This is a genomic window from Pseudomonas sp. BBP2017 (assembly GCF_003024385.1).
Classification (GTDB): domain Bacteria; phylum Pseudomonadota; class Gammaproteobacteria; order Pseudomonadales; family Pseudomonadaceae; genus Aquipseudomonas.
This window is the reverse complement of sequence record NZ_PVZN01000018.1, coordinates 57,526-112,670: the sequence shown is the minus strand read 5'-3', so window position 1 is coordinate 112,670 and position 55,145 is coordinate 57,526. Positions and strand designations below refer to the sequence as shown.

Here is a 55,145-nt window from a genome sequence, read left to right as displayed (position 1 = left end):
TGCAAATCTACAATACGGAGCGGCCACACATGGCCCTGAAAAACAAAACGCCCGATGCGGTGCATCGGGCGTTCTGAGGCCTAACGGCCTACCTGAAAAGGTGTAAACCTATTTCAGGACTAGACACTGCAATTTGTCCCCGATGTGAAGTTTATGAGCCCCAGAGAGCAGGAAATTGAACGCCGCACCGAACTGTCGGTGACCCGTGTCACCAAAGCGGTGTTCCCGTCCACCACCAACCACCACAACACCTTGTTTGGCGGGACTGCCTTGGCCTGGATGGACGAAGTGTCGTTCATCGCCGCTACGCGATTTTGCCGCTTGCCGCTGGTGACCGTGTCAACCGACCGGATCGACTTCAAGCACCCGATTGCTGCCGGTTCGATCGTCGAACTGGTTGGCCGGGTGGCCAGCGTGGGCAACACCAGCCTCAAGGTTGAAGTCGAGGTGTTTGTCGAGAGTATGAGCTGCGACAGTCGTGAGAAAGCCATTCATGGTCTGTTCAGTTTTGTTGCGATCGACGACGACAAGCGGCCGGTACCGGTACTACCCGGCTTCTGAATCACTTGTCGCAGGTTGAATCAGTGCCAGCACCGTCCAGCCGGCCCCCGGCTTGAGCACACTGTCCGGCCCGAAAACATGCACCCAGCCACTGCTGTCCCGGGCAAACAACAAGGTCGCCCGCTCGCCATGCAGTGCCTGATAATCCTCCCAGCCAAAGGTATCGGTCAGGTGGGTGCTGTACAGTTCGGCGCCCTGATGTAACTGGTTGGCCAGCTCCGCGTATGTCAGGGCCTGAGTGCCCAGAACATGCCCACGATGCTCATCACTGGCGCGGTGCTTGTCACTGCGCCGCGCCTCCAGGCCGCTGGCCAGCACGAACAGCCGCGCGTGGCCAAAGTCATGACGAAAGCGTGCGCAGGCCAGGGTGTTCAACTCCCCTGAAGGCGAAAGCCCGAGCAAGTGCCCCAGGCCTACCAGGTCCAGGTGGGCGTCGGCATGCTGTGACGCCGGGTTGCCAAAGTAGGTCGGCAGCCCCTCCATGCGCGCGGCACGGATGTTTTCCCAGCTCGAATCGGTCAGCAAAACCCGGCAGTCGAGTTGTTGCAACGCCTTGGCAATGACCCGGGCCGGGGGGTTGGCACCGACGATCAGAAAGCCGCTGGGAGCAGGCTCGGCAACTTTCAGCAAGCGGGCCAGTGGCCGCGCCGTCGCGCTTTGCAGCACCACCGTGCCGATAATCACGGCAAAGGTCAGCGGCACCAGCAGCAGCGCGTCTTCATGGCCAGCCTCATGCAGGCGAATGGCGAAGATCGCCGACACCGCTGCCGCGACAATCCCGCGCGGGGCGATCCAGCTCAGCAAGGCCCGTTCCCGCCAGTTCAGCGGCGAACCCCAGGTCGACAGTGCGACGTTCAGTGGCCGGGCAATCAGCTGGATCACCAGCAACAGTGCCAGCACGGCAGGTCCAAGACCGATCAGGGCATCGAGGTCCAGGCGTGCGGCGAGGAGGATGAACAGCCCGGAAATCAGTAGCACGCTCAGGTTCTCCTTGAAGTGCAGGATCTGCCGGACATCCACGCCCTTCATGTTGGCCAGCCACATACCCATGATGGTCACCGCCAGCAAACCGGACTCGTGCATGACCTGGTTGGACGCAATGAAGATGCCCAGCACCGCAGCCAGCGATGCCAGGTTGTGCAGGTACTCGGGCAGCCATTGTTCGCGCATGACTTGCCCCAGTATCCAGCCGCCGGCGGCGCCGAAGGCACTGCCGCAAAGGATCACCCCGGCAAAGGTCATCAGGCTCTGGCTCAGGCCGTTGCCCGCCGCACTGGCAATGATGAAGCTGTACACCACCACCGCCAGCAGGGCGCCAATCGGGTCGATGACAATGCCTTCCCAGCGCAGGATGTTGGCAATCGCCGATTTCGGCCGGACTACGCGTAGCATCGGCACGATCACCGTAGGCCCGGTGACCAGGGTCAGTGTGCCGAACAGGGTCGCCAGCAACCAATCGAAGCCCAGCAACCAATGGGTGGCCAGGGTGATGATGATCCAGGTGGAGAGGGCGCCGATGGTGACCATGCGATGCACCACGGTGCCGATCTCGCGCCATTGCGACAAGTGCAGGGTCAGGCTGCCTTCGAACAGGATCAGCGCCACCGCCAGCGACACCAGCGGCATCAGTAGCGGGCCGAACATCGCTTGCGGGTCAAGCCAGCCGAGGATCGGTCCGGCGAGAATGCCGCTGAGCAGGAGAAAGAGGATGGCCGGCAGCTTCAGGCGCCAGGCCAGCCACTGGCAGGCGAGGGCGGCGCCTCCGATGCCGCCGAATGTCAGCAATATCTGTTGCTCGCTCATTCCAATTCCCTATGTCGACCGTGTTGTGGAAGACTAGCGGCAATTTTTCGTTTTTGTCCTTTGCCTTCGAGTTGTCATGCCTGCACTAGAGCATCCCCTGATCGACCAGTTCCTCGATGCCCTGTGGCTGGAGAAAGGCCTGGCCGACAATACCCGCGAGTCTTACCGCAGTGATCTGGCACTGTTCAATGGCTGGCTTCAGGAGCGCGGCGTGGTATTGCCTGATGCCGGGCGCGAGCTGATTCTCGATCATCTGGCCTGGCGCCTGGATCAGGGCTACAAGCCGCGTTCGACCGCACGCTTTCTCTCTGGTGTGCGTGGCTTCTATCGCTATTTACTGCGGGAAAAGCTGATTGCTGTCGATCCGACCCTGCAGGTCGAGATGCCACAGTTGGGGCGGCCGCTGCCCAAATCCCTGTCGGAAAAAGATGTTGAGGCACTGTTGCAGGCGCCAGACCTGGGCGAGCCGATTGGTCAGCGCGACCGGGCCATGCTGGAAGTCCTCTATGCCTGCGGCTTGCGTGTCACCGAGCTGGTGAGCCTGACCCTGGATCAGGTCAACCTGCGTCAGGGGGTGTTGCGGGTGATGGGCAAAGGCAGCAAGGAGCGTCTGGTGCCCATGGGCGAAGAGGCTGTGATATGGATCGAGCGCTATCTGCGCGACGGCCGCAACGAGTTGCTCGGCGGGCGTCCGAGTGATGTGCTGTTTCCCAGCCTGCGCGGCGAGCAGATGACCCGACAGACCTTCTGGCACCGGATCAAGCATCAGGCCCAAGTCGCCGGTATCAGCAAGAGCCTGTCGCCGCACACCTTGCGTCATGCCTTCGCCACGCATTTGCTCAACCATGGGGCCGACTTGCGGGTGGTGCAGATGCTGCTGGGGCACAGCGACCTGTCGACCACGCAGATCTATACCCATGTCGCCCGGGCACGTTTGCAGGAACTGCACGCCATGCATCACCCGCGCGGCTGATCCGGTATCGGCTGGGGGCGGTCTGTGCGGGCATGATGTGGTAGGCTTGGGCGGTTTGCATCAAGGGCCGTACGACCGCCGTCATTTCAGGACGTGCGTTGTTTGCCTGGCCCTTTGCCCGCCTTCAGGAGTTCCCATGCGCGTGACCCAGATTATCGCCACCGCCACCCTGGCGCTGGTCAGCACTTTTGCCGCTGCCGCCGACAACGCCGAGCAGGCGATACGTAAGACCCTGCAGGCCCTGGAACTGGGTTTGCCGGTCGAAAGCGTTGCCTCAAGCCCGTTGAACGGTTTGTACGAGGTCAAGCTCCAAGGCGGTCGCGTTCTGTATGCCAGCCCTGATGGCCAGTTCGTCATGCAGGGCTATCTGTACCAGATCCAGGACGGCAAGGCGGTCAACCTGACGGAAAAAACCGAGCGTCAGGCCATCGCCAAGAGCATCAATGCTATTCCAGTGGCCGAGATGGTGGTTTATCCTGCCAAGGGCGAAACCAAATCGCACATCACTGTGTTTACCGACACGACCTGCCCGTACTGCCACAAGCTGCACGCCGAAGTTCCTGAGTTAAACCGCCGCGGTATCGAAGTGCGCTACGTTGCCTTCCCGCGCCAGGGCCTCGGCTCCCCGGGCGACGAACAACTGCAAGCTGTCTGGTGCTCCAGCGACCGCAAGGCCGCGCTGGACAAGATGGTCGACGGCAAAGAAATCAAGGCTGCCAAGTGTGCCAACCCGGTCAGCAAGCAATTTCAGCTGGGCCAGTCGATTGGTATCAACGGGACCCCGGCCATCGTCCTTGAGGACGGCCAGGTGATCCCGGGTTATCAACCGGCGCCACAGGTTGCCAAGCTGGCGCTGGCCGGCGGTAAATAATTCAACAAGCGAGCCGTCACCATGGGGAGACGGCTGTTACCACGGACGGCTTCGTGCCGTTCGTTCAATGGGGAGTTCACAGTGAAACCGGTCAAAGTAGGCATCTGTGGGTTGGGGACCGTCGGTGGCGGTACCTTCAATGTACTTCAGCGTAACGCCGAGGAAATCGCCCGCCGTGCCGGGCGTGGTATCGAAGTGGCACAGATTGCCATGCGTTCGCCAAACCCGAATTGCCAGATTACCGGTACCCCCATTACCGCTGATGTATTCGAGGTTGCAACGAACCCGGAAATCGACATTGTCATCGAGCTGATCGGCGGCTACACCATTGCCCGCGAGCTGGTGCTCAAGGCCATCGACAACGGTAAGCACGTAGTCACCGCCAACAAGGCGCTGATTGCCGTGCACGGTAACGAGATTTTCGCCAAGGCCCGTGAGAAGGGCGTCATCGTTGCCTTCGAAGCAGCGGTAGCAGGCGGCATTCCGGTGATCAAGGCAATCCGCGAAGGTCTCTCGGCCAACCGCATCAACTGGGTGGCCGGGATCATCAACGGTACCGGCAACTTCATCCTCACCGAAATGCGTGAGAAAGGCCGCGCCTTCCCCGATGTGCTGGCCGAAGCCCAGGCGCTGGGTTACGCCGAAGCCGACCCGACCTTCGACGTCGAAGGTATCGATGCCGCGCACAAGCTGACCATTCTGGCTTCCATTGCCTTTGGTATTCCGCTGCAGTTCGACAAGGCGTACACCGAAGGCATCACGCAGCTGACCACCGCTGACGTGAACTACGCAGAAGCCCTCGGCTATCGTATCAAGCACCTGGGTGTGGCGCGCAGCACCGCCAACGGCATCGAGCTGCGAGTGCACCCGACGCTGATCCCGGCCGACCGTCTGATCGCCAACGTCAACGGCGTCATGAACGCGGTCATGGTCAACGGTGATGCCGCAGGTTCCACCCTGTTCTACGGCGCTGGCGCCGGTATGGAACCTACCGCGTCCTCGGTCGTCGCCGACCTGGTCGACGTAGTCCGCGCGATGACTTCCGATCCAGAAAACCGTGTACCGCACCTGGCCTTCCAGCCGGACTCGCTGTCGGCGCATCCGATCCTGCCGATCGAAGCCTGCGAATCCGCCTACTACCTGCGTATCCAGGCCAAGGATCACCCGGGCGTGCTGGCCCAGGTGGCAAGCATCCTCTCGGAGCGCGGTATCAACATCGAGTCGATCATGCAGAAGGAAGTCGAGGAACAGGACGGCCTGGTGCCCATGATCCTGCTCACCCACCGTGTGCTCGAGCAACGTATGAACGATGCGATCACCGCCCTGGAAGCCTTGCAGGATGTGGTCGGCAACGTGGTGCGTATCCGCGTCGAACAACTGAACTGAGCAGTCTTTGCGTTAGAGGATTAGGTCATGCGTTACATCAGTACCCGCGGCCAGGCACCGGCCCTGAATTTTGAAGACGTCCTGCTGGCCGGCCTGGCCAGCGATGGCGGCCTGTACGTGCCGGAAAACCTGCCGCGTTTCACCCAGGAAGAGATTGCGTCCTGGGCCGGCCTGCCATACCACGAACTGGCCTTCCGGGTGATGCGCCCGTTCGTCACCGGCAGCATTGCCGATGCCGACTTCAAGAAGATTCTCGAAGAAACCTACGGCGAGTTCGCCCACGCCGCAGTCGCCCCGCTGCGTCAGCTGAACAGCAACGAATGGGTGCTGGAGCTGTTCCACGGCCCGACCCTGGCGTTCAAGGACTTTGCCCTGCAGTTGCTGGGTCGCCTGCTGGACCATGTGCTGGCCAAGCGTGGCGAGCGCGTGGTGATCATCGGCGCCACCAGCGGTGACACCGGCTCAGCGGCGATCGAAGGCTGCCGTCGTTGCGACAACGTCGACATCTTTATCCTGCACCCGCACCAGCGTGTATCGGAAGTGCAGCGCCGGCAGATGACGACCATCTTCGGCGAAAACATCCACAACATCGCCATCGAAGGCAACTTCGACGACTGCCAGGAGATGGTCAAGGCCAGCTTCGCTGACCAGAGCTTCCTCAAGGGCACGCGCCTGGTGGCGGTCAACTCGATCAACTGGGCGCGGATCATGGCCCAGATCGTCTACTACTTCCATGCGGCCCTGCAGCTGGGTGGCCCGGCGCGTTCGGTGGCATTCTCGGTACCGACCGGCAACTTCGGCGACATTTTCGCCGGTTACCTGGCGCGCAACATGGGCCTGCCGATCAGCCAACTGATCGTCGCCACCAACCGCAACGACATCCTGCACCGCTTCATGAGCGGCAACCAGTACGTCAAGGAAACCCTGCACGCGACCCTGTCGCCGTCGATGGACATCATGGTCTCGTCCAACTTCGAGCGCCTGCTGTTCGATCTGCACGGTCGCAACGGCGCGGCGATTGCCGGGCTGATGGACAACTTCAAGCAGGGCGGTGGTTTCAGCGTCGAACAGGATCGCTGGAGCGAAGCGCGCAAGCTCTTCGATTCGCTGGCGGTGGATGATGCGCAAACCTGCGAGACCATCGCCGAAGTCTTCGCCCAGACCGGTGAAGTGCTTGACCCGCACACCGCGATTGGCGTCAAAGCCGCTCGCGAGTGCCGTCGCAGCCTGGACACGCCGATGGTGGTGCTGGGCACCGCGCATCCGGTCAAGTTCCCGGAAGCGGTGGAGAAGGCGGGTGTCGGTAAAGCCCTGGAGCTGCCGGCGCATCTGAGCGACCTGTTCTCCCGTGAAGAGAAGTGCACAGTGCTGGCCAACGACCTCAAGGCAGTGCAGGCCTTTGTCAGCCAGCATGGCAATCGCGGCAAGCCACTCTGATCGAGCGGCAGGCATACAACAAAGCCCGTCCCTGACGGGCTTTGTTGTTTCTTGTGTAGGAGCACGAATGAGCAAAGCACACGGTCGAGCAATCGAGGTCGCCTTGGCGTTTCTGCTGTGGATATTCACCCTCGGTGCTGCCCAGGCAGCGCAAAGCCTGCCCTTTACCCTGGTGCCGCCCTTCATCGAGCTTGAGCCGCTGCCATTGACCCCGGTGCAGCAACAGTGGCTTGGCCCGGAGCGGGTGCTACGGGTAGGGATTTCGTTTGCCGACTACGAGCCGGTGGATATCACTATCGACCGTAATCGCTACCAGGGCATCAGTGCCGACTACCTGAGCCTGGTAGCCAAACGCCTCGGGGTCAGCACCCAGGTGCTGGCTTTTGCCAAACGCGAGGAAGCCATCGAAGCCCTGCATAGTGGCTCAATCGATGTGCTGACCAGCGCCAACGGCTTTGAGCGCAGCGTGCCGGGCCTGGTGTTTTCCGAAGACTACATTCCAGACCGTTCCATGGTAGTGGTGCGAGGCGGTGCGCCGGCGCCACCCTCATCGCTGGCCGGGTTGAAGATTGTCCTGCTCGACGGCTATGCCGATACCCGGGTAGTGCATCGGGTTTATCCCCAGAGCCAGGTAATTCTGGCGCCTAACCTCGCCAGTGCGCTGGAAGCCCTCCAGCAGGGTGAAGTGGACGCGTTCATCGGCAATGAAATCATCATCCGCGCCTACAACGCCTTGCGACCCTATCTTGGCTTGCAAGTCGTCGGCCCCAGCGACTTGCCACCGATAGGCTTCGCCTTTGCCATGCGTGCCGAGGACCAGCCATTGCAAGCGCTGTTCGACCGTGCGCTGGGCAGTCTTGACGAATCGGTTCGACGTGAAATTCTTGGGCGTTGGACCTCGGGGCTCGGTTCAGATGTGGCCCATAACCGCGTCGAGCTGACTGCTCAGGAGCGCCAATGGATAGCCCGTCATCCGACAGTGACGGTGGTCGGTAGCCAGTATCCGCCGTACCTGTTTCGCAATCATCAAGGAGACTGGGTAGGGCTTAACAGTGACGTACTGGCCACGATTTCGCAGTTGACCGGCCTGAAGTTCGTTTATACGCCATCCTCATCCATTGCTCAGAGCCTGGCGCTGCTCAAGACCGGCCAGGCTGACATGAGTACTACCCTGAGCGCATCGCCGGAACGACGGGGTTTTCTCGGCTTCAGCCATTCGCTGGGTGGGCAGAGTTGGGTATTCATTGTTCGCCAGCCTAATCTGGCACTGGCTTCACTGGATGAACTGGCCGGAAAGACTTTGGCGTTACCCGCCCAGCACGCTCTGGAAAGCAGCATTCGCCAGTCTCACCCTGACATCCATCTACTGTTGGCCAATTCGCTGGAGCAAGCGCGGGAAATGGTGCGCAGCGGCGAAGCGATAGCAACCATCGACAGTGAGGTCGGTGCCTATGGTGTGCTGAGCAATGACCCGGTACTCAAGGTCGGGCGGGGAGTCGAGGGTAAGTGGGCGCCGGATCATTTTTCTGTACGATCCAGTGCGCCGCAGCTTCTGAGCATTCTTGATAAAGCACTGGAGGCCTTTCCGGTCGCAGAGTTTCGGGCCCTACGGATGAGATGGCTGGGCGCGCAGTCACCACCGGCACCGGCCTGGCAACGTATCGCCCCTTGGGTCTACTGGGCGGTGGCCGGCGCGCTGTTGTTCGGTCTGGTTTCACTGGTCTGGAGCAGTCGCCTGCGCGTACAGATCCGCCAGCGGGAGAAGGCCGAGGAAGCCCTCAACGATCAGTTGGCCTTCAAGCGCGCATTGCTCGACGGTATCCCCAATCCGATCTATGTACGTGATCTGGAAGGGCGCCTGATCACCTGCAATAAAAGCTACGAACAGGCGTTTTCGTTGTGCCTGGAGGATGTCAAAGGGCAGCGCCTGACCGATATCGCCATGATTCCGCCTGAGCTGGCAACGCAGCTGCACGCTGACTATGTGAGCCTTTTACAAGACCCGAAGCCGTTGTTCGTCGACCGTCGCATCGAATTCAACGGGCAGTGCACGGATGCCTACCAGTGGACCGTGCCGTTCTACCGCGCTGACGGGCAATTGCAAGGGCTGCTCGGTGGCTGGATCGACATCACCAAACGCAAACGGCTGGAAGCTGATCTGGTGGAAGCGCGCAAGCAGGCGGAGCAGGCCAACCAGGCTAAAAGCGCGTTTCTGGCGACGATGAGCCACGAGATTCGCACGCCGATTGCGGTGATTATCGGCTTGTTGGAGCTGGAGCGGGAAACCGTGCTGGCGCAAGGCAAGGCGCCGTCGGCCGGGCTGGAGACAGCGCACCGGTCGGCCAGTGAATTGATTGCCTTGATCGGTGACAGTTTGGATCTGGCGCGGATCGAGGCCGGTAGCCTGCAACTGGCACCTCAGGCCATAGCGCTGATGCCTTTTGTTGAAGGCATTGTCAGCCAGTTCCGTAGCCAGGCTCTGGCCCAAGGCTTGGAGTTGCAATTGCAGGTAGCAGAGGACGCGCAAGGGGCCTACTGGTTTGATCCATTGCGACTGCGCCAGGTGCTGGTCAACTTGCTGGGCAACGCGCTCAAGTTCACTCATTTGGGACAGGTGAGCGTTCAGGTCAGGCGATCCGGGCAGGAAACGCCATCGGGCGTCGGCTTGCTGCTGTGCGTGCGCGATACGGGTATTGGTATCAGCGAACAACAACAGGCGGAGCTGTTCACGCCGTTCACTCAGGCCAGTGCACGGTCAGCTTCCGAGTATGGCGGGTCTGGCCTGGGCCTGAGTATCTGTCGGCAACTGGTTGAGCTGATGGGCGGCACTATCAACCTGCAAAGTGTGCCGGGCCACGGCACCGAGGTACGGGTGGTACTCACCTTGGAGCCGGTCATCCAGGCGCAAGATCAATCGGAGACAGTGGCCGCGCTTCGTCAGGTCGGCCCGGCACGACGCATTCTGGTGGTTGATGACCTGTCCGCCAGTCGAATGGTGCTTAGCCAGCAACTGGCGTTTCTCGGTCATCAGGTGTCGGCGGTGGAAAGTGCTCAGGCTGCATTGGACGCCTGGCAGACCGAACGTTTCGATTTGCTGATGACCGACTGCAACATGCCGGTGATGAGTGGCTACGCCTTGGCCCGTAGTATCCGTCGCCTGGAACGCCTGCACCTGCGAGCGGAAATTGCCATCATTGGATGTACCGCCAATGCCATGAAAGAAGAGCGTGATCGTTGTCTGGCGGCGGGGATGGACGAGTTGCTGGTCAAACCGGTTTCCCTTGATCGTCTGTCTGCTGTGATCGAGGCGCACGCGCCGCTGTACAGTTTCAGGATGCAGGCACTGCAGCAGATGACTCAGGCCAACCCGCAGGTGATGCGGTGCATGCTGGAGGAACTGTACAAGAACCTCGGCGAGGAGCAGGTGTTGCTCAGTGAAGCGGTATCGAGGCAGGCGCTGGAGGCTATCCGCGCGTCCTTGCACCGGCTTGAAGGCGTTGCCTGTCTGATTGATGCCTTGCCGTTGGCACAGGCGTGTGCGGCATTGGCCCGGGTATGTCGTGATCCGCAACCCAAGGCGCTAGAGGCTGTCTGGGCTGTTCTGGAACAGGCAATGTTGCATCTCAAGACAGATGTCGACAGGGAGTTGAAAGAAATTTCGCAGGAACTTTAGGACTTGTCCGATAGGTTGCAGGGATGTTCTTGCCTAGAGTAGTGCCTGTGCTGTCGCACATGACTGCAACTTCGGGGTATTGCTCATGCACTCACTCAAGGTTCTGATTCTCGAGGACCATCCCTTTCAACTCATGGCGTTGCATCAAATGCTCAACGCCAATGGCGTGTTTGATGTGCTGACCGCCGACTCCGTGGAAGGTGCCTGCCAGACCCTGTCACGATGCGGCCAGGTCGATATCGCCATTTGCGACTTGCAGATGGACGGTGCAGACGGACTGGCATTGATTCGTCACCTGGCCGAGCATCAATTGGCGGCAGCGTTGGTGATCCTCAGCGGGGCCGAACCTTGTGTGATCGATAGCGTGGGCGCGCTGGCCCGGAATTTGGGCCTGAACGTGCTGGGCTGTATCGAAAAGCCAGCCACCAGCCTGGTCCTGCATCAGTTGCTGTGCCGCTACCTGAAGCAGGATCACCGCGAGTTGCCGAATGCCGAGCCGCCGCAGTATCCCGAGTTGCTCAGCCTGTCGGCGGCAGAGCTGACCGCCAGCCAGCACCAGTGGGTGGCGCACTATCAACCCAAGGTCTGTTTTGACGGCAAGTTGATGGGCGTTGAAGCGCTGGTGCGCTGGCAGCACCCCAGCCTGGGTATTTTGTCGCCTGCACAGTTCTTTCCGGCAATCGAGCGCGCCGACCTGTTCGACCTCTTGAGTTGGCATGTCCTGGACCAGGCCCTGGCATTCAGTGCGCAGTTCCGATCGCGCACAGGAAAAGTGCTGCCAGTGGCCGTGAACATCGCCCCGCATTTGCTCCTGCGCGATGACTTCCACGACCAGGTCAAGGCGGCACTGGAGCGCCATGCTGTTGCAGCCAGCGCCTTGACCCTGGAAATTGTCGAAACTGCAGGCAATACCCTGAACAACCAGCAACTCGAAGGCCTGCTGCACTTGCGCATTCTGGGGTGCCAGTTGTCCATCGACGATTTCGGTATGGGGGTTTCCAACGTGCAGCGCTTGCTGGAGCTGCCGTTCAGCGAGTTGAAACTGCCCAGCGAGTTTGTCCGCGGCATGGCCCATGATGGCCGCAAGGCCGCCGTGGTGGCGGGCGCGCTGATCATGGCGCGGCGCATGAGTTTGAATGTGGTGGTCGAAGGGGTAGAGACAGCAGACGACGTGTTGGCAATCAAGGACCTGGGGCATCCGGTCATGCAGGGCTATTTCTTCGCCCGGCCAATGCCGGAGGCTGAACTGATCGACTGGATCGGCACGCGCAATAATGCGGGTTTCAAGCAACTGGCCTCTGCCTGAGCATTCACTCAGGTCAGGCCGTGTTCCTGCAGGTAGAGAAAGAGCGCTGCATCATTGGCCACCCCCAGTTTGCGCATGGCACTGACTTTCTGGGTGCTGACCGTCTGTTTGCTGCGGTTGAGCAACGCTGCGATCTGGCTCACCGTGTGGCCGGCGGCAAGCAGGCGGGTAACCTCAAGTTCCTTGGGTGAGAGGGGGTCCTGTACGCCAATATGGTCTTCGCGTACCGCGCCTTCTTGTAGCAACAGGTGCTCAACCGAGGCTGCCAGGTAGGTTTTGCCTTGTGACAGGCAACTGATGGCCTGAGGGAGTTCGCCAGCCAGGCTGGCCTTGCTCAGCAGGCCGCTTATGCCCAGGGCGAGCATCGCCCGGAACAGTCCGGCGTTGTTGATCATGGTCACGACCAGGATCGGCAGTTGCGGGAAGTGCCGACGAATCTGCTCCAGCAGTTTCAGACCATCATTCTGTTGCCCGACCGGCATCATGAAATCAGTCACCAGTACATCACACGCCAGCCCGTGCAGATGGGCCAGCAGTTCTTTCGGGCTACCGGCTTGTGCAACTACCGTCACTCCAGGTATCTGGTCGAGGACGGCCTGCAAGCCGATACGAAAGATCGGATGATCGTCTGCCAGGACGACACGCAATGGCCGCAAGGGGGAAATACTCAAAACAGGCTCCGTTTGTCCAGCGTCAGGGTTCTAATAGCCTGTTCAAGGTGGGGCAAGGAAAAACGCTCGACTATCCTGTAGATAGCGTTCGCGAAATTGCGGATCCAGCCACTGCGCATACAGGTGTGGCAGGGTATCGCGGCGCAAGGATTTGAGCAGTTGATCGATATGGCCGATGGCCTCGCGTCCCTGTGGCGTGTCGGCACAACCGATGTGGATGAACTGGTAGCGTGCCACTCCCTGGATCGGGTAGAAACTGTAGTCGTCTGTTGTCCACCCTTGCTGCTGGATCAGGTATCGGGCCTCCGGCCAGTAGCTGAGCAGTAGCTGCAAACGCTGGCGTTTTTGCATCTGCAACAGGTTGCTGACAGCATCATTGCCATAGTGACGGCTGAGCGCTTCGGCCGACAGGGTCTTGAGCAAGGCGTCGACCGGCGGGCTGTAGCTGCGTTCGGCAACTACTCCCAGTTTGAGCGATGTGCTGGCGAGCAGTGTACGCAGGTCGATTTCCTGATTCTTCAGGTAAGGCGACAGTAACGGCTGGTCTTGTTGGCGAACGACCAGGCCGCTGCTGAGTATGCCCAGGCTCGGTTGTGAAAAGTGCACATAGCGGGCGCGTTCGGGCGTCCAGAGCAGGGTGGGATCGCAAGTGAGGCGGCCTTCTTGCAACATCTGATTGCCACGTGCGCGATTGACCCGAATGACGCTGTGCTCGTATTCAGGCATTTTCTCGATCAGCATGGGCAACAACTGATCCACGACACCCTGGCCTTTGCTGGTTCCTTCGAAGACGGTCAACGGTGGCAAGTCGCGCAGCACCCAAAGCAATCGTTCCCTGGCCGAGGCAATCCCGGGCATGCTCGCACCCAGCAGGGTACACAACATAAAGGCCAGCAGCGTGCGGCAGCGCGGGCGCTTGCGTTTGCTCATGTACGAGTCTCCACCGTCGGGCCGGTAACAGGGTTAGAGGCGATGCTTCACACCGCGCCCTGCGCGCGTAGGCGGGCAATGTCCGGTGCGTCGTAGCCCAGCTCGCCAAGCAATTGCTCAGTGTGCGCACCCAGCTCAGGGCCGACCCATTCGCTGGAACCTGGCGTTGCCGACAACTTGGGCACGATCCCGGGCATCTTGAACGGCTTGCCGTCGGGGAGTTTGGCCTGCAGGAACATTTCGCGGGCCAGAAACTGTGGGTCGCTGAACATGTCTTCGGCGCTGAAGATGCGGCTGGCCGGGACCTGGGCATCGTTGAGTACCTGCAGCAGCGCGTCCAGCGGCACACTGCGGGCCCAGCGGTCGATGACCGCGTACAGCTCGTCGCGGCGCAGATCGCGGCCATCGTTGCTGGCAAGGGTTGGATCATCGGCCAGGTCCTGGCGACCGATAGCCTGCATGAAACGCTTGAAGATCGCATCACCGTTGGCGCCGATTTGTACATGCTTGCCATCGGCACTGGTGTGAATCGACGAAGGGGTAATGCCGGGCATGATGTTGCCGGTACGTTCACGAATAAAGCCGAACACGTCGAACTCGGGCACCATGCTTTCCATCATCGCGAAAATTGCCTCGTACAAGGCGACATCCACTACTTGGCCCGCACCGCCATTGACCTCGCGATGACGCAAAGCCATCAAGGCGCCAATCACCCCCCAGAGCGCCGCAATGGAGTCGCCGATGGAAATGCCGGTGCGTACCGGTGGCCGGTCCTCAAAGCCGGTGATATAGCGCAGGCCGCCCATCGATTCACCGACAGCACCAAAGCCGGGCTGATCTTTCATCGGCCCGGTCTGGCCGAAGCCGGACAGGCGCACCATGACCAGTTTCGGGTTCAGGCTGTGCAGGGTGTCCCAGCCCAGGCCGAGTTTTTCCAGGACACCGGGGCGGAAGTTCTCAATCAGAATGTCGGCGTCGGCCAGCAGCTTTTTCAGGACCTCGATGCCTTCGGCATGCTTGAGGTTGAGGGTCAGCGACTGTTTGTTGCGGGCCTGGACGAACCACCACAACGAAGTGCCCTCGTACAGCTTGCGCCACTTGCGCAACGGGTCGCCGCCATCAGGCGACTCGACCTTGATGACCTGGGCGCCGAATTCGGCACAGATACGCGAGGCAAAAGGGCCGGCAATCAGGGTGCCGAGTTCGATGACTTTGAGTCCGGCGAGGGGTTTGCTGGGCGTAGGCATGTGGCGTCCGTAGCGGCAGGTCAGAGCCCCCGTTTTTATCACAGGCAGGCGCGCTCAGATACTGTCGCGGGGCAAGGATTGTACGGATCGGTTAGACTGGGCGACTTTTTCTTTGTGCAAGATGCCCGCCATGGCCCAGCCGTCCACGACCTACAAGTTTGAATTGAACCTCACCGATCTCGATCGCGGTGTGTACGAAAGTGTCAAGCAAACCATTGCCCGTCACCCTTCGGAAACTGAAGAACGTATGGCTGTGCGGTTGCTGGCTTACGCCCTGTTCTACAACGAGCAGCTGGCATTCGGTCGCGGCCTGTCTGATGTCGACGAGCCGGCTTTGTGGGAAAAGAGCCTGGACGACCGTGTGCTGCACTGGATCGAGGTCGGCCAGCCGGATGCCGACCGCCTGACCTGGTGCTCGCGCCGCACTGAACGTACCAGCCTGCTGGCGTATGGCAGCCTGCGCGTGTGGGAGACCAAGGTTGTCCCTGCCATCAAGAACCTGAAGAACGTGAACATTGCTGCCGTGCCGCAGGAAGTGCTGGAAACCCTGGCCAAAGACATGCCACGCGCAATCAAATGGGACGTGATGATCAGTGAAGGCACGATCTTCGTCACTGACGACCGTGGTCAGCATGAAGTTCAGCTGCAGTGGTTGCTCGGCGAGCGCGGCTGACATTTATGCGTATCGAACCTCGCCCTCTACCGGACACCTTGCCGTTCCTTGGCGACCTGCCGCCGTTGCTGACCCGCCTGTACGCCGCACGTGGCGTGCACAGCGCGGCGGAACTAGACAAAAGCCTGGCGCGCCTGCTGCCTTACCAGCAGCTCAAAGGTATCGACGCGGCGGTGGACCTGCTGATTGATGCCCTGGCCCAGCGCCAGCGCATCCTGATCGTTGGCGACTTCGATGCCGATGGCGCGACGGCCAGCACTGTGGGAGTGCTGGGCTTGCGTCTGCTGGGGGCGGCGCATGTCGATTATCTGGTGCCCAATCGCTTCGAGTACGGCTATGGGCTGACGCCGGAAATCGTTGAGGTTGCCCTGGAACGCCAGCCGCAACTGTTGATCACCGTGGACAATGGCATTTCCAGCGTAGAGGGTGTGGCCGCGGCCAAAGCTGCCGGGCTCAAGGTGTTGGTCACCGATCACCACCTGCCAGGTAATGAACTGCCAGCAGCCGATGCCATCGTCAATCCCAACCAGCCCGGTTGCGAGTTCCCGAGCAAGGCGCTGGCCGGGGTCGGAGTTATTTTCTACGTGCTGATGGCCTTGCGTGCACGGTTGCGCAGCCTCGGGCACTACGACAATGCGCCACAACCGAACATTGGTGAACTGCTCGATCTGGTCGCCTTGGGCAGCGTTGCCGACGTCGTGCCCCTGGACGCCAACAACCGCATCCTGGTACATCAAGGCCTTGAGCGGATCAGGGCAGGGCGGGCACGGCCCGGGCTCAAGGCTATCCTTGAGGTGGCCCGGCGTGATCATGCGCGTATCACCTCTACTGACCTGGGCTTTATCCTCGGCCCACGCCTGAACGCCGCCGGTCGTCTGGACGACATGAGCCTGGGCATCGAATGCCTGCTCAGCGACGACCCCAGCCTGGCGCGGGAAATGGCCGGGCAACTGGATGAGTTGAACCAGGATCGCAAGTCGATCGAGCAGGGTATGCAGCGTGAAGCACTGGCCCAGCTTAAGGATCTGCCACTGGAGTCGATGCCGTTCGGTCTGTGCCTGTTCGAGCAGGACTGGCACCAAGGGGTGATCGGTATTCTGGCCTCACGCCTCAAGGAACGTTACCACCGGCCTACCATCGCCTTTGCCGATGCAGGCGAAGGCATGCTCAAGGGCTCGGCTCGTTCGGTGCCAGGTTTTCATATCCGTGATGCGCTGGACGCGGTGGCGGCACAGCATCCGCAACTGATCAGCAAGTTCGGTGGCCATGCCATGGCTGCCGGCCTGTCCTTGCCAGCCGACAACTTCCCGGCCTTTGCCCAGGCATTCGACGAAGAAGTGCGCAGGCAATTGTGCGAAGACGACTTGACCGGCCGCCTGCTGTCCGATGGCAGCCTTGCGGTTGAAGAATTTCACCTGGAACTGGCGCGCGCCCTGCGTCACGCCGGGCCCTGGGGCCAGCACTTCCCCGAGCCGCTGTTCCACGGAGTGTTCCAGTTGGTCGAGCAGCGGGTGGTGGGCGAGCGGCACCTGAAAGTGGTGCTCAAGAGCGAGTGCGGCTCGGTCAAGCTCGATGGCATCGCCTTTGGTGTCGATCGGGAGGTCTGGCCCAACCCGACGGTGCGTTGGGTCGAACTTGCGTACAAGCTCGACGTCAACGAGTTCCGTGGCCAGGAAAGCGTGCAGTTGATGATTGCGCATATCGAGCCGCGCTGAACTCAAGGGGGCAAAGTGGTCTAGGCTCAGAATGATTGGTCGAAGAACCTGCGGGGAAGATTCTGTGGTCGGCCGGTCAACCATCTGGAGCCTTACCACTTGATTTGAGAGGTGCCCCATGAGTCTGCTGCTTGCACCCTATACCCTGCGCCACCTGACCCTGCCCAACCGTATCGCCGTTTCTCCCATGTGCCAATACTCCAGTGTCGATGGCCTGGCCAATGACTGGCACCTGGTCCATCTGGGCAGCCGCGCGGTGGGCGGGGCCGGGTTGATCTTCACCGAGGCCACGGCGGTTACTGCCGACGGGCGGATCACCGCCCAGGATCTGGGGCTGTGGGATGACGCGCAGATCCCGCCGCTGCAGCGTATTACCCGTTTCATCATTGCTCAGGGCGCCGTTCCCGGCATTCAACTGGCGCATGCCGGACGCAAGGCCAGCACCTATCGGCCCTGGTTGGGCAAGCAGGGCAGCGTCAAGCCGGCAGACGGCGGCTGGGTGCCGATCGGTCCGTCAAAGATTGCCTTCGATCCGCAGCACACAGCGCCTGTCGAAATGACCAAAGCGCAGATCGACGAAGTGATTCAGGCCTTTGTCGACGCTGCGCATCGTGCATTGAAAGCAGGCTTCAAGGTGGTTGAGGTGCATGCGGCGCATGGCTATCTGCTGCATCAGTTTCTGTCGCCGTTGAGTAACCAGCGACGTGATGAATACGGCAGCAATTTCGAAAATCGAATTCGCCTGACCTTGCAGGTGACTGAGGCGGTGCGGGAAGTCTGGCCGGAGGAGTTGCCGGTGTTCGTGCGGCTATCGGCTACCGACTGGGTCGAAGATGGCTGGAACCCGGATGAAACGGTGGAGTTGGCCAAGCGCTTGCGCAAATTAGGCGTGGACCTGATCGACGTGTCCTCTGGCGGCACCTCGGTGAACGCCGAGATTCCCACCGGGCCTGGGTACCAGACCCAGTTTGCTGCCAAGGTCCGCGAAGAGTCGGGGATTGCCACGGGGACGGTGGGGATGATTACAGACCCGATGCAGGCCGAGACCATTTTGCGCACGGCGCAGGCCGATATCATTTTCCTGGCGCGAGAGCTGTTGCGTGATCCGTATTGGCCGCTGCACGCCGACGATGACCTGGGCGGCAACAAGGCAACCTGGCCGGCTCAGTACCAGCGCGCGACCAGTCGTGAACAGCCGATTCACGAGTCTGATCTGCGTGATTGAATCGCGGGGCAAGTCGGATCGCCGCACCGCCGCTCCGACTTGCCCCGCGATGCGTAACTAAGCCAGTTCTCCAACAGCCCGCCATGCCTCATCAATCGCCGCATGCGCATATGCACTCCAGGCCGCATCCGAGTTGGCAATGCTGACTTTGCCCACAGGCTTGCGTGCCAGTTCCATCCACTGTTCGGTCTGATCAGGATCGTCGTACAGGGTGTTGGTAAAGCAGGCATAACCATGCGGCCAACGATTGACGGTGATCGCCAGAATGTCCTGATTGTGGTCGAAACCACCAGGCCCGAGCATGCGCTGCAGCTGTTCACGCAACTGGCTTTCCAGCGTCTCAAATGGCGTGCCATACAGCCGCCCGCGCCCGGCACGTGCCTGGTCACGGCCGTTCATGCCGCTATCAGGACTGGTCGGTACGTAGACCATGTGCAGGCCGATAGGCTGTGCCGGGTCGTGTGGATGTTCATAGCCACCCATGCTTACCGGGTAGTCCAGTTTGATGCGGCTATAGGGTTGCGTGGCGGCGTAGATTTCATGCACACCAAGCTTCTGGAACGCCTGCCAGTTGCGCACGATGACCTTGGTGTACACCAGCGGAAACTTCACATTCTGGCTCAGGGCAAACGACTGCTCTGGCGACAGGTCGCGCAGCAGGTACGGGATCATCATGTTGTAGCAAGCCAGGATGCAGTGTTTTGCGCGCACCTGAGCCAATTGTCCGCCACGGCTGTAGCCGATATTCACCGCGCCATTGGTATTGCGCACGCTGACTGCGGTGCTGTTCAAGCGCAGGCGCACCGGCTGCCCGCTACGGTCGAGCCGGCTGTAGTCGAAGTTGGTCAGGACGATATCTTCCATGTCCTTGCCCTGTGCCACCGTCGGAATCAGGCTGCGCACCAGCAGGCGTGCCAGCGACGCGTTGCCATCGGGGAAGTGATAAATGTAAGGCTCTTCCATTTCCGCCTGGGCTTCTTCGCTGATCGGCTCCAGGTTCATCGCGGTAAAGCCGGGATAACCGATGTAGTAGGCATCAGCGGCGGCCACGGTATCGATGCTCAAGGCCATGAAGTCGTTGGTGCGGCCCTGGAAGTACTTCACTGCTGTGGGCGACAGACCGACGTCCTTGAGCAGGAAGTCACGGTAGCTGGTGTGCTCCAGGTACGCAGTCTTGTCCTCCAGTGATTTGCCTGACAGGTAATCCCTGGGCGCTTCGTGCAAGTCGATCAAGGCCTTGCGGTCGCTGTCGGGCAGGGGGAAATCGTTGATGAAGTCGCGGATCGAACGGGCATTGAGTTGCCCGGGGGCAATATCGTCGGCGACCATGGGCGTCGGGTCACCGGTCACCAGTTTGTCTTCACCGAAGTTCTCCTTGTCGAAGAACACCCCGCGCGACAGGCCCAGGCTCGGGTAGAAACTACGATCGAAGGCCGTTTCAAAACGCTTGATATCCACCCCGAGCTTTGTCAACAGGCCGTTGACCTCGGCGCTGTAAAGGTGGTTAGGTGACTGGAAGGCTTCGCTGCCTCCGTAGCCGATAATCATCCGTCCACCGGCGCTGAACTCGTTGCGCTTGGCGTGACCACCAAAGTCGTCGTGGTTTTCGAGGATGAGGATTTTTGCCTCTGGGTGTTTTTCCCGATAGAAAAACGCCGCCGACAGCCCACTGATACCACCACCGACCACCACCAGGTCGTACTCCTCGCTGACCGGCAGATCGTCAGTGGCGAAGCGCTTTTTCTCCCAGCCCATCTGGTGCGCAACTTCAAAGGCGCCGACATGGCTGCCACGCAGGCCGGTCAATGCTGGCGGGTAGTAGCGTCCGCTTTCTCCAGCCTGCAGCAGTTGCAGCGGGGTCAAGCCCGCTGCAATGCCGATAGCGACACCATTGATGAAGTCGCGTCGGGTAATTTCCATAGGTTTCCTTACCTTAGTGTTTGAACATCACATGCCGAATGCAGGTGTAGTCTTCCAGCCCGTACAGGGACATATCCTTGCCATAGCCGGAGTGCTTTTGGCCGCCGTGGGGCATTTCGCTGACCAGCATAAAGTGCGTGTTGACCCAGGTACAACCGTACTGCAGGCGTGCCGAGACGCGATGGGCGCGGCCCACATCAGCGGTCCAGAGCGAGGAGGCCAAGCCGTAGTCCGAGTCATTGGCCCAAGCCAGGGCCTGGGCCTCGTCGTCGAAGCGGGTAACTGAAACCACCGGCCCGAATACTTCGCGGCGGACTATTTCGTCATCTTGCTGTGCATCGGCCAGCACCGTGGGTTCAAAGAAGAAGCCATTACCGGCCACCGCCTTACCACCGGTGATCAGGCGAATATGCGGCTGGGCGATGGCGCGCTCGACCATGGCTGCCACCCGGTCGCGGTGCTGGGCGGTGATCAATGGGCCCAGTTCGGTGCCCGGATCGTTTTGCAGGCCATGCTTGATGCTGGCCACGGCCTTGCCGAGTTTTTCCACGAACTGCTCGTAGATCCCGCTCTGGGCATAGATGCGGCAGGCCGCAGTACAGTCCTGGCCGGCGTTGTAGAAGCCGAAGGTGCGGATGCCTTCAACGGCGGCATCGATATCGGCATCGTCGAAGATGATCACCGGGGCCTTGCCCCCCAGTTCCATATGCATGCGCTTCACACTCTCGGCGGTGCCAGCGATGATGTTGGCCCCGGTGGGGATAGAACCGGTCAGCGACACCATGCGCACTTTCGGGTGGGTGACCAGCGGCGTGCCGACACTCGGTCCACGGCCAAAGAGGATATTCAGGACGCCCGCGGGAAACAGCCCAGCGGCCAGTTGCGCCAGGCGTAATGCGGTGAGCGGTGTCTGTTCCGAAGGCTTGAGCACCACCGTGTTGCCGGCTGCCAGGGCCGGGGCGATCTTCCAGGCGACCATCATCAGCGGGTAGTTCCAGGGGGCGATGGAGGCGACTACGCCAAGCGGGTCGCGGCGGATCATCGAAGTATGCCCCTGCAGGTATTCGCCGGCGGCCGATCCGCCCAGGCAGCGGGTGGCGCCGGCGAAGAAGCGGAACACATCGGCAATCGCCGGGATTTCGTCGTTGAGCGCGGCGGCATAGGGTTTGCCGCAGTTGTCCGATTCCAGCCGGGCCAGCTCCTCGCCATGGGCCTCAATGCAGTCCGCCAGTTTCAGCAACAGCAGCGAACGTTCCTTGGGCGTGGTCTGCGACCAGCTTTCGAAAGCATGGTCGGCGGCACGCACGGCGGCATCGACCTGAGACACACTGGCCTCGTTGATCTCCACCAGCACGCTGCCCAGCGCCGGGTTGAGTACCGCCAGCGCGTTGCCTTCGCCAGCAACCAGTTGGCCATTGATCAGCAGTCGGGTTTGCATGATTCAAGTTCTCCTAATGTTATTTGCCGCTGCCGGCAACGCTTTCGCCGCCGCGGGTCAGGTAATAGGCGCCGAGGATCGGCAGCATGGTCACCAGCATGACCAGCATGGCGACCACATTGGTTACCGGCACGTCCCGTGGCCGGCTGAGCTGATTGAGCAACCAGATCGGCAGGGTGCGCTCGTGACCGGCGGTGAAGGTGGTGACGATGATTTCATCGAACGACAGGGCAAAGGCCAGCATGCCGCCCGCCAACAGGGCCGAGCCGAGGTTGGGCAGGATGATGTAACGGAAGGTCTGCCAGCCGTCGGCGCCGAGGTCCATGGAGGCTTCGATGAGGCTGTGGGAAGTGCGGCGCAGGCGGGCGATGACGTTGTTGTAGACGATCACCACACAGAACGTCGCGTGGCCAACGACGATGGTGAAAATGCCCGGTTCGATGCCCAGGGTCTTGAACGCCGAAAGCAGGGCGATACCGGTGATGATCCCGGGCAGGGCGATCGGCAGAATCAGCATCAGCGAGATGCTTTCCTTGCCAAAAAAGCTGCGCCGGTACAGCGCCGCCGATGCCAGAGTGCCCAGCACCAGGGCAATCAGCGTGGCCAGGCAGGCAACCTGCAGCGACAGCTTGATTGATTCCAGCACATCGGGCCGGGAAAAGGCCACGCTGAACCACTTCAGGGTAAAGCCCTGCGGCGGGAAGCTGAACGCCGCATCCTGGGTATTGAAGGCATACAGAAAGATGATCAGGATCGGGAAGTGCAGGAACACCAATCCACCCCAGGCCGCCAGGCGCAGGCCCCAGGACGCTTGTTCAGAGTGCATCGAAAGCCCCCAGGCGTTTGACCATGGACAGGTAGATGGCGATCAGCACGATCGGCACCAGGGTGAAGGCTGCGGCCATCGGCATGTTGCCGATCGCGCCTTGCTGGGCGTAGACCATGCTGCCAATGAAGTAGCCAGGCGGGCCGACCAGTTGCGGCACGATGAAGTCGCCCAGGGTCAGAGAGAAGGTGAAGATAGAGCCGGCGGCAATGCCTGGCACCGACAGCGGCAGGATGACTTGCATGAAGGTTTGCCGGGGCTTGGCGCCGAGGTCCGCCGAAGCTTGCAGCAGCGATGGCGGCAGGCGTTCCAGTGAGGCCTGGATGGGCAGGATCATGAACGGCAGCCAGATGTAGACAAACACCAGAAAGCGCCCCAGGTGCGAGGTTGACAGGGTGCTGCCGCCGACTCCGGGAACGCCGAGAATGAACTGCAGCAGCGGTTCCAGATTGAGCTGCTGGACGAACCACTGTGCCACGCCGCCTTTGGCCAGCAGCAAGGTCCAGGCATAGGCTTTGACGATATAGCTGGCCCACATCGGCATCATCACCGCGATGTAGAAAAATGCCTTGGTTTTGCCGCTGGTGTAGCGGGCCATGTAGTAGGCGATCGGAAACGCCAGGGTGGCGCTGGCGATCGACACGGCAATGGCCATGCTCAGCGTGCGCAGGATGATGTCGAAGTTCGACGGTTTGAACAGGGCGGCGAAGTTGGCCAGGGTCAACTCCGGGGTGACCGCCATGGTGAAATCGTCGAAGGTGTAGAAGCCCTGCCAGAGCAGACCCAGCAACGACCCTAGGTAGATGGCCCCGAACCAGATCAGCGGCGGGATCAGCAACAGCGCCAGGTAGAGATTGGGACGCCGATAGAGCAGATTGGAGAAGCGTCGCAGGGCCAGGCTCATCTACTGCCCCTCGTTCAAGACTGTTTCCTGCAGAGAGGTCATCGCTTCCCGTGCCCAGCGAGCCTGCAGGCGTTGGCCGGTCTGCCAGGGCGTGGCGTGCTGCTGCCATTGGTTGTTGGCCTGGCTGACACAGAGCAATTGGCCATTGTCGAGCTTGAGCTCGTAGCGGGTGGCGCTGCCCTGGTACTGGATATCGTGCAGCAGGCCGCTGATCTGGACTTCATCGCTGGCGGCGGGTTGCTCGCCCAGGCGGATATGTTCCGGGCGAATCGAGAAGGGCAGTTGGCTGCCGTTCAACTGCGCCGCCAGCTCGCCACGCAGCACGTTGGAGGTACCCACGAACTCGGCAACAAAGGTGGTGGCCGGTTTCATATAGAGGTTGCGCGGTGTATCGACCTGCTCGATACGGCCGCGGTTGAACACCGCGACCCGGTCGGACATCGACAGTGCTTCGGTCTGATCGTGGGTAACGAAAATGAAGGTGATGCCCAACTGGCGCTGCAGTTTTTTCAGCTCGCCCTGCATCTGTTCGCGCAGCTTCAGGTCCAGCGCGCCCAGGGGCTCGTCGAGCAGTAGCACGCGCGGGCGGTTGACCAGTGCCCGGGCCAGGGCCACACGCTGGCGCTGGCCGCCGGACAGCTGCGCCGGCTTGCGCTGCCCGTAACCGTCCAGGGCCACCATGGCCAGGGCTTCCTCAGCCCGGGCCAGGCGCTCCTGCCTGGCCACACCCTTGACCTTCAGACCGTAGGCGACGTTATCGAGCACGTTCATGTGCGGAAACAGGGCGTAGTCCTGGAATACCGTGTTGACATCACGTTGGTACGGCGGCAATCCGGCCGCTTCAGCACCGTGGATACGGATGGAACCGGCGCTGGGTTGTTCGAAGCCGGCAATCAGGCGCAGGCAGGTGGTTTTGCCCGAGCCTGAGGGGCCGAGCATGGAGAAAAATTCGCCGTCGTGGATGTCGATGGACACCCGGTCGACGGCCTTGACCTCGCCAAAGCTGCGGGAAACATCGGTGAACTGGACTGCAAGGGTCATGTGCGGTGCTCCCAGTCTCTAGACTAAATCGCGGGACAAGCCCGCTCCCACAGAACCCCCATTGTGGGAGCGGGCTTGCCCCGCGACAGGGCCCTAACGGCCACCCATGATCGCAATGTAGTCCTGGGTCCAGCGGCTGTAAGGCACAAATTTGCCCCCCTCGGCCTGGGGGGTTTTCCAGAAGGCGATTTTGTCGAAGTTGTCGAAGCCATTGGTCTTGCAGCCTTCGGCGCCGAGCAACTCGCTGCCGGTACAGGCTGCCGGTACCGCAGGCAGCGAACCGAACCAGGCGGCCACGTCGCCCTGGACCTTGGGTTGCAACGACCAGTCCATCCATTTGTAGGCGCAGTTGGGGTGCTTGGCCTCGGCGTGCAGCATGGTGGTATCGGCCCAGCCCGTGGCGCCTTCTTTGGGAATGGTCGACGACACTGGCTGTTTGTCGGCCTTCAGGGTGTTGACCATGTAGCCCCAGGAGCTGGAAGCGACCACGCCCTCGTTTTTCACATCGCTCATTTGCACGGTTGCGTCATGCCAGTAGCGATGGATCAGCGGCTGTTGTTGACGCAACAGGTCGAGCACTGCCTTGTACTGGGTTTCGTTGAGTTCGTAAGGGTTGACGATGCCCAGCTCCGGCTTGGCCGACTTCAGGTACAGCGCCGCGTCGGCAATGTAGATCGGCCCGTCGTAAGCTTGCACCCGTCCTTTGTTCGGCTTGCCGTCCGGCAGGTTCTGCGGCTCGAACACCACGCCCCAGCTGGTGGGCGCTTGCTTGAACACATTGGTGTTGTACAACAATACGTTGGGGCCCCACTGGTAGGGGGTGCCGTATACCTGGTTGTTGACCACATACCAGGCGCCGTCCTTGAGCCTCGGGTCGAGGTTCTTCCAGTTCGGGATCAGCGCAGTGTTGATCGGTTGAATGCGCTTGCCGGCAATCAGGCGCAGCGAGGCGTCACCTGAGGCGGTGACCAGGTCGTAACCGCCTTTGGTCATCAAACTGACCATCTCGTCGGAGGTGGCTGCGGTCTTGACGCTGACCTTGCAACCGGTTTCCTTCTCGAAACCGCTGACCCAGTCGTAGGCCTTGTCGCTTTCACCGCGCTCGATGTAGCCGGGCCAGGCGACAATATCCAGTTGGCCTTCGCCGGCACCTACGGCTTTCAGCGGTTCAGCGGCCTGCAGGCTGGCGCTGGCCAGCAAGGCGGTGCTCAGGGTGCTGAGCAAGGCGGTCTTGTTCACGAGCATGGTGTTCCCTCTTGTTCAAATTATGAGCGGGGCAGTCATGAAAGCGCTGGCACATCACGTTAAGCGTAGTGCTGATATTCAGGTCTGTTCCAACTGCGGGTTCAGCCGTGTCGTTTTTGGCACAGTGCGGGCAACATCTGGAAGCAAATGCATTCAGCCTGGCTTCAGCTTGCCGCAGTACTCTTGGCGTTTATTTACCGTCCTTGGAGGTGCCCGATGAACACCCGTGGCTTGCTCGATCAACTGCTCAAATCCGGTCAGGACCTGCTGCAGAACCAGACGGGTAAAAGTGCTGCCGGTAAATCCGGCGCAACCGGCGGCCTTGGTGATCTGCTCGGTGGCAAAGGCGGTGGTGGCCTGGGCAGTCTGCTTTCCGGCGCCAGTGGCGGGGCCTTGGCGGCAGGCGCCATGGGCCTGCTGCTGGGCAGCAAAAAAGCACGCAAATACGGTGGCAAAGCCCTGACCTACGGCGGCCTGGCGGCGCTTGGGGTACTGGCGTACAAGGCCTACGGCAATTGGCAGGCCAAGCAGGGCACCACGGCGCCGGCTGAACCGCAGACCCTCGATCGCCTACCGCCTGCCCAGGTCGAACAGCACAGCCAGGCAATTCTCAAGGCCCTGGTGGCTGCGGCCAAGTCCGATGGCCATGTTGACGAGCGCGAACGGGCATTGATCGAGGGCGAATTCGTCAAACTTTCCAACGACCAGCAACTGCAGCACTGGCTGCACGCCGAGCTCAACAAACCGCTGGATCCGGCCGATGTCGCGCGTGCTGCCAGCACGCCGGAAATGGCCGCCGAGATGTACATCGCCAGCGTCATGCTGGTTGACGAGGAACATTTCATGGAGCGGGCTTACCTGGACGAACTGGCCCGTCAGCTCAAGCTCGATCCGGCGTTGAAAATCGAGCTGGAAAATCAGCTGAAACAGGCCAACGCTCAATGATTACGGGCAAGTGGCCAGGATGAGGCCAACTTGCCTCTATCCAGCTTGAAAGTCAGCCGCAAAAGCCCATAGTGCCTGGGCTATACTCTGCCCCATTTTTCTGCTCGCGTAGAACACTTGAGGGCTGACTGTGAAAAACTGGACCTTGCGCCAACGGATCCTGGCGAGCTTCGCCGTGGTTATCGCCATCATGCTGTTGATGGTGGTCGCGGCCTATTCGCGCCTGGTGACCATCGAGTCCGATGAGGAAGCGGTGCGGGCCGACAGCATCCCCGGGGTTTACTACAGTTCGATGATTCGCAGTGCCTGGGTCGACAGTTATGTGTTGACCCAGCAACTGGTGGGCCTGAGTGGGCAGCGTGAACTCACTGCGACCGACAAGGCGCAGTACAAGGACTTCGAAGATCGCCTCAAGCAGTACATGGCCAGCTATCAGGCGACTATCCGGGATCTCGACGATCAGGCCAGCTTCGATGAGTTCGGCCGCCTCGAGGATGCCTATGCCAAGGCCATCGATACGGTGCTTGAAGCCTATGCTCGCAAGGACTACGCCCAAGCCCGGCAATTGATTGGCGATGTGCTGACGCCGGCCTGGGTCACTGGCCGCAAACACCTGAACAGTGTGATCGAGCACAATCGGCATTCGGTCGAGGAGGCGGCCGACTCGATTGTCGCTGCGGTAATCATGGCCAAGGTCAGCATGATCATCTCCCTGGTCCTGGCGATTATTGCCGCCACCATTTGTGGCTTGCTGCTGATGCGTGCCATCACTGCGCCCATGCAACGTATCGTGCATGCCCTGGACAAACTCAGCAGCGGTGACCTCAGTGTGCGCATGAATCTGGAGCGCAAGGACGAGTTCGGCGCCGTGGAAACCGGCTTCAACGACATGATGGGCGAGTTGACCAACCTGGTGTCCCAGGCCCAGCGTTCTTCGGTGCAAGTGACCACTTCGGTGACCGAGATCGCTGCCACCTCCAAGCAACAGCAGGCGACTGCCACCGAAACCGCCGCCACCACCACCGAAATCGGCGCCACCTCGCGGGAAATCGCTGCCACCTCCCGTGACCTGGTGCGAACCATGACCGAAGTCACCTCGGCCGCCGACCAGGCGTCGACCCTTGCTGGCTCCGGTCAGCAAGGTCTGGCACGCATGGAAGAGACCATGCACCAGGTGATGGGCGCAGCCGACCTGGTCAACAACAAGCTGGCGATCCTCAACGAGAAGGCGGGCAACATCAATCAGGTGGTGGTGACGATCGTCAAGGTCGCCGATCAGACCAACCTGCTCTCGCTCAATGCCGCCATCGAGGCGGAAAAGGCCGGCGAATACGGCCGCGGCTTTGCCGTGGTGGCCACCGAAGTCCGGCGCCTGGCCGACCAGACCGCCGTGGCCACCTATGACATCGAACAGATGGTCCGCGAGATCCAGTCGGCAGTGTCTGCTGGGGTCATGGGCATGGACAAGTTCTCTGAAGAGGTGCGCCGTGGCATGTTCGAAGTGCAGCAGGTCGGTGAGCAACTAAGCCAGATTATCCATCAGGTTCAGGCCCTGGCGCCGCGGGTGCTGATGGTCAATGAGGGGATGCAGGCCCAGGCCACCGGTGCCGAACAGATCAATCACGCCCTGGCGCAGCTGGGTGATGCCAGCAGCCAGACGGTGGAGTCGCTGCGTCAGGCCAGCTTTGCCATCGATGAGTTGAGTCAGGTGGCAAGCGGTCTGCGTGGCGGTGTATCGCGGTTCAAAGTCTGACCCGCCGATGACCGACCTTCAGCCCCGCCGCAGCCAGGGTGTAAGTTCTCACGGGACCTTGCACCTGTTGTTCAGAATCGGTGAGCATCGCTATGCCCTCGACGCCCATGAAGTCGTCGAAGTATTGCCGCGCTTGCCGCTAAAACCTATCGCGCAAGCACCGGACTGGGTGGCCGGGGTGCTGGCTCATCGCGGCGCGCTGGTCCCGGTGATCGACGTCGGTGCCTTGAGTTTCGGGTTGCCGGCACCGGTACGTACCAGTACCCGACTGGTGCTGGTGCACTACCGGGGCGAACCGCTACGGCCAGGACTGTTACTGGGTCTGATCCTTGAACAGGCCACCGACACCTTGCGTTGCCTGCCCGAAGCGTTTCAGCCCTACGGCCTGGACAATCAGCAGGCGCCCTACCTGGGGCCGGTGCGTGAGGATGCCCATGGGCTGGTGCAACGCATCAGCGTGCAGGACCTGCTCAGCGACACCGTGCGGGCGCTGCTGTACCCCTTGCCTGAGCACCAGGCAGGTGAGCGTCAGGAGCCGCAATGAGCAACCAACAGCATTTTTTCCGTTTCTTGCAAGAGCGCATCGGTCTGGATGTCGCCTCGGTCGGTGCGCCGCTGGTCGAGCGTGCGCTACGCCAGCGTTGCACCGCACTGGATGCCTACGACCTGGATGACTACTGGTTGCGCTTGCAACAATCGACGGCGGAGCAACAGGCGCTTATCGAAGCGGTGATTGTTCCGGAGACCTGGTTCTTTCGCTATCCAGAATCGTTCTCGGCGCTGGCTGGCCTGGCCAGCCAGCGTCTGGCCGAGCTGGCCGGGGCGCGGCCGCTGCGTATCCTCAGCCTGCCGTGCTCCACCGGTGAGGAGCCTTATTCCATCGCCATGACCTTGCTTGACGCCGGCATTGCCGGGAACTCGTTCCGGGTCGATGGCATGGACATCAGCCCGCTGTCGATCAACCGGGCCGAGCAGGGGCTGTATGGGCGCAATTCCTTTCGTGGATCGCACCTGGATTTTCGCCAGCGGCATTTTGACCAAAGCGACGACGGCCACATTGTTCATGAGCGTGTGCGCCAACAGGTCAAGTTGCAGATAGGGAATGTGCTCGACCCTGCATTGAAGGCTCAGGCGGGCAGTTATGACTTTGTGTTCTGCCGCAATCTGCTGATCTATTTCGATCTGCCAACCCAGCAACGGGTATTCGAAGTGCTCAAGCGGCTGATCCATGAGCAGGGTGTACTGTTCATCGGCCCGGCCGAAGGTAGTCTGCTGGCGCGTATGGGCATGCGCCCGCTTGGTGTCGCCCAGTCTTTTGCTTATGTACGACAGACTGAAACCGAACCTGTATTCAACAGCAAACCGCTGACAATTGCGTCGCTGTCTGCAGCACCCAGCACTTTACCGCGCCCCTCGCCAGTGCCAGCACGCAAGTTCAATGTGATTGCCGCGTCAATTGCGTCCCGACCCACAGCGCCTGACAGCAGTGCTGAACTGCTGGTGCAGATCGCCCGGTTGGCCAATGCCGGTAGCAGCGCCGAAGCTCAGGCCGCGTGTACCCGCTATCTGCAGCAATACCCGCCGCATGCCCAGGCGTTCTACTGGCTGGGCTTGCTCAGTGACACTGCAGGCGACACCGGCGAGGCGCTCAGCCATTACCGTAAGGCGCTGTACCTCGATCCGCAGCATGCTGAAGCCTTGGCGCACCTGGCGGCATTGCTCGCGTCCCAGGGCGATATCGCTGGCGCCCGCCGCCTGCAGGAGCGCGCTGCACGGCGAGCTGACCGGGAGTCTGAACAATGATCGCAGACCAACAGGTGCAAGTCGTTGCCGCTGATGCCGCCCGCATTGATGATTGCTGGAACCGTATCGGTGTGCGCGGTGATAAAAGCTGTCCGCTGCTGGCCGAACATATCCACTGCCGCAATTGTGCTGTCTATGCGAGCGCCGCGACTCGCCTGCTGGACCGTTACTCGCTGTCTCAGGATGCCCATGAGCAGGCACAGGTGCAGGAAGAGGGCAGCGGTCGTTCGATGCTGTTGTTCCGTCTGGGTGAGGAATGGCTGGCTCTGGCGACCCGTTGCCTGGTCGAGGTGGCCCCGGTGCAGCCGGTGCATTCGTTGCCTCACCAACGTTCGCGGGCGCTACAGGGCGTAGCCAACGTGCGCGGGGCCCTGGTGCCGTGTCTGTCGCTGGCCGATCTGCTGGGCCTGGAAGTGCTCGGCAGTGGCAGCGCATCGGCGCGGATCATGCCGCGCATGCTGATCATCGCTGCAGCCGGTGGTTCGGTGGTGGTGCGAGCGGATGAAGTGGATGGTATTCACGGCCTGGAGCCCGAGCGTCTGGTGCATGATCAGGGCGAAGCGCGCTTTACCGCCGCTGTGTTGCAGTGGCGCGGACGCAGTGTGCGGGTGCTGGATGAAGAACAAGTGCTGTCTGCTGTGAACCGGAGCCTTTCATGACCCCAGAGCAAATGTGCGATGTGTCGCTGCTCGAACTGTTCAGCCTGGAGGCCGAGGCCCAGACCCAGGTGCTCAGTGCCGGCCTGCTGGCGCTGGAGCGCAATCCGACCCAGGCCGATCAGTTGGAAGCCTGCATGCGTGCGGCCCATTCGCTCAAGGGCGCGGCGCGGATTGTCGGCGTCGATGCCGGCGTCAGCGTTGCCCATGTCATGGAAGATTGCCTGGTCGGTGCCCAGGAAGGCCGGTTACGGCTGCGTGCCGAGCATATCGATGCCTTGCTGCAAGGCACTGACCTGTTGATGCGTATCGCCACCCCTGGCGATGCGAGCATTGAGCCTGCGGTACAGGCATTTCTCGTGCAGATGGCCGGGCTGCTGGACCCTGCAGCTACGTCGACGGTTGTGACCCCGCTACCGATGCCCGGGCTTGAGCCAGCGGCGGTGATGGCGGAGCCTGTGATCGAGCAGCCGGTACTGCTCGACGCCGAACCCGGGGCACCGACCCAGCGCAAGGGTAAACGCACCGGTGAAGCTGGCGAGCGGATCCTGCGGGTCACGGCCGAACGCTTGAACAGCTTGCTCGACCTGTCGAGCAAGGCGCTGGTCGAAACCCAGCGGTTCAAACCGTATCTGGCTACCTTGCAGCGCCTTAAACGCATGCATAGCCAAAGCGTTCGTGCCCTCGATGGACTCAATAGCCAGCTGCAAGCAAGCGGCCAGAGCCCGGAAGTACAGGAAGCTCTGGCCCAGGCCCAGCAACTGCTGGGACAAACCCAGCAGCTTCTGCTGCAACAGGCCGCCGACCTGGATGAGTTCGGCTGGCAGGCCAGTCAGCGCGCACAATTGCTCTATGACACAGCCCTGGCCTGCCGCATGCGGCCGTTTGCCGATGTGCTCACCGGGCAGAGCCGGATGGTCCGCGACCTGGGACGTTCGCTGGGTAAGCAGGTGCGCCTGGAGATCGAAGGCGAGAAGACCCAGGTTGATCGCGATGTCCTGGAAAAACTCGAAGCCCCATTGACCCACTTGCTGCGCAACGCCGTCGACCACGGTATCGAACTGCCTGAGCAACGGCTGCTGGCTGGCAAAGCGCAGGAAGGGCATATCCGCTTGCGGGCATCGCATCAGGCCGGCTTGCTGGTGCTGGAACTGAGCGATGATGGTGGTGGCGTTGATCTGCAGCGATTGCGTCAGAGTATTATCGAGCGCCAACTGTCGCCGGCCGAAACCGTGGCGCAGATGAGCGAAGCGGAGCTGCTGACCTTCCTGTTCCTGCCAGGCTTCAGCCTGCGCGACCAGGTCACCGAAGTTTCCGGACGTGGCGTTGGTCTGGACGCGGTGCAGCATATGGTCCGCCAGCTGCGCGGCTCGATCGTGTTGACCCAGACCAGTGGTCAGGGCAGCAGTTTCCACCTGGAAGTGCCGCTGACCCTGTCGGTGGTGCGCAGCCTGGTGGTCGAGGTTGCCGCCGAGGCCTATGCCTTCCCCCTGGCGCACATCGAGCGCACCCTGGAGCTGCCGGCTGAGGCCATCGTGCAGATCGAAGGGCGTCAGCACTTCTGGCACGAAGGCCGGCACATCGGCCTGGTTGCGGCCAGCCAATTGCTCAATCGTCCGCCGAGCCAGACAAACGGGCAAACGATCAAAGTGGTGGTCATCCGCGAGCGCGAGATGCTCTATGGTGTGGCGGTCGAGCGTCTGATCGGCGAGCGCGTGCTGGTGGTGATGCCGCTCGATCCGCGGTTGGGCAAGATTCAGGATATTTCATCCGGTGCCCTGCTCGATGATGGCAGCGTAGTGTTGATCATCGACGTTGAAGACTTGTTGCGATCGGTCGATAAGCTCTTGAGCACCGGTCGCCTTGAGCGCATCGAGCGTGGTCAGCGAAATACCCGCGAGGCGGCACGCAAGCGCATCCTGGTGGTCGATGACTCGCTGACCGTGCGCGAGCTGCAGCGCAAGCTGCTGAGTAATCGCGGTTATGAGGTGGCAGTCGCGGTCGATGGCATGGATGGTTGGAACGCCTTGCGCAGCGAGGACTTCGACCTGCTGATCACCGACATCGACATGCCGCGAATGGATGGTATCGAGCTGGTCACCTTGCTGCGTCGCGACAACCGTCTGCAGACGCTGCCGGTCATGGTGGTCTCCTACAAGGACCGTGAAGAAGATCGCCGCCGTGGACTGGATGCAGGAGCCGACTACTATTTGGCCAAGGCCAGTTTCCACGATGATGCCTTGCTCGATGCTGTGGTTGAGTTGATCGGGGGAGCCCAGGGATGAAGATCGCTATTGTCAACGACATGCCCATGGCCGTGGAGGCGCTGCGCCGGGCGTTGGCGTTCGAACCCATGCATCAGGTGATCTGGGTCGCCAGCAATGGCGCAGAGGCAGTGAAGCTGTGCGCCGAACAAACGCCGGACCTGATCCTGATGGACCTGATCATGCCGGTCATGGATGGCGTCGAGGCGACCCGGCGGATCATGGCCGAGACACCCTGCGCCATCGTGATCGTCACGGTGGATCGCCAGCAGAACGTCCACCGGGTATTCGAAGCCATGGGGCACGGTGCGCTGGATGTGGTCGATACCCCGGCCCTGGGTGCCGGTGATCCCAGGGAAGCGGCCGCGCCGCTGCTGCGCAAGATCCTCAATATCGGCTGGTTGATTGGCCAGCAGCGCAGCAACACGCCACGGCCTATTGATGCGCCTTCGCCTAAGGTGGCGCAGCGTCCAGGGCTGGTGGCCATCGGTTCGTCAGCGGGCGGCCCGGCGGCGCTTGAAATCTTGCTCAAGGGCTTGCCGCAGGCGTTCCCTGCCGCCATCGTGCTGGTCCAGCACGTTGACCAGGTGTTCGCCGCAGGCATGGCCGAATGGCTCAGCAGCGCTTCGGGCTTAGCCGTGCGATTGGCCTGCGAAGGTGAGCCGCCACAACCCGGGCAGGTGTTGCTGGCAGGCACCAACCACCACCTCCGCCTGCTCAAGAATGGCACCCTGGCCTACACTGCCGAGCCGGTAAACGAGATCTACCGGCCTTCGATCGACGTGTTTTTTGAAAGCGTGGCCCGCTACTGGCGAGGTGACGCGGTAGGCGTGCTGCTGACCGGCATGGGACGCGATGGCGCCCAGGGCCTGAAACTGATGCGCCAGCAGAACTTCCTGACCATTGCTCAGGACCAACACAGCAGTGCCGTGTACGGCATGCCCAAGGCTGCGGCCGCGATAGACGCGGCGATGGAAATTCGCCCGCTGGAGCGGATCGCTGCACGATTAATGGAAATATTTCCAAAATGACGATACGTATTGTGCCACGCCGGCCAGTCGGCAGTGACCAGGTGACAGCGCATGAATGATTTACCGCTCGGCGGTTTTCCGACCACCAATGAAAACTCGGCAATGGTCCTGTTGGTTGATGATCAGGCCATGATCGGTGAGGCGGTACGCCGTGGTCTGGCTCTCGAAGAGAACATCGACTTCCACTTCTGTGCCGACCCGCACCAGGCTGTGGTCCAGGCAGTGCGGATCAAACCGACGGTGATCCTGCAAGACCTGATCATGCCCGGCCTCGACGGCCTGACGCTGGTGCGCGAGTACCGTAACAACCCGGCGACCCGGGACATTCCGATCATCGTTCTGTCGACCAAGGAAGACCCGCTGGTCAAAAGTGCGGCCTTTGCTGCCGGCGCCAACGACTACCTGGTCAAACTGCCGGACAACATCGAACTGGTGGCGCGCATTCGCTACCACTCGCGCTCCTACCTGACCCTGCTGCAACGCGACGAGGCCTACCGGGCTTTGCGCGTCAGCCAGCAGCAGTTGCTCGACACCAACCTGATGCTGCAGCGCCTGATGAACTCCGATGGCCTTACCGGGCTGTCCAACCGGCGCCATTTCGACGAATACCTGGAACTTGAGTGGCGCCGGGCCATACGTGAGCAGCAGCAGTTGTCGCTGCTGATGATCGACGTCGACTATTTCAAAGCCTATAACGACAGTTTGGGCCACCTGGCCGGCGACGAGGCGTTGCGCCAGGTGGCCGAGGCCATTCGCGGTTCCTGCTCGCGGCCGAGCGACCTCCCGGCGCGCTATGGCGGCGAAGAGTTCGCCCTGGTACTGCCCAACACCTCACCGGGCGGCGCGCGCCTGATTGCCGAAAAACTGCGTCAGACCGTGCTCGCCCTGAACATCCCGCACAGCACGCCAGAAGCCGCCTCACGCTTGACGGTGAGCATCGGCCTGGCAACATTGACACCGGCTATTGGCAGTCACTGCCGACAGTTGATATCGGCGGCTGACACAGGCTTGTACCTGGCCAAGAACAACGGCCGCAATCAGGTGGGCGTGGCTTGAGACCAGCCCGCCCCCACAACCGCCCGACGGGCTGCCGTCAGCTTCCAGACTCGGTTATACTCCCCGGCTTTTCTACCGATTACGTAAGAGAGCTGTCCGCCCATGGAAATCCAACCGATCCTGAACACCATCAAGGACCTGACCGAGCGCTCCGAGTCCATTCGGGGGTATCTTTGACTACGATCACAAGCATGACCGCCTGATCGAAGTCAACCGCGAGCTTGAAGACCCGAACGTCTGGAACAAGCCCGAGTACGCCCAGGAACTGGGCCGCGAGCGCGCCATGCTGGCGCAGATCGTCGACACCCTGGATGAACTTTCCGGTGGTCTGGTCGACTCCCGCGAACTGCTCGATATGGCCGTCGAGGAAAAAGACGAAGGCGCCGTCAACGACGTCGTCGAAGTGCTCCAGGGCCTGGAAGAATCCCTGGCCAAGCTCGAGTTCCGTCGCATGTTCAGCGGCGAGATGGACATGAACAACGCCTACCTGGACATCCAGGCCGGCTCCGGTGGTACCGAAGCTCAGGACTGGGCCAACATCCTCCTGCGCATGTACCTGCGCTGGGCCGCCAAGCGTGGTTTCGACGCCACCATCATGGAGCTGTCCGAGGGGGAAGTCGCCGGCATCAAGGGCGCCACCGTGCACATCAAGGGCGAGTACGCCTTTGGCTGGCTGCGTACCGAGATCGGCGTGCACCGCTTGGTGCGCAAGAGCCCGTTTGACTCCGGCGCTCGTCGCCACACCTCGTTCTCGGCGGTGTTCGTGTCCCCCGAGATCGATGACAAAGTGGAAATCGAGATCAACCCGTCGGACCTGCGCATCGACACCTATCGCTCCTCGGGCGCCGGTGGTCAGCACGTAAACACCACCGACTCGGCGGTGCGTATCACCCACGTTCCGACCAACACCGTGGTCAGTTGCCAGAACGAACGCTCCCAGCACGCCAACAAAGACACCGCGATGAAAATGCTGCGGGCCAAGTTGTACGAACTGGAAATGCAAAAGCGCAGCGCGGCGTCCCAGGCTCTGGAAGACAGCAAGTCGGACATCGGCTGGGGCCACCAGATCCGTTCGTATGTGCTCGACGCCTCGCGGATCAAAGACCTGCGCACCAACATCGAGCGCAGCGACTGCGACAAGGTGCTCGACGGCGATATCGACGAATACCTGGAAGCCAGCCTCAAGCAGGGGCTGTAACCGCGACACCCGGTGGGAGCGGGCTTGCCCCGCGATCCCTGGCCACAGGCAAGGGACAATGAACTCTGATGGAAAATGTGACGACATGAGCGACCTCAAACTCGACCCGCAAGACCTGCAACAGGAAGAAAACACCCTGATCGCCCTGCGCAAGGAAAAGCTTGCTGCCGAGCGCGCCAAGGGTAACGCCTTCCCCAACGACTTCCGCCGTGACAGCTACTGCAACGACCTGCAGAAGCAGTATGTCGACAAGACCAAGGAAGAGCTGGAAGCTGCAGCGATTCCGGTCAAGGTTGCCGGCCGTATCATGCTCAACCGTGGCTCGTTCATGGTGATTCAGGACATGACCGGACGCATCCAGGTCTATGTCAACCGCAAGACCCTGCCGGAAGAAACCCTGGCCGAGGTCAAAACCTGGGACCTGGGCGACATCATCAGCGCCGAGGGCACCCTGGCGCGTTCCGGCAAGGGTGACCTGTACGTCGAAATGACCAACGTGCGCCTGCTGACCAAGTCGCTGCGCCCGCTGCCTGACAAGCACCACGGCTTGACCGACACCGAGCAGCGCTATCGCCAGCGTTACGTCGATCTGATGGTCAACGAAGAAACCCGCCACACCTTCCGCGTGCGTTCGCAGGTCATCAACCATATCCGCAACTTCCTGATCCAGCGTGACTTCCTCGAAGTGGAAACGCCGATGCTGCAGACCATCCCTGGTGGCGCCGCAGCCAAGCCGTTCGAGACTCACCACAATGCCCTGGACATGGCCATGTTCCTGCGTATTGCGCCGGAGCTGTACCTCAAGCGGCTTGTGGTGGGTGGCTTTGAAAAAGTCTTCGAGATCAACCGCAACTTCCGTAATGAAGGCGTTTCGACCCGGCACAACCCCGAGTTCACCATGCTCGAGTTCTACCAGGCCTACGCTGACTACGAAGACAACATGGACCTGACCGAGGAGCTGTTCCGCGAGCTGGCGCAGCTGGTACTGGGCAGCACCGACGTGCCGTACGGCGACAAAGTGTTCCACTTCGGTGAGCCGTTCGTACGCCTGTCAGTGTTCGACTCGATCCTCAAGTACAACCCTGAGCTGACCGCTGACGACCTGAACGATATCGACAAGGCCCGTGAAATCGCCAAGAAAGCCGGTGCCAAGGTCCTCGGCTTCGAAGGCCTGGGCAAGCTGCAGGTGATGATTTTCGAAGAGCTGGTCGAGCACAAACTGGAACAGCCGCACTTCATCACCCAGTACCCGTTCGAAGTTTCGCCGCTGGCCCGTCGCAACGACGAGAACCCGAACGTCACCGACCGTTTCGAGCTGTTCATCGGTGGCCGCGAAATCGCCAACGCCTACTCCGAGCTCAATGACGCGGAAGACCAGGCCGAGCGTTTCATGGCCCAGGTGGCTGACAAGGACGCCGGCGACGACGAAGCCATGCATTACGACGCCGACTTCGTTCGCGCTCTGGAATACGGCATGCCGCCAACCGCCGGTGAGGGTATCGGTATCGACCGTCTGGTGATGCTGCTGACCAACTCGCCATCGATTCGCGATGTGATCCTGTTCCCGCACATGCGTCCACAGGCCTGAGTGTTCTGAACAAGCCGCCTTCCGGGGCGGCTTTTTCATGCCTGTAGAAAATTCATACATCGGTTTCAACTCATGGGGTAGATCAGCAGTGACTCCTGCAATGGCTCAACAAGGTGCCGCTGGCGTTGCCACGACGGTCGCCGAAAGCGTTCAGTATCAGGGCCGCAAGGCAAGTCGCCAGGGCAGCGAACAGCGCCGCCAGGACATTCTCGATGCCGCCATGCGCATTGTCGTTCGCGAGGGCGTGCGTGGCGTGCGTCACCGCGCGGTGGCGACCGAGGCCGGGGTGCCGTTGTCGGCGACCACCTACTATTTCAAAGACATCGAAGACCTGCTCACCGATACCTTCGCCCAGTATGTGGAACGCAGTGCGGCGTACATGGCCAAATTGTGGGAGCACACCGAGGTGCTGCTGCGTCAGTTGCTTTCGCAGGGCGATCACAGCCCGCAGTGCCGGGCGCGTCTGGCCGACGAAGTGGCGAAGATGATGGCCGACTATGTGCAGCGTCAGTTGCACAACCGTCGCGACTTCCTCATGGCCGAACAGGCCTTTCGCCAGGAGGCGTTGCTGTGCCCGCGCCTGGCCGAACTGGTCAAGCTGCATGAGCAGATTCTGCTGCATGGCGCCTGCCAGATGTTGCAGGTCGTGGGCTCGTGTCAGCCACAGCAGGATGCGCTGGTGTTGACGGCGATTATCGAGCAGATGGAATATCAGGGCCTGCTCGACGGCTCACGCGCCGATGCGCAAGCGCAGATGCTCGCTATCCTTACCCGGTACCTGCATCTGGTACTGGCCGCCGTGTGAGCCACGACCCTATTTCAAGGAGAACCCGATGAAAGCCAGAAGTCTGCTGTTGGCGCTGTCGTTTTTGCTGCTTGGCGGTTGTCTGGTGACCTTCAATGAGCCGATGCCGGCCAATGAGGCCGCGCCCAAGGCACTGCTCGGCAAATGGACCAGCAAGGACGCCTGGGGCGAACCACTGACCCTGCAGATCAGCCGTAGCGGTGGCGATGCCTACAAGGCGCTGGCCATCGGCAAGGACAAGAAACGGGATGAGTACGTCTTCACCGTATCCCGGCACGGCAACCGCTGGTACCTCTCGGCTGGCGTGCCCAAGCGCTTGGGCGGCAATTTCCTGATCGGGGGCTTCGACGTCATCGACGGCAAGGAGCTGGTGGTCTACAACCTCGACGTCGAACAGGTCAATCAGGCCGTGCAGAAGAAGGAGCTCAGCGGTCGCACCTATGAGGTCCCCGAGGACAACGGCAAAGGCGTGCTGATCGACAGTCCGGCCGAGCGCGTCCTGGCTTATCTGGACGACCCGGCCAACTCCGACCTGTTCATCGAAGTGGCGCGGTTCCAGCGGGCCAGCAAGTAATAGAGTCAATTCAAGGAGTGTAGGGTGGACGAGTACCAGCAGACGATACGTGCCCTGTCTGATCGCATTGTCCTGGCGCAAACGCCCATACGTGTGCTCGACGCGGTGAAGTGGGACGACAGCATCCGCCAGGGCTTCCTCAAGACCAAGGGCAAGGAGCCGCCGGCCGTTGACCGTGCCTATTACCAGGGGCGGCCGTTGTCGTTCGACTCTGCTGCGGTGAAGCTCGAGTTCCAGAACATCGAACGCGACATCACCCGCCAACTGGGCCAGTTCAACCCGGTCGGGCAGATCATGCGGCGCATGTGTAAGGAATATCGCATGGTGGTGCGCATGCTCGAAGCGCGCGGCACCGAGGATTTCGGCCTGATTTCCCAGGAGCTGTATGGCGCCGCTTCCGATGCCTTCCATGCCGGTGATCCGACCCTGGCCGACCTGGGATTGATGCTTTCCGACTACCTGAACAACATCGACGGCCGTGGCGACCTCAAGGACGAACCGAAGAACCTCACCGCCAAACAGGCCGTGGAAATGCTCCAGGGCCGCTTGAACAAGGTATTCAACGAGGCCGAGGACACCATCCGGGTGTTCGAGTCCGATGGCATCGTCGCCGATGCCGCCGCCGGGGCCGACTACATCAAAATTCGCGCCGACGCGATGTTCAACAGCCGCGACGTGCGTGCGCTGGAGGTGCACGAGGGGCTGGTGCACGTGGGCACCACCCTCAATGGCCTGAACCAGCCGATCTGTACTTTCCTGGCCAAGGGCCCGCCCTCGTCGACCGTGACCCAGGAGGGCCTGGCGATTCTCATGGAGGTCATTGCCTTTGCCTCCTACCCGAGTCGTCTGCGCAAGCTGACCAACCGCACCCGGGCCATTCACATGGTCGAGGAGGGCGCCGACTTCATGCAAGTCTACGAATTCTTCCGCGCCCAGGGTTTCGACATGCCGGAGAGCTATGGCAATGCCAGCCGGGTATTCCGTGGCTCGGTGCCCAATGGTTTGCCATTTACCAAAGACTTGTCCTACCTCAAGGGCTTCATCATGGTTTACAACTATATTCAGTTGGCCGTGCGCAAGGGCAAGCTCGAGCAGATCCCCTTGCTGTTCTGCGGCAAGACCACCCTTGAGGACATGCGCACCTTGCGCCAACTGGTCGATGAAGGCCTTGTGGAACCTCCCAAGTACTTGCCGGAGCAGTTTCGCGACCTCAACGCGCTGTCGGCCTGGATGTGTTTCTCCAACTTCCTCAACCACCTGAGCCTGGACCGGATTGAAGCCGATTATTCGAACATTCTCTGACGCCGGGCGCGGGCTGTTCGGTCTGCTGTTGGTGTTGCTGAGTCTGGGCGGTTGCAGTTCGCTGCTGTTCTATCCCGAGCCTGGCCAGCCGTTCACCCCGCAGAAGGCCAAGCTTGAGTACCGCGATGTAACGCTCACCGCAGCGGACGGCACGCGCTTGCACGGCTGGTGGCTACCGGCCAAGGCCGGCGTCGAGGTCAAGGGCACGGTGCTGCACCTGCATGGCAACGGTGGCAACCTGGCCTGGCATCTGGGGGGCAGTTGGTGGCTGCCGGAGCAGGGCTATCAGGTGCTGTTGCTGGACTACCGCGGTTATGGGTTGTCCCAGGGCAAACCGGCGTTGCCGGAGGTCTACCAGGACATTGCCGCAGCGCTGGCATGGCTGGACCAGGCGCCTGAAGTGCAGGGCAAGCCGCAAGTGCTGCTCGGCCAGAGCCTGGGGGGCGCCATGGCCATTCATTACCTGGCCCAACACCCAGAGCAGGGCAAGCGCTTTAAGGCCATGGTGTTCGATGGCGTACCGGCCAGTTACCGTCAGGTCGGGCGTTTTGCGCTGAGCAACTCGTGGATGACCTGGCCTTTCCAGTTGCCACTGTCGTGGCTGGTGCCCGACGGTGACAGTGCGATTCATTCGATTGCCCAGCTCAAGGCATCACCGAAGCTGTTCTTCCACAGCATCGACGATCCAATCGTGCCGCTGGCCAATGGCATTCAGTTGTACCAGGCAGCCCCGCCGCCGCGCGTGTTGCAGCTGACGCGCGGAGGTCATGTGCAGACCTTTGCCGACCGCACCTGGCGCCAGGTGATGCTGCGCTTTCTCGACGACCCCGAACATTTCAATGGGCTGCGGCGTTTGGCCGAAGTCCCCAATTACCCTGACGAGACGTCACAATGAGTGAAGAACGTAACGCGATTCCCCTGATCATCACCGGTGTCTGCAGCATCATCGGTACGGTTGGTGCGCTCTGGTATTACGGCTATCTGCATTTCGCCAAACCTGAAGATGCGCTGCTGCTATCCGATTTCACCATGCTCAAGACGGTGCCGGGGGAGGATTACAAGATCTCGCTGAAGCCGGCCAACCAGGTGGCCCAGTGCGTTGATGGCGTACTAGTGCTTTTCGACACCTCGCAGAAGGGGCTGACCGGGGTGCTGGTGGACAGCAAGAAACAGGCGGTTCGCTGCCTGGGGCAGGAAACGCCGCAGCAGGTTCAGGAGTAATAGCATCGCCGGGCAAGCCCGCGATTACCGTCAGTGGGCTGATTCATCTTTGCGTGTGCTCATGTCCTGCAGGTAGCGACGTGACAGGGCCAGGAAGCGCGGAGTCGGTCCAATATCTTCATACAGCGGATCGCCCTCTTCATCAGTGGCGATCACCTGCTGGCCCTGGATATAGGGGAAGCTCGCTTCCAGTTCTTCAAGGGCCGCCCCCAGCAGTTCGCCGAGCAGTTCTTCGGGGCGGCGCTTGGGGTACATCTCGGCCAGGGCAGCCAGACGCGCCGCCGACTCCAAATCCAGGTGCAAAACATGGCCGGTGGGGCTGAGGCGGCCTTTGGCGTTCTGTTCCCAGTGCCGGGCAAGCTCGCGAATTTTCATGATCACCTCATCAATCCTCAGGGCTCTGATTTGAGCGTAGCTTCTGCGCCGCCTTTGGTCTGCCTTGAAAGCATGACCGGTACTGGGGCACTCTGGGACCAGAAGCAGTTTTCCAGGAATGCCGGAGACAAGGCTGATGACTGATATCGATGTGCGCTTGCGTGAAGATGTTCATTTGTTGGGCGAGTTGCTGGGGGACACCATTCGTGAGCAGCACGGCGAAGCGTTCCTGCAGAGAATCGAAGACATCCGGCGCAGCGCCAAGGCTGATCGTAGTGGTGGCGCCGAACAGCTGAGTTCGACCCTCAATGACCTGGCTGAAGATGAGTTGCTGCCAGTGGCGCGGGCGTTCAATCAGTTTCTAAACCTGGCCAACATTGCCGAACAGTATCAGTTGATTCGCCGCCGTGATGCCGGTCAGGCCGCCCCCTTCGAGGCCCGGGTGCTGTCCGAGCTCCTGGCCCGGCTCAAAGCCGCCGGACACACTGACGATGCCCTGGCACGGCAGCTCGGCAAGCTCAATATTGAGTTGGTGTTGACCGCCCACCCCACTGAAGTGGCGCGCCGTACGCTGATCCAGAAGTACGATGCCATCGCCGCACAGTTGGCCGCTCAGGATCATCGCGACCTGATTCCCGCCGAGCGTGAGCAGATCCGTGAACGTCTGCAACGGTTGATCGCCGAAGCCTGGCACACCGAGGAAATTCGCCGTACCCGGCCCACCCCGGTGGACGAGGCCAAGTGGGGCTTTGCGGTGATCGAGCATTCGCTCTGGCACGCCATTCCCCATCATCTGCGTAAAGTCGACAAGGCCCTGCATGAGGCCACCGGTCTGCACCTGCCGCTGAAAGCCGCGCCCATTCGTTTTGCCTCGTGGATGGGCGGTGATCGCGATGGCAACCCCAATGTCACGGCTGCGGTCACCCGCGAAGTGCTGTTGCTGGCGCGCTGGATGGCCGCTGACCTGTTCCTGCGCGATATCGATGCCCTGGCCTCCGAGTTGTCCATGCAGCAGGCCAGTGAGGCGCTGAGGGCCAAGGTGGGCGATTCTGCCGAACCTTACCGGGCGCTACTCAAGCAGCTGCGCGATCGCTTGCGTGAAACCCGTGCCTGGGCGCAGAGCGCCTTGCAGTCGCCGCAAACGCCTTCGCCTTTGGTGTTGCAGCATAACCATGATCTGTTCGAGCCCCTGCACCTGTGTTTCGAGTCGCTGCATGCCTGTGGCATGGGAGTGATCGCCAATGGTCCATTGCTCGACTGTCTGCGCCGCGCCGTGACCTTCGGTCTGTTTCTGGTGCGTCTGGATGTCCGTCAGGATGCCGCCCGGCACACCGCGGCGCTCAGTGAAATCACCGAGTACCTGGGGCTTGGTCGTTACGCCGACTGGGACGAAGAGGCGCGTATCGCCTTCCTGCAACAGGAGCTCAATAGCCGTCGGCCGCTGCTACCGGGTTATTTCAAAGCACAGGCTGACACTGCCGAGGTACTTGCCACCTGTCGCGAGATCGCTGCCGCACCTGCTGCGTCCTTGGGCTCTTATGTGATTTCCATGGCCGGTGCCGCCTCTGATGTGCTCGCCGTGCAACTGCTGCTCAAGGAAGCCGGCGTGCTGCGGCCGATGCGTGTGGTGCCGCTGTTTGAAACCCTCGCGGACCTTGATAACGCCGGCCCGGTGATGGAGCGCCTGCTGGGCTTGCCGGGCTACCGCAGCGCCCTGCATGGGCCGCAGGAAGTGATGATCGGCTACTCCGATTCGGCCAAGGACGCTGGCACCACCGCGGCGGCCTGGGCCCAGTACCGGGCCCAGGAGACGCTGGTGCGGATCTGTCGCGAGCAAGAAGTCGAGTTGCTGCTGTTCCATGGTCGCGGCGGCACCGTCGGGCGAGGCGGCGGCCCGGCCCACGCGGCGATTCTGTCGCAACCGCCGGGTTCGGTGGCGGGACGTTTTCGTACCACCGAACAGGGCGAGATGATCCGCTTCAAGTTCGGCCTGCCGGACATTGCCGAACAGAACCTGAACCTGTACCTGGCGGCGGTGCTGGAAGCAACCTTGTTGCCGCCACCTCCGCCGCAGCCCGCCTGGCGCGCACTGATGGACGAGTTGGCCGCCGACGGGGTCAAGGCTTACCGTGGGGTGGTGCGCGATAACCCTGAGTTCGTCGAGTACTTCCGCCAGTCCACTCCAGAGCAGGAACTGGGGCGCTTGCCCTTGGGCAGCCGCCCGGCCAAGCGCCGTGCCGGCGGTATCGAAAGCCTGCGGGCGATTCCGTGGATTTTCGGCTGGACCCAGACACGCCTGATGCTCCCGGCCTGGCTCGGCTGGGAAGCGGCGCTGAACAACGCTTTGAGCCGCGGGCAGGGCGATTTGCTTGCGCAGATGCGCGAGCAGTGGCCATTCTTCCGCACCCGCATCGATATGCTGGAAATGGTTCTGGCCAAGGCCGATGCGGAAATTGCCCGCTCCTACGACGAACGTCTAGTGCAACCAGAACTGCGACCTTTGGGTACTCATTTGCGCGACCTATTGTCGCAGTCATGCCAGGTAGTACTGGGCCTGACCGGTCAGCCGGTGCTACTGGCACACAGCCCGGAGACCCTGGAATTCATCCGTCTGCGCAACACCTACCTGGACCCGCTTCATCTATTGCAGGCTGAGTTGCTGGCACGTTCGCGCAAGCGTGAAGCCGCTCTGGACAGCCCGCTGGAGCAGGCCCTGCTGGTCACTGTGGCAGGTATCGCGGCGGGCTTGCGCAATACCGGTTGAGTCAAGGTGCTGCACCGCCAGGCATCTTCACAGAGGGGGGAGAATGCTTGCAAAGCAATAGGTTGCGCTCAGCGCAACCTGTGCTTTGTAACGCTGATGTGTGTGGTTTTTTCCGACTTTCGACCGCTTGTGTGGCTTGAAGGCGCTGTGTATCTTGAGCAGCCTTTTGACCGATTTGTGGTCATTACCCAAATTCCGGACTTGGCCCTCTGCGCCGACTCCATTGATTTGCTTACAAAAATGAGGAGCACAATATGCGCGTGATTCTGCTGGGAGCTCCCGGGGCCGGTAAAGGTACTCAGGCAAAGTTCATCACCGAAAAATTCGCCATTCCGCAGATCTCCACTGGCGACATGCTGCGCGCCGCGGTCAAGGCCGGCACCCCGCTGGGCCTGGAAGCCAAGGCGATCATGGACGCTGGCAAGCTGGTTTCCGACGAGCTGATCATCAACCTGGTCAAGGACCGCATCGCCCAGCCTGACTGCGCCAACGGTTTCCTGTTCGACGGCTTCCCGCGCACCATTCCTCAGGCTGAAGCCTTGGTGACTGCCGGTGTCGAGCTGGATGCCGTAGTTGAAATCGCCGTCGCCGACGAAGAAATCGTTCAGCGTATTGCCGGTCGCCGCGTTCACGAAGGTTCGGGCCGCGTTTACCACGTGGTCTACAACCCGCCGAAAGTGGAAGGCCAGGACGACGAAACCGGCGAGCCGCTGGTACAGCGTAAAGACGACACCGAAGAAACCGTGCGTCATCGCCTGGCGGTCTATCACGACCAGACCAAGCCACTGGTAGACTTCTATCAGCAGCTGTCGGCTGCCAACGGCGGCAAGCCGAAGTATGCGCATATCGAAGGCGTAGGCTCGGTTGATGCGATCACCACCAAGGTCCTGGCAGCCCTGAGCTGATCGCGACCCGGTAGTGCAGACAACGGCCCGCTTACGGGCCGTTGTTGTTTATAATGGCGCTCTTTTTTCTTTCGCCTGGACACACCAATGACCACCTTGCTGGCCCTGGATACCGCCACTGAAGCCTGCTCCGTTGCCTTGCTGCATGACGGCAAGGTTTCCAGCCATTACGAGGTGATCCCGCGCCTGCACGCACAGAAACTGCTGCCGATGATCCAGCAGCTGCTGGCCGACGCTGGCACCACATTGGCGGCGGTCGATGCGATTGCTTTCGGACGTGGGCCGGGTGCCTTCACCGGCGTGCGCATCGCCATTGGCGTGGTTCAAGGCCTGGCCTTCGCTCTGGAGCGCCCGGTGCTGCCGGTGTCCAACCTCGCGGTACTGGCCCAGCGCGCCTTGCGTGAGCAGGGCGTGAGCCAGGTCGCGGCGGCCATCGATGCACGCATGGATGAGGTGTACTGGGGCTGCTATCAGGAAGTCGACGGGGAAATGCGCCTGCTGGGTAGCGAAGCGGTGTTGCCACCCGAGCGTGCCGTTCTGCCTGAAGGCACCGGCGGCGAGTGGTTTGGCGCCGGTACAGGTTGGGGTTACGCCGAGCGTATCCCGGTGACCCTGAGCGGCCAGGACGCCAGCCTTTTGCCGCATGCCCAGGACCTGCTGACCCTGGCCACCTTCGCTTGGCAACGCGGTGAGGCCATTGCTGCCGACCAAGCTCAGCCGGTCTACCTGCGCGACAATGTGGCAACACCGAAAGCGCGCTGAGTACTGTTCGTCGGTTATTCCCTGGCCAGATAAACCTTTTGCCCGAACTGTGGTCCAGTTATCAATCGGGCATTAGCGAAGGCGCGCTGGTGCTGCTAAATTGCCATCATTGCTCCTGAGAATATCGCCATGCGTATCGATGGTTTTTCCTCACAGTCTTATCCGATCAAACGGGCCCCGCGCAGAGCATCGGTTCGCAGTGATGATGTCGACGAGGATCTGCCTGGCGAGTTCGAAGTGCAGCCCCAGACCAGTACTGGCCTGGCCCGCAGCGGTGGTTTACCTGCGCGTCAGCAGGACATGATCTTTCCCCGGGCGCGTAATAAACGCACTGCCCAGGCCCTGACCAGCTACCTGACCACCGCAGGTTTTGTAGACTGGGAGATGGAAGTGCTGGGGTTGGACCTGTACATTTGATGGATGAGTCTGTCCACGCTTCCCTATTTTCTTGGTTGTCCTTCCTGGAGTGAAAACGCCTGGCGCGAGTACCTGTACCCGGCGGACGCTAAAACCGGCGAGTTTCTCGGCCTCTACAGCCAGCTCTTCAATGCGGTAGAAGGCAACACCACCTTTTATGCCCGACCGGCCCCGGCGACTGTCGAACGCTGGGCGCAGGTCATGCCCGCGCACTTTCGTTTCACCGCCAAGTTCCCTGGCGATATCAGCCACGGCGGTGACTTGCGCGGGCAGTTGGTTGCGGCGCAGAGCTTCATTGAACTGCTCAACCCACTGGGTGCACGCGTGGCGCCCTACTGGCTGCAATTGCCGGCGACCTTCGGCCCGACGCGGATAGGAGAGCTGGTCGCCTTTCTTGACGAGGTCGACGTGCCTGTCGCCGTTGAGGTGCGCAACCGCGCGTTCTTCGCCAAGGGCGATGAAGAGCGCATGCTCAATCGCTTGCTGCAGGGGCGTGGTGTCGAGCGCATCTGCCTGGATCCGCGTGCGCTGTTCAGCTGTACCTCGACTGACCCAGGCGTGCTCCATGCACAGTCGAAAAAGCCGCGGGTACCGCCACGGCCCACCGCCTTCAGTCAGCATCCGCAGGTACGCTTCATCGGCCATCCGGAACTGGCGGCCAATGAACCGTTTCTGTTGCCATGGATAGACAAAGTGGCGCGGTGGATCGAGGAAGGACGTAGCCCCTATGTTTTCCTGCATACTGCCGATAATCGCCTGGCCGCTGCCCTGGCGCAGCGTTTCCATCGGGGACTGATGGAGCGCCTGCCGGGATTGCCGGCCTTGCCTGAACTGGACAGGACGCCTGAAGCCGAACAACTCGGCCTGCTCTGAACGCGTCCTGCCGCCTGCCCGGGAGTCGTGATCATGGATGTACAAACCCTGCGTGCTGAAGCATTCAAAGCCCTGCATGAGCGCGATCGTGCGTTCCTCATCGCCAACCCCTGGGATGCCGGCTCCGCCAAGCTGCTGGCCAGCCTCGGTTTCGAGGCGCTGGCGACCACCAGTGCCGGCCTGGCGTTCTCCTTGGGGCGGCCGGACGCCGAAGGCGCCATGACTCTGGAAGAAACCCTGGACAATGTCCGTGCCATTGTCGATGCCACGGCATTGCCGGTGGCGGCTGACCTGGAGAACGGTTTCGGCGATGATCCCAAAGGCTGCGCCGAGGCGATTGTGCAGGGCGCGCAGGCAGGCCTGGTGGGCGGTTCCATCGAGGATGCCAGCAGCAATCCCGATGAGCCGATTTACAGTTTCCATCACGCAGTGGAGCGGGTCGAAGCGGCGGTGGCCGCCGCGCGCAGTCTGGACTTCCCCTTCATGCTCTGTGCCCGCGCGGAAAACCTGCTGCATGGGCGCATGGATCTGGAAGACACCATCGCCCGCTTACAGGCATTTGCCGAAGCCGGGGCGGATGTCCTGTATGCCCCGGGATTGCGTACGGCAGATGAAATCCGGGCGGTGGTCCAGGCCGTCGCGCCCAAACCTGTGAACGTGCTGATGGGCATGAGTGGTGTGCATTTGAGCGTCAACCAGTTGCAGGACCTGGGCGTGCGGCGCATCAGTGTCGGCTCGTCGCTGATGCGTGCAGCCTATGGTGCGTTTTACCGGGGCGCCGAGGAAATCCTGGGTCAGGGCACATTTACCTATGGCGAACAGGCAATGCCGTTCGATCAGTTGAACCAGCTGTTCAGGCGTTGAGCCGGTATGCGCAAGTGGATACTGCTGCTGTGCCTGGTGTCGGTGGGTTTGTCGGTGTATGGCTGGCGTCAGGGCTGGCGCCTGCCGGATCCCTGGAATCCCTGGGCAGTGCTTGATGTGCGTGAGCCGCCGAACCTGCTGACGGCTTATAAACTCGGGCGTTTGCAGGACAATCCGCAGCTTTGCGCGCAAGCCTTGGCGACTTCGGACCTGCGTTATCGCCAACAGGCCGACAGCCCGCCTGACGCACCCTGTGCGCTGGAAAATGTGTTGCGGATCGAAGGCTCGTCTGTGCGCCTGAGCAGCAGCTTCCTGGCCAGTTGCCCGCTGGCGGTGGCCTACGCGCTGTTCGAGCAGCATACCTTGCAGCCTGCAGCGCAGCGCGCATTTTCCCAAGCGGTGGTGCAAGTCGATCACGTGGGCAGCTATGCCTGTCGCAACATGTACAACCGCAAGGACGGCCGGCTCAGCCAGCATGCTTCGGCCAATGCCCTGGATATCGCCGGTTTTCGTCTGGCCGACGGTCAGCGAATCCAGTTGCTCAAGGACTGGCCGGGGGAGGGCGCCAAGGCCCGCTTTCTAAGGGATGTGCATGCCAGTGCCTGCGACAGTTTCAATACTGTGCTTGGGCCGGACTACAACGCTGCCCATCACAATCACTTCCATCTGGATATGGGTTTCTGGCAGATCTGCCGCTGAGGCTCAGGCAGCGATGCGTACGTTGTTCAGCACCACTGGACGGGCCCAGCGGGTGTCGAAGTCGAGTGCTGATTGCTGGGCCACCAGGGTCGGTTCGTCGAACGGTTCAGGGGCTTTATCCAGCAGCTCCATTTCGAACTCGGCGATTGGCAGGTACAGCGCTTTTGGTGTTGGCGCGGGCCCGGGTTCAGGCAGTGGATGGCCCTGGCCCATCACCACTGGGCGAACCCAGGTATTGCTGATATCCAGCTGGCGCTGTTGTTCGATCAGTTCAACGTCGCTGAAGGGGGGAGCGAGCTTCTCCAGCAGTTCCGGCTCAAACTCGGCGATCGGCAGGAACAAGGGTTCGGGTGGGGCAATCTCGGTGTCCTGGACATTGCACAGGCGCTGCGTATGAATCTGTGCCAGGACCCGGCTACCGCCCAGTGGCTCGCCAGTGGCTTGGTCGAATGACTCGACGGCGACGCTGTCCGCTTGCTTGCCTTCAGCCTGTTGCTCGGCCAGGGCGCGGGCAAAAAAGTCCTGCCACAGGTGGCTGACGCCGCCCAGTGCCTGGGTATTGTGCCGGCCATAATCGCCAACGGGCGATAAGTAACCTGAGCTGAGCTGAAGAATGTCGGTCATGGCAGTCGCGGGCCGTGAAGGTCTGGCAAAATAGCGAATACTTCGTATATCGGCCGTGGCCGACGATCATTTAATTTTTTTGAGTACAGGATTTGAAGGTGGAGCAACTGGCGGACGGCGGTATCCGGGTCGAGGCACTGACAGCCGATTATCAGGCCAAGGCTCAAGAGTGGGCGCAGCGCCTGGACCTGCCTGTGGCGGACGATAACGCCGCTTTCGCCGTGCAGGTCGGCGAAAGCGGCCTGCAGATCCAGCAGCTCGGACCGCAGGCGCCTGGTCCGGTACGTGTCGACTTTGTCGAAGGCGCGGCAGCGCATCGGCGGGTGTTCGGTGGCGGCAGCGGGCAGATGATTGCCAAGGCCGTGGGCATTGCTCAAGGCGTGCGCCCGCAGGTGCTCGATGCCACAGCGGGGCTGGGTAAGGATGCTTTCGTATTGGCCAGCCTGGGTTGCCAGATGACCCTGATCGAGCGCCAGCCGCTGGTCGCCGCGCTGCTGGAGGATGGTCTGGCACGGGCTGCGACTGACGCCGAGGTCGGCCCGATCGTCGCGCGCATGCAACTGCTCACTGGTAATGCCATCGAGCGCATGCGCAACTGGCAGGGCGAGCCGCCACAGGTGATCTACCTTGACCCGATGTTCCCGCACCGCGACAAGAGCGCCCTGGTGAAAAAGGAAATGCGCGTATTTCGCCCCTTGGTCGGCGATGACCTGGATGCGCCAGCGCTGCTTGAAGCAGCCCTGGCCCTGGCCAGCCACCGGGTGGTGGTCAAGCGCCCGCGCAAGGCGCCGATCATCGACGGGCCCAAGCCCAGCCACAGCCTGGAAGGCAAGTCGAGCCGTTACGACATCTACCCGAAAAAAGCCCTCAAGGCCTGATCAGGGTCGATACGCGCGCATGAACATCTTCACCACTTCTTCGACATGGGCCTGGGCGGCTTCGGCGTCCAGGGCCGGGGCATAGCCGAGCAGCAAGCGATAGTTCGGCGCGCCTTTGAGCAGGCAGAAGAAGTGTTCCGCCGCCTTGTCGGGATGCTCGATGCGCAACAGGCCACGCTGGTCGACGCGCTGCAGCAACACCTCCATTTCGCGCAGGACCCGCAACGGGCCGGCCTCGAAGAAGATCTGGCTGAGCTTGGGGTCCTGGGTACCCAAGGTCATGATCAGCCGGGTCAGTTGCACTGACTGGTCGCTGCTGATCAACGCCTGAAAACCACAACCGATGTTGAGCAGCACCTGCTCCAGCGGCACGCTGTCGGGCAACTCGAAGATCAGCTCCGGCAACTGCGCCGTGCAGGTGGCAGAGATCGCCGCAGTGAACAGCGTCTCCTTGTCAGTGAAGTGGCTGTAGACCGTCAATTTTGAAACACCTGCCGCTGTCGCGACCGCATCCATGCTGGTGCTGGCATAGCCAAGGGTAAGAAACAGCTGCTTGGCCGCCTCGAGAATGGCCTGGCGTTTTGCCAGGTCCTTGGGCCGGCCGGGGCCGACGGGAGCGGTGAGATCGTTGGGCATGGGTAACTTGTACAGATTCCGGTAAGTGGACATGGTACATCGCCGCCCCTTCCCGGGCTGGCAGATATCGTCATAACGAAAGCCTGTTAATGCGTTTTTTCTCTTGACCTGACGCTTCCCCGGTGGAGTGCGCTGATTTAATATACTCGCCAGTATAAATATTCAAAGCGCCACTCGCGAAAGGTCATTCATCATGTTGCGCCATGCCTTGCCCCTCGCTCTGCCTGTCGGTCTTGCCTTGCTGCTCGCTGCTTGCGGGCAGGAGAGCGCGCCACAGAGTTCCCCGCGCCCCGCCATGGTGGTGCAGCCGCAACCGGCCAGCGCCGCTGCCGACAGCTACCCGGGCGAGGTGCGGGCGCGCTTCGAGCCGGAGCTGGCGTTCCGTATCGGCGGCAAGGTCAGCAAACGTCTGGTGGAGGAGGGGCAGCGGGTCAAGGCCGAGCAACCGTTGGCCGAACTGGACCCGCAGGATGTGCGCCTGCAGCTGGAGGCCAGTCGAGCGCAACTGGCCGCCGCCGAAGCCAACCTGAACCTGGTCAAGGCCGAGCGTGACCGCTACAAGACCCTGCTCGATCGGCAAATGGTCAGCCGTTCCCAGTACGACAATAGCGAAAACCTCTACCGTGCCGGTCTGGCCCGCCTCAAGCAGGTGCGTGCTGAATTTGACGTGGCCGGCAACCAGGCTGAATACGCCGTGCTGCGCGCCTCGCAGGACGGGGTGATCGCCAAGCGTCAGGTCGAAGTGGGCCAGGTGGTTGCTGCCGGTCAGACCGTATTCACGCTGGCTGCCGATGGCGAGCGTGAGGTGTTGATCGGCCTGCCGGAACAGCAGTTCGGTCACTTCAAGGTCGGCCAGCCGGTGGCGGTCGAGCTGTGGTCGCAACCGGATCAACGCTTCAACGGACGCATTCGCGAACTCTCACCCTCGGCCGATCCGCGTTCGCGGACCTACGCCGCGCGGATCGCCTTCAGCGCCGGCAAGGTGCCAGCAGAGCTTGGCCAGAGCGCCCGGGTGTTCATCCAGCATGCCGAACAGGTGCCGTTGGCCGTGCCGCTGTCGGCGTTGACCGCTGAGAACGGCCAGACCTATGTCTGGCGTGTGGAGGCCAACAATACCCTCAAGCGCGTTCCAGTGCGCGTGGGGCCCTATGGCGAAACCAGTGTGGCGGTGCTCGAAGGCCTCAATGCTTCGGACTGGGTAGTGGCGGCCGGCGTGCATGTGCTCCAGGAGGGGCAACAGGTGCGTCCGGTGGATCGTTCCAATCGTGTGGTGAATCTGGCGGCCAAGGAGTAAGTCCCGATGGGTTTCAACCTTTCCGCCTGGGCCCTGCGCAATCGGCAGATTGTGCTGTTCCTGATGATTCTGCTGGCTGTGGTCGGCGCGTTGTCTTACACCAAACTGGGGCAGAGCGAAGACCCGCCCTTCACCTTCAAGGCCATGGTGATTCGCACCAACTGGCCGGGGGCCAGCGCCGAGGAGGTCTCGCGCCAGGTCACCGAGCGCATTGAAAAGAAGCTGATGGAGACCGGTGAGTACGAGAGGATTGTCTCGTTCTCGCGCCCTGGTGAGTCCCAGGTCACCTTCATGGCCCGTGATTCGATGCATTCGGCGGATATCCCCGAACTCTGGTATCAGATCCGCAAGAAAGTCGCTGACATCCGTCACACCCTGCCACCCGGAATCCAGGGGCCGTTCTTCAATGATGAATTCGGCACCACCTTTGGCAACATCTACGCACTGACCGGTGAAGGTTTTGACTACGCGGTGCTCAAAGACTACGCCGATCGCGTACAGATCCAGCTGCAGCGGGTCAAGGACGTGGGCAAGGTCGAGCTGTTGGGGCTGCAGGACGAAAAGATCTGGATCGAACTGTCCAACCTCAAACTGGCGACTCTGGGGTTGCCCTTGGCGGCCGTGCAGCAGGCGCTGGAAGACCAGAACGCTGTCAGCACCGCCGGTTTCTTCGAGACCCCCAGCGAGCGCTTGCAGCTACGCGTAAGCGGACGCTTCGACACGGTCGAGCAGATCGAGCAGTTCCCGATCCGGGTTGGCGACCGCACCTTCCGTATCGGCGATGTGGCTCAGGTACGCCGCGGCTTCAATGACCCACCCGCACCGCGTATGCGTTTCATGGGCGAGGATGCCCTTGGCCTTGCCGTCTCGATGAAGCCCGGTGGCGATATCCTGGTGCTGGGCAAGGCACTGGAGGCCGAGTTCGCGCGTATTGCCGATAATCTCCCGGCCGGTATGGAGCTGCGCAAAGTATCGGATCAGCCGGCAGCGGTGAAGACCGGGGTCGGCGAGTTCGTCCAGGTACTGGTTGAGGCGCTGGCGATTGTGTTGCTGGTGAGCTTCTTCTCGCTCGGCATGCGCACCGGCCTGGTGGTGGCCTTGGCCATTCCACTGGTACTGGCGATGACCTTTGCCACCATGTATTACCTGGGGATCGGTCTGCACAAGATTTCCCTGGGGGCGCTGGTACTGGCCTTGGGGCTGTTGGTGGACGATGCGATCATTGCCGTCGAGATGATGGCGATCAAGATGGAGCAGGGCTTCGACCGCATCAAGGCGGCAAGCTACGCCTGGACCAGTACGGCATTCCCGATGCTCACCGGTACCCTGATCACCGCTGCGGGGTTCTTGCCGATCGCCACGGCGCAGTCCGGTACTGGTGAGTACACCCGTTCGATCTTCCAGGTGGTGACCATCGCCCTGATTGCCTCGTGGATTGCTGCGGTGGTGTTTGTGCCGTATCTGGGCGAGCGCCTGCTACCGGACCTGGCCAAGCTGCATGCGGCCAAGCATGGCACTGCTGACGGCGGCCCTGACCCATACGGCACGCCGTTCTATCAGCGTGTACGACGTCTGGTGGGATGGTGTGTGGAGCGGCGCAAGACGGTGATCGTGGCGACCATCGCGTTGTTCATCGGCAGCATCCTGTTGTTCCGTTTCGTGCCGCAACAGTTTTTCCCGGCATCCGGGCGTCTGGAGCTGATGGTTGACCTGAAGCTGACCGAAGGCGCGTCGCTGAGCAACACCGCCGAACAGGTCAAGCGCCTGGAAGCGATGCTCAAAGAGCGTGCGGGTATCGATAACTATGTGGCCTATGTCGGCACCGGTTCGCCGCGCTTCTACCTGCCGCTGGATCAGCAATTACCGGCGGCCAGCTTTGCCCAGTTCGTGGTGCTCGCCAAGACCATTGAAGAGCGTGAAACCCTGCGCAGTTGGCTGATTGCCACCCTTGATGAAGAGTTCCCGGATTTGCGCTCGCGGGTCACCCGCCTGGAGAACGGCCCGCCTGTAGGG

The 55,145-nt window shown here is 61.4% G+C and carries 47 protein-coding genes and 1 pseudogene (1 of these 48 running past the window's edge); 35 read left to right on the top strand and 13 right to left on the bottom strand.

Annotation, left to right across the window (positions count from 1 at the left end; all coding sequences use genetic code 11):
• The first annotated feature begins 153 nt into the window (after positions 1-153).
• Positions 154-561, top strand: coding sequence for an acyl-CoA thioesterase (locus C6382_RS20050; protein WP_107026085.1), 408 nt, complete (start codon positions 154-156; stop codon positions 559-561).
• On the opposite strand, the gene C6382_RS20045 is transcribed toward C6382_RS20050, so the two are convergent.
• Positions 547-2,364, bottom strand: a complete 1,818-nt coding sequence (locus C6382_RS20045; protein WP_107026084.1) for a sodium:proton antiporter — start codon at positions 2,362-2,364, stop codon at positions 547-549. The two genes, C6382_RS20050 and C6382_RS20045, sit on opposite strands and share 15 nt — an antisense overlap.
• Before the next feature lie 76 nt (positions 2,365-2,440).
• On the opposite strand from C6382_RS20045, the gene xerD reads away from it, so the two are divergent.
• From xerD to C6382_RS20015, 6 genes are all read left to right on the top strand, one after another.
• Entirely contained in the window at positions 2,441-3,337 is an 897-nt protein-coding gene (xerD, locus tag C6382_RS20040) for a site-specific tyrosine recombinase XerD (RefSeq protein WP_107026083.1), read from the top strand.
• Positions 3,338-3,473: 136 nt separating this feature from the next.
• The gene (locus C6382_RS20035) at positions 3,474-4,208 is read left to right on the top strand and encodes a DsbC family protein (protein ID WP_107026082.1); all 735 of its coding nucleotides are present in this window, start codon (positions 3,474-3,476) and stop codon (positions 4,206-4,208) included.
• An 81-nt stretch (positions 4,209-4,289) separates the two neighbouring features.
• Entirely contained in the window at positions 4,290-5,594 is a 1,305-nt protein-coding gene (locus tag C6382_RS20030; protein ID WP_107026081.1) for a homoserine dehydrogenase, read from the top strand.
• A gap of 27 nt (positions 5,595-5,621) precedes the next feature.
• On the top strand, positions 5,622-7,031 hold the full coding sequence (gene thrC / locus C6382_RS20025; RefSeq protein ID WP_107026080.1) for a threonine synthase: 1,410 nt from the start codon (positions 5,622-5,624) through the stop codon (positions 7,029-7,031).
• Between the two features lie 67 nt (positions 7,032-7,098).
• The gene (locus tag C6382_RS20020) at positions 7,099-10,704 is read left to right on the top strand and encodes an ATP-binding protein (protein ID WP_107026079.1); all 3,606 of its coding nucleotides are present in this window, start codon (positions 7,099-7,101) and stop codon (positions 10,702-10,704) included.
• An 85-nt stretch (positions 10,705-10,789) separates the two neighbouring features.
• Positions 10,790-12,010, top strand: coding sequence for an EAL domain-containing protein (locus tag C6382_RS20015; RefSeq protein WP_107026078.1), 1,221 nt, complete (start codon positions 10,790-10,792; stop codon positions 12,008-12,010).
• Between the two features lie 8 nt (positions 12,011-12,018).
• On the opposite strand, the gene C6382_RS20010 is transcribed toward C6382_RS20015, so the two are convergent.
• Genes C6382_RS20010 through C6382_RS20000 form a run of 3 tightly spaced genes read right to left on the bottom strand, consistent with a single transcriptional unit; the run spans position 12,019 to position 14,858 of the window.
• Positions 12,019-12,681 (bottom strand): response regulator transcription factor, encoded by a 663-nt coding sequence (locus C6382_RS20010; RefSeq protein WP_107026077.1) that lies wholly within the window; start codon positions 12,679-12,681, stop codon positions 12,019-12,021.
• A 42-nt stretch (positions 12,682-12,723) separates the two neighbouring features.
• Positions 12,724-13,611: a TIGR02285 family protein gene (locus C6382_RS20005; protein WP_107026076.1), complete on the bottom strand. Its 888-nt coding sequence runs from the start codon at positions 13,609-13,611 to the stop codon at positions 12,724-12,726.
• A gap of 47 nt (positions 13,612-13,658) precedes the next feature.
• Positions 13,659-14,858 (bottom strand): CaiB/BaiF CoA-transferase family protein, encoded by a 1,200-nt coding sequence (locus C6382_RS20000; RefSeq protein ID WP_107026075.1) that lies wholly within the window; start codon positions 14,856-14,858, stop codon positions 13,659-13,661.
• Positions 14,859-14,988: 130 nt separating this feature from the next.
• Here C6382_RS20000 and C6382_RS19995 point away from each other — a divergent pair, with 130 nt between their 5' ends.
• The 3 genes from C6382_RS19995 (at position 14,989) to C6382_RS19985 (ending at position 18,471) form a co-directional block, all read left to right on the top strand.
• Positions 14,989-15,531, top strand: coding sequence for a YaeQ family protein (locus tag C6382_RS19995; RefSeq protein WP_107026074.1), 543 nt, complete (start codon positions 14,989-14,991; stop codon positions 15,529-15,531).
• A gap of 5 nt (positions 15,532-15,536) precedes the next feature.
• Positions 15,537-17,246 carry a single-stranded-DNA-specific exonuclease RecJ gene (recJ, locus tag C6382_RS19990; protein ID WP_107026073.1) on the top strand — a complete coding sequence of 570 codons (1,710 nt, stop codon included), beginning with the start codon at positions 15,537-15,539 and terminating at the stop codon, positions 17,244-17,246.
• A gap of 118 nt (positions 17,247-17,364) precedes the next feature.
• Positions 17,365-18,471, top strand: a complete 1,107-nt coding sequence (locus C6382_RS19985; protein ID WP_107026072.1) for an NADH:flavin oxidoreductase/NADH oxidase — start codon at positions 17,365-17,367, stop codon at positions 18,469-18,471.
• Positions 18,472-18,528: 57 nt separating this feature from the next.
• Here the strand turns inward: C6382_RS19985 and C6382_RS19980 are convergent, their stop codons facing one another.
• The 6 genes from C6382_RS19980 to ydcS all read right to left on the bottom strand — a co-directional run bounded on the left by C6382_RS19980 (position 18,529) and on the right by ydcS (position 25,845).
• Positions 18,529-20,391: an FAD/NAD(P)-binding protein gene (locus tag C6382_RS19980; protein ID WP_107026071.1), complete on the bottom strand. Its 1,863-nt coding sequence runs from the start codon at positions 20,389-20,391 to the stop codon at positions 18,529-18,531.
• Positions 20,392-20,404: 13 nt separating this feature from the next.
• Positions 20,405-21,829 carry a gamma-aminobutyraldehyde dehydrogenase gene (locus tag C6382_RS19975; protein ID WP_107026070.1) on the bottom strand — a complete coding sequence of 475 codons (1,425 nt, stop codon included), beginning with the start codon at positions 21,827-21,829 and terminating at the stop codon, positions 20,405-20,407.
• 19 nt (positions 21,830-21,848) lie between these two features.
• Entirely contained in the window at positions 21,849-22,655 is an 807-nt protein-coding gene (locus tag C6382_RS19970; RefSeq protein WP_107026069.1) for an ABC transporter permease, read from the bottom strand.
• Positions 22,645-23,559 carry an ABC transporter permease gene (locus C6382_RS19965; RefSeq protein ID WP_107026068.1) on the bottom strand — a complete coding sequence of 305 codons (915 nt, stop codon included), beginning with the start codon at positions 23,557-23,559 and terminating at the stop codon, positions 22,645-22,647. The genes C6382_RS19970 and C6382_RS19965 overlap by 11 nt, the downstream gene beginning before the upstream one ends.
• Positions 23,560-24,600, bottom strand: a complete 1,041-nt coding sequence (locus C6382_RS19960) for an ABC transporter ATP-binding protein (RefSeq protein WP_107026067.1) — start codon at positions 24,598-24,600, stop codon at positions 23,560-23,562.
• Positions 24,601-24,693: 93 nt separating this feature from the next.
• Positions 24,694-25,845: a putative ABC transporter substrate-binding protein YdcS gene (gene ydcS, locus C6382_RS19955; protein WP_107026066.1), complete on the bottom strand. Its 1,152-nt coding sequence runs from the start codon at positions 25,843-25,845 to the stop codon at positions 24,694-24,696.
• A 216-nt stretch (positions 25,846-26,061) separates the two neighbouring features.
• Here ydcS and C6382_RS19950 point away from each other — a divergent pair, with 216 nt between their 5' ends.
• The 15 genes and pseudogenes from C6382_RS19950 (at position 26,062) to C6382_RS19880 (ending at position 42,041) form a co-directional block, all read left to right on the top strand.
• Positions 26,062-26,790 (top strand): tellurite resistance TerB family protein, encoded by a 729-nt coding sequence (locus tag C6382_RS19950; protein ID WP_107026065.1) that lies wholly within the window; start codon positions 26,062-26,064, stop codon positions 26,788-26,790.
• Positions 26,791-26,920: 130 nt separating this feature from the next.
• A complete protein-coding gene (locus C6382_RS19945) occupies positions 26,921-28,543 on the top strand; it encodes a methyl-accepting chemotaxis protein (protein WP_107026064.1) in 1,623 nt (540 codons plus the stop codon).
• 7 nt (positions 28,544-28,550) lie between these two features.
• Positions 28,551-29,087, top strand: coding sequence for a chemotaxis protein CheW (locus tag C6382_RS19940; RefSeq protein WP_107026063.1), 537 nt, complete (start codon positions 28,551-28,553; stop codon positions 29,085-29,087).
• A complete protein-coding gene (locus C6382_RS19935; protein ID WP_107026062.1) occupies positions 29,084-30,346 on the top strand; it encodes a protein-glutamate O-methyltransferase CheR in 1,263 nt (420 codons plus the stop codon). Before C6382_RS19940 ends, C6382_RS19935 begins: the two co-directional genes overlap by 4 nt.
• On the top strand, positions 30,343-31,005 hold the full coding sequence (locus C6382_RS19930) for a chemotaxis protein CheW (RefSeq protein WP_107026061.1): 663 nt from the start codon (positions 30,343-30,345) through the stop codon (positions 31,003-31,005). Before C6382_RS19935 ends, C6382_RS19930 begins: the two co-directional genes overlap by 4 nt.
• On the top strand, positions 31,002-33,287 hold the full coding sequence (locus C6382_RS19925; RefSeq protein WP_107026060.1) for a hybrid sensor histidine kinase/response regulator: 2,286 nt from the start codon (positions 31,002-31,004) through the stop codon (positions 33,285-33,287). The genes C6382_RS19930 and C6382_RS19925 overlap by 4 nt, the downstream gene beginning before the upstream one ends.
• A complete protein-coding gene (locus tag C6382_RS19920) occupies positions 33,284-34,297 on the top strand; it encodes a chemotaxis response regulator protein-glutamate methylesterase (RefSeq protein WP_107026059.1) in 1,014 nt (337 codons plus the stop codon). Before C6382_RS19925 ends, C6382_RS19920 begins: the two co-directional genes overlap by 4 nt.
• A 51-nt stretch (positions 34,298-34,348) precedes the next feature.
• Positions 34,349-35,381 (top strand): annotated as a pseudogene (locus tag C6382_RS19915) (diguanylate cyclase); the annotation flags it as partial.
• 74 nt (positions 35,382-35,455) lie between these two features.
• Positions 35,456-36,551, top strand: a protein-coding gene (gene prfB / locus C6382_RS19910; protein WP_107026057.1) for a peptide chain release factor 2 whose coding sequence is annotated in 2 segments (ribosomal slippage) — positions 35,456-35,527 and positions 35,529-36,551 — 1,095 coding nt in all. Because the reading frame shifts where the segments join, the coding sequence is not laid out codon by codon here.
• An 85-nt stretch (positions 36,552-36,636) separates the two neighbouring features.
• Entirely contained in the window at positions 36,637-38,139 is a 1,503-nt protein-coding gene (gene lysS, locus C6382_RS19905; protein ID WP_107026056.1) for a lysine--tRNA ligase, read from the top strand.
• A gap of 100 nt (positions 38,140-38,239) precedes the next feature.
• A complete protein-coding gene (locus C6382_RS19900; protein WP_107026055.1) occupies positions 38,240-38,944 on the top strand; it encodes a TetR/AcrR family transcriptional regulator in 705 nt (234 codons plus the stop codon).
• A 28-nt stretch (positions 38,945-38,972) separates the two neighbouring features.
• Positions 38,973-39,518, top strand: a complete 546-nt coding sequence (locus tag C6382_RS19895) for a hypothetical protein (RefSeq protein ID WP_107026054.1) — start codon at positions 38,973-38,975, stop codon at positions 39,516-39,518.
• Between the two features lie 24 nt (positions 39,519-39,542).
• The gene (locus C6382_RS19890) at positions 39,543-40,820 is read left to right on the top strand and encodes a flavohemoglobin expression-modulating QEGLA motif protein (protein WP_107026053.1); all 1,278 of its coding nucleotides are present in this window, start codon (positions 39,543-39,545) and stop codon (positions 40,818-40,820) included.
• The gene (locus C6382_RS19885; RefSeq protein ID WP_107026052.1) at positions 40,792-41,715 is read left to right on the top strand and encodes an alpha/beta hydrolase; all 924 of its coding nucleotides are present in this window, start codon (positions 40,792-40,794) and stop codon (positions 41,713-41,715) included. The genes C6382_RS19890 and C6382_RS19885 overlap by 29 nt, the downstream gene beginning before the upstream one ends.
• Positions 41,712-42,041: a hypothetical protein gene (locus tag C6382_RS19880; RefSeq protein WP_107026051.1), complete on the top strand. Its 330-nt coding sequence runs from the start codon at positions 41,712-41,714 to the stop codon at positions 42,039-42,041. Before C6382_RS19885 ends, C6382_RS19880 begins: the two co-directional genes overlap by 4 nt.
• Before the next feature lie 30 nt (positions 42,042-42,071).
• On the opposite strand, the gene C6382_RS19875 is transcribed toward C6382_RS19880, so the two are convergent.
• Entirely contained in the window at positions 42,072-42,416 is a 345-nt protein-coding gene (locus C6382_RS19875) for a pilin assembly protein (protein WP_107026050.1), read from the bottom strand.
• A gap of 136 nt (positions 42,417-42,552) precedes the next feature.
• Between C6382_RS19875 and ppc the strand changes: the two genes are divergently transcribed.
• The 7 genes from ppc to C6382_RS19840 all read left to right on the top strand — a co-directional run bounded on the left by ppc (position 42,553) and on the right by C6382_RS19840 (position 49,700).
• Positions 42,553-45,180, top strand: coding sequence for a phosphoenolpyruvate carboxylase (gene ppc, locus C6382_RS19870; protein WP_107026049.1), 2,628 nt, complete (start codon positions 42,553-42,555; stop codon positions 45,178-45,180).
• A 254-nt stretch (positions 45,181-45,434) separates the two neighbouring features.
• Complete coding sequence (gene adk, locus C6382_RS19865) at positions 45,435-46,085, top strand: adenylate kinase (RefSeq protein WP_107026048.1); 651 nt, start codon at positions 45,435-45,437, stop codon at positions 46,083-46,085.
• 87 nt (positions 46,086-46,172) lie between these two features.
• Positions 46,173-46,847 carry a tRNA (adenosine(37)-N6)-threonylcarbamoyltransferase complex dimerization subunit type 1 TsaB gene (gene tsaB, locus C6382_RS19860; protein WP_107026047.1) on the top strand — a complete coding sequence of 225 codons (675 nt, stop codon included), beginning with the start codon at positions 46,173-46,175 and terminating at the stop codon, positions 46,845-46,847.
• A 129-nt stretch (positions 46,848-46,976) separates the two neighbouring features.
• Entirely contained in the window at positions 46,977-47,264 is a 288-nt protein-coding gene (locus C6382_RS19855) for a hypothetical protein (protein WP_107026046.1), read from the top strand.
• A 3-nt stretch (positions 47,265-47,267) separates the two neighbouring features.
• Positions 47,268-48,137, top strand: a complete 870-nt coding sequence (locus C6382_RS19850) for a DUF72 domain-containing protein (protein ID WP_107026045.1) — start codon at positions 47,268-47,270, stop codon at positions 48,135-48,137.
• A 33-nt stretch (positions 48,138-48,170) separates the two neighbouring features.
• Positions 48,171-49,001, top strand: a complete 831-nt coding sequence (locus C6382_RS19845) for an oxaloacetate decarboxylase (RefSeq protein ID WP_107026044.1) — start codon at positions 48,171-48,173, stop codon at positions 48,999-49,001.
• 6 nt (positions 49,002-49,007) lie between these two features.
• Entirely contained in the window at positions 49,008-49,700 is a 693-nt protein-coding gene (locus C6382_RS19840; RefSeq protein WP_107026043.1) for an extensin family protein, read from the top strand.
• A 3-nt stretch (positions 49,701-49,703) separates the two neighbouring features.
• Here the strand turns inward: C6382_RS19840 and C6382_RS19835 are convergent, their stop codons facing one another.
• A complete protein-coding gene (locus C6382_RS19835) occupies positions 49,704-50,324 on the bottom strand; it encodes an energy transducer TonB (RefSeq protein WP_107026042.1) in 621 nt (206 codons plus the stop codon).
• 98 nt (positions 50,325-50,422) lie between these two features.
• On the opposite strand from C6382_RS19835, the gene C6382_RS19830 reads away from it, so the two are divergent.
• Positions 50,423-51,202 (top strand): class I SAM-dependent methyltransferase, encoded by a 780-nt coding sequence (locus C6382_RS19830; protein WP_178082807.1) that lies wholly within the window; start codon positions 50,423-50,425, stop codon positions 51,200-51,202.
• Here the strand turns inward: C6382_RS19830 and C6382_RS19825 are convergent, their stop codons facing one another.
• Positions 51,203-51,838 carry a TetR/AcrR family transcriptional regulator gene (locus C6382_RS19825; protein WP_107026041.1) on the bottom strand — a complete coding sequence of 212 codons (636 nt, stop codon included), beginning with the start codon at positions 51,836-51,838 and terminating at the stop codon, positions 51,203-51,205.
• A 193-nt stretch (positions 51,839-52,031) separates the two neighbouring features.
• Between C6382_RS19825 and C6382_RS19820 the strand changes: the two genes are divergently transcribed.
• Positions 52,032-53,132, top strand: a complete 1,101-nt coding sequence (locus tag C6382_RS19820; RefSeq protein WP_107026040.1) for an efflux RND transporter periplasmic adaptor subunit — start codon at positions 52,032-52,034, stop codon at positions 53,130-53,132.
• Between the two features lie 6 nt (positions 53,133-53,138).
• A protein-coding gene (locus C6382_RS19815; protein ID WP_107026039.1) for an efflux RND transporter permease subunit crosses the window boundary here: on the top strand, positions 53,139-55,145 show its 5' portion. It continues 1,059 nt past the right edge of the window; only the first 2,007 of its 3,066 coding nucleotides appear in the window; its start codon is at positions 53,139-53,141; its stop codon lies off the right edge, out of view.

Excerpts from the sequence above, each read along its gene's own strand:
- C6382_RS19970 (WP_107026069.1), bottom strand. The coding sequence starts at position 22,655 with ATGCACTCTGAACAAGCGTCCTGGGGCCTGCGCCTGGCGGCCTGGGGT.
- C6382_RS20020 (WP_107026079.1), top strand. The coding sequence starts at position 7,099 with ATGAGCAAAGCACACGGTCGAGCAATCGAGGTCGCCTTGGCGTTTCTG.
- C6382_RS19820 (WP_107026040.1), top strand. The coding sequence starts at position 52,032 with ATGTTGCGCCATGCCTTGCCCCTCGCTCTGCCTGTCGGTCTTGCCTTG.
- C6382_RS19895 (WP_107026054.1), top strand. The coding sequence starts at position 38,973 with ATGAAAGCCAGAAGTCTGCTGTTGGCGCTGTCGTTTTTGCTGCTTGGC.
- C6382_RS19960 (WP_107026067.1), bottom strand. The coding sequence starts at position 24,600 with ATGACCCTTGCAGTCCAGTTCACCGATGTTTCCCGCAGCTTTGGCGAG.
- C6382_RS19875 (WP_107026050.1), bottom strand. The coding sequence starts at position 42,416 with ATGAAAATTCGCGAGCTTGCCCGGCACTGGGAACAGAACGCCAAAGGC.
- C6382_RS19930 (WP_107026061.1), top strand. The coding sequence starts at position 30,343 with ATGATCGCAGACCAACAGGTGCAAGTCGTTGCCGCTGATGCCGCCCGC.
- C6382_RS19920 (WP_107026059.1), top strand. The coding sequence starts at position 33,284 with ATGAAGATCGCTATTGTCAACGACATGCCCATGGCCGTGGAGGCGCTG.
- xerD (WP_107026083.1), top strand. The coding sequence starts at position 2,441 with ATGCCTGCACTAGAGCATCCCCTGATCGACCAGTTCCTCGATGCCCTG.
- C6382_RS20035 (WP_107026082.1), top strand. The coding sequence starts at position 3,474 with ATGCGCGTGACCCAGATTATCGCCACCGCCACCCTGGCGCTGGTCAGC.
- C6382_RS19995 (WP_107026074.1), top strand. The coding sequence starts at position 14,989 with ATGGCCCAGCCGTCCACGACCTACAAGTTTGAATTGAACCTCACCGAT.
- thrC (WP_107026080.1), top strand. The coding sequence starts at position 5,622 with ATGCGTTACATCAGTACCCGCGGCCAGGCACCGGCCCTGAATTTTGAA.
- C6382_RS20015 (WP_107026078.1), top strand. The coding sequence starts at position 10,790 with ATGCACTCACTCAAGGTTCTGATTCTCGAGGACCATCCCTTTCAACTC.
- adk (WP_107026048.1), top strand. The coding sequence starts at position 45,435 with ATGCGCGTGATTCTGCTGGGAGCTCCCGGGGCCGGTAAAGGTACTCAG.
- tsaB (WP_107026047.1), top strand. The coding sequence starts at position 46,173 with ATGACCACCTTGCTGGCCCTGGATACCGCCACTGAAGCCTGCTCCGTT.
- C6382_RS19900 (WP_107026055.1), top strand. The coding sequence starts at position 38,240 with ATGGCTCAACAAGGTGCCGCTGGCGTTGCCACGACGGTCGCCGAAAGC.
- C6382_RS19940 (WP_107026063.1), top strand. The coding sequence starts at position 28,551 with ATGACCGACCTTCAGCCCCGCCGCAGCCAGGGTGTAAGTTCTCACGGG.
- C6382_RS20050 (WP_107026085.1), top strand. The coding sequence starts at position 154 with ATGAGCCCCAGAGAGCAGGAAATTGAACGCCGCACCGAACTGTCGGTG.
- C6382_RS19855 (WP_107026046.1), top strand. The coding sequence starts at position 46,977 with ATGCGTATCGATGGTTTTTCCTCACAGTCTTATCCGATCAAACGGGCC.
- C6382_RS19825 (WP_107026041.1), bottom strand. The coding sequence starts at position 51,838 with ATGCCCAACGATCTCACCGCTCCCGTCGGCCCCGGCCGGCCCAAGGAC.
- ppc (WP_107026049.1), top strand. The coding sequence starts at position 42,553 with ATGACTGATATCGATGTGCGCTTGCGTGAAGATGTTCATTTGTTGGGC.
- C6382_RS19880 (WP_107026051.1), top strand. The coding sequence starts at position 41,712 with ATGAGTGAAGAACGTAACGCGATTCCCCTGATCATCACCGGTGTCTGC.
- C6382_RS19975 (WP_107026070.1), bottom strand. The coding sequence starts at position 21,829 with ATGCAAACCCGACTGCTGATCAATGGCCAACTGGTTGCTGGCGAAGGC.
- C6382_RS19835 (WP_107026042.1), bottom strand. The coding sequence starts at position 50,324 with ATGACCGACATTCTTCAGCTCAGCTCAGGTTACTTATCGCCCGTTGGC.
- C6382_RS19925 (WP_107026060.1), top strand. The coding sequence starts at position 31,002 with ATGACCCCAGAGCAAATGTGCGATGTGTCGCTGCTCGAACTGTTCAGC.
- C6382_RS19840 (WP_107026043.1), top strand. The coding sequence starts at position 49,008 with ATGCGCAAGTGGATACTGCTGCTGTGCCTGGTGTCGGTGGGTTTGTCG.
- C6382_RS19980 (WP_107026071.1), bottom strand. The coding sequence starts at position 20,391 with ATGGAAATTACCCGACGCGACTTCATCAATGGTGTCGCTATCGGCATT.
- C6382_RS20045 (WP_107026084.1), bottom strand. The coding sequence starts at position 2,364 with ATGAGCGAGCAACAGATATTGCTGACATTCGGCGGCATCGGAGGCGCC.
- C6382_RS19935 (WP_107026062.1), top strand. The coding sequence starts at position 29,084 with ATGAGCAACCAACAGCATTTTTTCCGTTTCTTGCAAGAGCGCATCGGT.
- C6382_RS20005 (WP_107026076.1), bottom strand. The coding sequence starts at position 13,611 with ATGAGCAAACGCAAGCGCCCGCGCTGCCGCACGCTGCTGGCCTTTATG.
- lysS (WP_107026056.1), top strand. The coding sequence starts at position 36,637 with ATGAGCGACCTCAAACTCGACCCGCAAGACCTGCAACAGGAAGAAAAC.
- C6382_RS19950 (WP_107026065.1), top strand. The coding sequence starts at position 26,062 with ATGAACACCCGTGGCTTGCTCGATCAACTGCTCAAATCCGGTCAGGAC.
- recJ (WP_107026073.1), top strand. The coding sequence starts at position 15,537 with ATGCGTATCGAACCTCGCCCTCTACCGGACACCTTGCCGTTCCTTGGC.
- C6382_RS19850 (WP_107026045.1), top strand. The coding sequence starts at position 47,268 with ATGAGTCTGTCCACGCTTCCCTATTTTCTTGGTTGTCCTTCCTGGAGT.
- C6382_RS19845 (WP_107026044.1), top strand. The coding sequence starts at position 48,171 with ATGGATGTACAAACCCTGCGTGCTGAAGCATTCAAAGCCCTGCATGAG.
- C6382_RS19985 (WP_107026072.1), top strand. The coding sequence starts at position 17,365 with ATGAGTCTGCTGCTTGCACCCTATACCCTGCGCCACCTGACCCTGCCC.
- C6382_RS20000 (WP_107026075.1), bottom strand. The coding sequence starts at position 14,858 with ATGCCTACGCCCAGCAAACCCCTCGCCGGACTCAAAGTCATCGAACTC.
- C6382_RS19965 (WP_107026068.1), bottom strand. The coding sequence starts at position 23,559 with ATGAGCCTGGCCCTGCGACGCTTCTCCAATCTGCTCTATCGGCGTCCC.
- ydcS (WP_107026066.1), bottom strand. The coding sequence starts at position 25,845 with ATGCTCGTGAACAAGACCGCCTTGCTCAGCACCCTGAGCACCGCCTTG.